At 66.2% G+C, this 57,671-nt stretch carries 41 protein-coding genes and 1 tRNA gene (1 of these 42 only partly in view); 31 read left to right on the forward strand and 11 right to left on the reverse strand.

The genetic code is table 11. The features are described 5' to 3' along the window. The 5 genes from KQI11_RS07290 to KQI11_RS07310 form a co-directional block, all read left to right on the forward strand. Window positions 1–1,222 carry the 3' portion of a CehA/McbA family metallohydrolase gene (locus KQI11_RS07290; RefSeq protein ID WP_185916166.1) on the forward strand. Its footprint begins 1,016 nt before the window's first position, so 1,222 of the gene's 2,238 nt are visible here — the last part of the coding sequence; its start codon lies beyond the left edge, outside the window; it ends in the stop codon at window positions 1,220–1,222. A gap of 415 nt (window positions 1,223–1,637) precedes the next feature. Further along, the gene (locus KQI11_RS07295; RefSeq protein ID WP_216401640.1) at window positions 1,638–2,195 is read left to right on the forward strand and encodes a TetR/AcrR family transcriptional regulator; all 558 of its coding nucleotides are present in this window, start codon (window positions 1,638–1,640) and stop codon (window positions 2,193–2,195) included. Window positions 2,196–2,262: 67 nt separating this feature from the next. After that, window positions 2,263–5,214, forward strand: a complete 2,952-nt coding sequence (locus KQI11_RS07300; protein ID WP_185916167.1) for an acyl-CoA dehydratase activase — start codon at window positions 2,263–2,265, stop codon at window positions 5,212–5,214. Beyond that, a complete protein-coding gene (locus tag KQI11_RS07305) occupies window positions 5,201–6,520 on the forward strand; it encodes a 2-hydroxyacyl-CoA dehydratase (RefSeq protein ID WP_216401641.1) in 1,320 nt (439 codons plus the stop codon). Before KQI11_RS07300 ends, KQI11_RS07305 begins: the two co-directional genes overlap by 14 nt. A gap of 37 nt (window positions 6,521–6,557) precedes the next feature. Then, window positions 6,558–7,478 carry a putative ABC transporter permease gene (locus tag KQI11_RS07310; RefSeq protein ID WP_216401642.1) on the forward strand — a complete coding sequence of 307 codons (921 nt, stop codon included), beginning with the start codon at window positions 6,558–6,560 and terminating at the stop codon, window positions 7,476–7,478. Between the two features lie 62 nt (window positions 7,479–7,540). Here KQI11_RS07310 and KQI11_RS07315 read toward each other — a convergent pair whose 3' ends face one another. The 4 genes from KQI11_RS07315 to KQI11_RS07330 form a co-directional block, all read right to left on the reverse strand. Beyond that, window positions 7,541–8,926 (reverse strand): hypothetical protein, encoded by a 1,386-nt coding sequence (locus tag KQI11_RS07315; RefSeq protein ID WP_216401643.1) that lies wholly within the window; start codon window positions 8,924–8,926, stop codon window positions 7,541–7,543. After that, window positions 8,919–9,443, reverse strand: a complete 525-nt coding sequence (locus tag KQI11_RS07320; RefSeq protein WP_216401644.1) for an RNA polymerase sigma factor — start codon at window positions 9,441–9,443, stop codon at window positions 8,919–8,921. The genes KQI11_RS07315 and KQI11_RS07320 overlap by 8 nt, the downstream gene beginning before the upstream one ends. A 220-nt stretch (window positions 9,444–9,663) precedes the next feature. Further along, on the reverse strand, window positions 9,664–10,311 hold the full coding sequence (locus KQI11_RS07325; RefSeq protein WP_216401645.1) for a hypothetical protein: 648 nt from the start codon (window positions 10,309–10,311) through the stop codon (window positions 9,664–9,666). A gap of 32 nt (window positions 10,312–10,343) precedes the next feature. Then, entirely contained in the window at window positions 10,344–11,018 is a 675-nt protein-coding gene (locus KQI11_RS07330) for a hypothetical protein (protein WP_216401646.1), read from the reverse strand. Between the two features lie 250 nt (window positions 11,019–11,268). Between KQI11_RS07330 and KQI11_RS07335 the strand changes: the two genes are divergently transcribed. Next, window positions 11,269–12,042: a type III pantothenate kinase gene (locus KQI11_RS07335; RefSeq protein WP_216401647.1), complete on the forward strand. Its 774-nt coding sequence runs from the start codon at window positions 11,269–11,271 to the stop codon at window positions 12,040–12,042. A 633-nt stretch (window positions 12,043–12,675) separates the two neighbouring features. On the opposite strand, the gene ileS is transcribed toward KQI11_RS07335, so the two are convergent. After that, a complete protein-coding gene (gene ileS / locus KQI11_RS07340; RefSeq protein ID WP_216401648.1) occupies window positions 12,676–15,789 on the reverse strand; it encodes an isoleucine--tRNA ligase in 3,114 nt (1,037 codons plus the stop codon). Between the two features lie 458 nt (window positions 15,790–16,247). On the opposite strand from ileS, the gene KQI11_RS07345 reads away from it, so the two are divergent. The 4 genes from KQI11_RS07345 (at window position 16,248) to KQI11_RS07360 (ending at window position 25,123) form a co-directional block, all read left to right on the forward strand. Continuing rightward, on the forward strand, window positions 16,248–16,799 hold the full coding sequence (locus tag KQI11_RS07345) for a dihydrofolate reductase family protein (RefSeq protein WP_216401649.1): 552 nt from the start codon (window positions 16,248–16,250) through the stop codon (window positions 16,797–16,799). Between the two features lie 164 nt (window positions 16,800–16,963). Then, window positions 16,964–18,076, forward strand: coding sequence for a nucleoside 2-deoxyribosyltransferase (locus KQI11_RS07350; RefSeq protein ID WP_216401650.1), 1,113 nt, complete (start codon window positions 16,964–16,966; stop codon window positions 18,074–18,076). A 235-nt stretch (window positions 18,077–18,311) separates the two neighbouring features. Further along, entirely contained in the window at window positions 18,312–18,551 is a 240-nt protein-coding gene (locus tag KQI11_RS13255) for a hypothetical protein (RefSeq protein WP_286172627.1), read from the forward strand. A gap of 1,202 nt (window positions 18,552–19,753) precedes the next feature. Further along, on the forward strand, window positions 19,754–25,123 hold the full coding sequence (locus KQI11_RS07360; protein WP_216401651.1) for an isopeptide-forming domain-containing fimbrial protein: 5,370 nt from the start codon (window positions 19,754–19,756) through the stop codon (window positions 25,121–25,123). An 859-nt stretch (window positions 25,124–25,982) separates the two neighbouring features. On the opposite strand, the gene KQI11_RS07365 is transcribed toward KQI11_RS07360, so the two are convergent. After that, window positions 25,983–26,058: transfer RNA gene (locus tag KQI11_RS07365), tRNA-Thr, on the reverse strand. Between the two features lie 141 nt (window positions 26,059–26,199). Here KQI11_RS07365 and KQI11_RS07370 point away from each other — a divergent pair. After that, entirely contained in the window at window positions 26,200–27,033 is an 834-nt protein-coding gene (locus tag KQI11_RS07370; protein WP_216401652.1) for an SGNH/GDSL hydrolase family protein, read from the forward strand. Between the two features lie 39 nt (window positions 27,034–27,072). Beyond that, entirely contained in the window at window positions 27,073–27,426 is a 354-nt protein-coding gene (locus KQI11_RS07375) for a hypothetical protein (protein ID WP_185916179.1), read from the forward strand. A gap of 1,559 nt (window positions 27,427–28,985) precedes the next feature. Here KQI11_RS07375 and KQI11_RS07380 read toward each other — a convergent pair. Further along, the gene (locus tag KQI11_RS07380) at window positions 28,986–29,204 is read right to left on the reverse strand and encodes a hypothetical protein (RefSeq protein WP_216401653.1); all 219 of its coding nucleotides are present in this window, start codon (window positions 29,202–29,204) and stop codon (window positions 28,986–28,988) included. A 46-nt stretch (window positions 29,205–29,250) separates the two neighbouring features. Beyond that, entirely contained in the window at window positions 29,251–30,342 is a 1,092-nt protein-coding gene (locus tag KQI11_RS07385) for a hypothetical protein (protein ID WP_216401654.1), read from the reverse strand. A gap of 199 nt (window positions 30,343–30,541) precedes the next feature. Between KQI11_RS07385 and KQI11_RS07390 the strand changes: the two genes are divergently transcribed. From KQI11_RS07390 to KQI11_RS07435, 10 genes are all read left to right on the forward strand, one after another. Continuing rightward, complete coding sequence (locus KQI11_RS07390; protein WP_021658386.1) at window positions 30,542–30,841, forward strand: YabP/YqfC family sporulation protein; 300 nt, start codon at window positions 30,542–30,544, stop codon at window positions 30,839–30,841. 21 nt (window positions 30,842–30,862) lie between these two features. Beyond that, complete coding sequence (locus KQI11_RS07395) at window positions 30,863–32,038, forward strand: sporulation protein YqfD (protein ID WP_216401655.1); 1,176 nt, start codon at window positions 30,863–30,865, stop codon at window positions 32,036–32,038. Window positions 32,039–32,319: 281 nt separating this feature from the next. Next, complete coding sequence (locus KQI11_RS07400) at window positions 32,320–33,294, forward strand: PhoH family protein (RefSeq protein WP_216401656.1); 975 nt, start codon at window positions 32,320–32,322, stop codon at window positions 33,292–33,294. 72 nt (window positions 33,295–33,366) lie between these two features. Continuing rightward, window positions 33,367–33,867 (forward strand): rRNA maturation RNase YbeY, encoded by a 501-nt coding sequence (gene ybeY, locus KQI11_RS07405; RefSeq protein WP_044991953.1) that lies wholly within the window; start codon window positions 33,367–33,369, stop codon window positions 33,865–33,867. 2 nt (window positions 33,868–33,869) lie between these two features. Next, the gene (locus KQI11_RS07410; RefSeq protein ID WP_216401657.1) at window positions 33,870–34,355 is read left to right on the forward strand and encodes a diacylglycerol kinase family protein; all 486 of its coding nucleotides are present in this window, start codon (window positions 33,870–33,872) and stop codon (window positions 34,353–34,355) included. A 9-nt stretch (window positions 34,356–34,364) separates the two neighbouring features. After that, window positions 34,365–35,276, forward strand: a complete 912-nt coding sequence (gene era / locus KQI11_RS07415) for a GTPase Era (RefSeq protein ID WP_021659323.1) — start codon at window positions 34,365–34,367, stop codon at window positions 35,274–35,276. 160 nt (window positions 35,277–35,436) lie between these two features. Beyond that, window positions 35,437–35,598, forward strand: coding sequence for a hypothetical protein (locus KQI11_RS07420; RefSeq protein WP_216401658.1), 162 nt, complete (start codon window positions 35,437–35,439; stop codon window positions 35,596–35,598). Beyond that, entirely contained in the window at window positions 35,546–36,295 is a 750-nt protein-coding gene (gene recO / locus KQI11_RS07425; protein ID WP_082671823.1) for a DNA repair protein RecO, read from the forward strand. The genes KQI11_RS07420 and recO overlap by 53 nt, the downstream gene beginning before the upstream one ends. A gap of 79 nt (window positions 36,296–36,374) precedes the next feature. Beyond that, window positions 36,375–38,729, forward strand: a complete 2,355-nt coding sequence (locus KQI11_RS07430; protein WP_216401659.1) for an endonuclease MutS2 — start codon at window positions 36,375–36,377, stop codon at window positions 38,727–38,729. A 27-nt stretch (window positions 38,730–38,756) separates the two neighbouring features. Beyond that, a complete protein-coding gene (locus KQI11_RS07435) occupies window positions 38,757–39,314 on the forward strand; it encodes a hypothetical protein (protein WP_216401660.1) in 558 nt (185 codons plus the stop codon). 728 nt (window positions 39,315–40,042) lie between these two features. On the opposite strand, the gene KQI11_RS07440 is transcribed toward KQI11_RS07435, so the two are convergent. Further along, window positions 40,043–40,483, reverse strand: coding sequence for a GNAT family N-acetyltransferase (locus KQI11_RS07440; RefSeq protein ID WP_216401661.1), 441 nt, complete (start codon window positions 40,481–40,483; stop codon window positions 40,043–40,045). A gap of 216 nt (window positions 40,484–40,699) precedes the next feature. On the opposite strand from KQI11_RS07440, the gene putP reads away from it, so the two are divergent. Further along, window positions 40,700–42,142 carry a sodium/proline symporter PutP gene (gene putP / locus KQI11_RS07445; RefSeq protein ID WP_438820888.1) on the forward strand — a complete coding sequence of 481 codons (1,443 nt, stop codon included), beginning with the start codon at window positions 40,700–40,702 and terminating at the stop codon, window positions 42,140–42,142. Window positions 42,143–43,111: 969 nt separating this feature from the next. Here putP and KQI11_RS07450 read toward each other — a convergent pair. Beyond that, window positions 43,112–43,441, reverse strand: a complete 330-nt coding sequence (locus KQI11_RS07450; RefSeq protein WP_216401663.1) for a rhodanese-like domain-containing protein — start codon at window positions 43,439–43,441, stop codon at window positions 43,112–43,114. A 71-nt stretch (window positions 43,442–43,512) separates the two neighbouring features. Continuing rightward, complete coding sequence (gene pdxR / locus KQI11_RS07455) at window positions 43,513–44,880, reverse strand: MocR-like pyridoxine biosynthesis transcription factor PdxR (protein WP_216401664.1); 1,368 nt, start codon at window positions 44,878–44,880, stop codon at window positions 43,513–43,515. A gap of 120 nt (window positions 44,881–45,000) precedes the next feature. On the opposite strand from pdxR, the gene pdxS reads away from it, so the two are divergent. From pdxS to KQI11_RS07495, 8 genes are all read left to right on the forward strand, one after another. Further along, window positions 45,001–45,879, forward strand: coding sequence for a pyridoxal 5'-phosphate synthase lyase subunit PdxS (pdxS, locus tag KQI11_RS07460; RefSeq protein WP_044993025.1), 879 nt, complete (start codon window positions 45,001–45,003; stop codon window positions 45,877–45,879). A 1-nt stretch (window position 45,880) separates the two neighbouring features. Continuing rightward, window positions 45,881–46,456: a pyridoxal 5'-phosphate synthase glutaminase subunit PdxT gene (gene pdxT, locus KQI11_RS07465; RefSeq protein WP_216401665.1), complete on the forward strand. Its 576-nt coding sequence runs from the start codon at window positions 45,881–45,883 to the stop codon at window positions 46,454–46,456. 475 nt (window positions 46,457–46,931) lie between these two features. Further along, the gene (locus KQI11_RS07470; protein ID WP_216401666.1) at window positions 46,932–48,809 is read left to right on the forward strand and encodes a DUF3825 domain-containing protein; all 1,878 of its coding nucleotides are present in this window, start codon (window positions 46,932–46,934) and stop codon (window positions 48,807–48,809) included. Between the two features lie 411 nt (window positions 48,810–49,220). After that, the gene (locus KQI11_RS07475; protein ID WP_216401667.1) at window positions 49,221–50,438 is read left to right on the forward strand and encodes a YibE/F family protein; all 1,218 of its coding nucleotides are present in this window, start codon (window positions 49,221–49,223) and stop codon (window positions 50,436–50,438) included. A 1,032-nt stretch (window positions 50,439–51,470) separates the two neighbouring features. Further along, complete coding sequence (locus KQI11_RS07480; protein WP_216401668.1) at window positions 51,471–52,208, forward strand: gamma-glutamyl-gamma-aminobutyrate hydrolase family protein; 738 nt, start codon at window positions 51,471–51,473, stop codon at window positions 52,206–52,208. A gap of 236 nt (window positions 52,209–52,444) precedes the next feature. Next, window positions 52,445–52,984: a phosphoribosyltransferase family protein gene (locus KQI11_RS07485; RefSeq protein ID WP_185916192.1), complete on the forward strand. Its 540-nt coding sequence runs from the start codon at window positions 52,445–52,447 to the stop codon at window positions 52,982–52,984. Window positions 52,985–53,034: 50 nt separating this feature from the next. Beyond that, window positions 53,035–54,558, forward strand: coding sequence for a ComEC/Rec2 family competence protein (locus KQI11_RS13490; RefSeq protein ID WP_216401669.1), 1,524 nt, complete (start codon window positions 53,035–53,037; stop codon window positions 54,556–54,558). A 1,213-nt stretch (window positions 54,559–55,771) separates the two neighbouring features. Beyond that, window positions 55,772–56,944 (forward strand): dehydroquinate synthase/iron-containing alcohol dehydrogenase family protein, encoded by a 1,173-nt coding sequence (locus KQI11_RS07495; protein ID WP_216401670.1) that lies wholly within the window; start codon window positions 55,772–55,774, stop codon window positions 56,942–56,944. The last annotated feature ends 727 nt before the right edge of the window (window positions 56,945–57,671 follow it).

Here is a 57,671-nt window from a genome sequence, read left to right on the forward strand (position 1 = left end):
CTCGGCTGGCAACGGCCACCAGGAGCGCTACTCCTCCATCAAGTTCCTCTCCACCACCCTGGCGGAGCTGCAGGCCCACGACGACAGCGCTGCCGAGAAGGAAATCGACAGCTTCACCAAACCCATCCCCGGCGACAAGGCCCTCGACCGCATCGACGAGGACGAGAAGCGCCGCTGGCTGGACGAGAACGGCTACCTGGGGCTGGATCTGAAGTTCGGCGACATCCACGGCCAGAGCGGGATGTCCGACGCCTCGGGCCAGATCGACCAGTACTACAACTACGCCAAGGCCGTGCCCAAGCTGGACTTCACCGCCCTCACCGACCACGACATGTTCCCCGACGTCATCACCGAGTCGGAGTGGGAGTACATGCGCACCTCGGCCAACGAGTTCAACAAGGACGGCGAGCTCACCACCCTGCTGGCCTACGAGTGGACCTCCAACGAGCTGCACTACGACTTCGGCCACAAAAACGTCTACTACCGCACCGGCGAGGGGGAGCTCTTCCGCGCCTGTGACCCCGAGGGGATGACCCCCGACCGGCTCTTCGCCAGCATCAAAAAGTACGGGGCCCTCTGCATCCCCCACCACCCGGCCGCCATCTGGTCGGCCGTCAGCGCCGCCACCGACTGGGCCTTCCACGACCCGGAGGTGCAGCGGGCGGTGGAGATCTTCTCCCGCCACGCCCCCTTTGAAAAGGACGGCACCGAGTCCATCTACACCAAGAACAACCCCCGCCAGAAGGGCAAGTACGTGCAGGACGCCCTGGCCCGCGGCTACCGGCTGGGCTTCACCGCCGGCAGCGACTCCCACCAGCTCGAGCACGGGGTGGAGGGGGGCATCGTGGCCGCCTTCGTCCCCGGCCTCACCCGCGAGACCCTCTTTGACGCCATCTACAACCGCTTCACCTACGCCACCACCGGCGCGGGCATCCTCCTCTCCTGCAAGGTGAACGGCGCCCGCATGGGCAGCGAGATCACCGCCCTGCCCGGCGGCAAGGCCACCCTCGAGGTGGACGTGCTGGGCACCGGGGAGCTGGAGCGGGTCGAGGTGGTCAAGGACAACGGGGAGATCTACGCCCCCGCCGTCTCGGGCAACCGCTGCCGCTTCACCTGGGCCGACGAGGACCTGACCGCCGGCACCCACTTCTACTACCTGCGCGTCACCCAGAAAGACCAGCACCAGGCCTGGAGTTCCCCCATCTGGGTGGACGTCCAGTAGCCCTCTCCCCCTTTCAGGCGGCCCCATCGCCACGGGGCCGCCACCCCCGCCCGGGAGCGGGGAAAAGCGGATAACAGCCTCCTCTTTCCTTGGGAGCCGGCCGGCCTTGCAGCCCTTGCTGCGGGACCGGCCGGTTTCCCTTTTCGGCCCCTGTCTGGGAGGGATTTCCCCGCCTTTCAACATCTGGAAAGGGGGGGCGCCCTTTCTTACATCTTTCTTAAATCGCCTTTGAAAACTCCCCAAATTCCGCGCCGCTGTGGGGTGAGAAATTGGGGGGTACTGTCAAACTTCCGCCCCTTTCGACAAGAACGGTTGACCGCCGGTCAGCAAAGGTCTATGATTGATGGTGTTATACAAAGCAAACTCTGCAAATTGGGTCATCTGTACAAAATTTTCGGACGGGGGAGGGGTGGCGATGACTGTGACAGAGGTCCCGAGGGACCAAAAGCGCGCCCGCATCGAGGCGGCGGCCACCGCCCTCTTTCTGCAAAAGGGGGTGGCCCAGACCAGCGTCGGCGAGATCGCCCGGGCCGCCAGCGTGGCCAAGGGCACCTTTTACCTCTACTTCAAGGACAAGCAGGCCCTGGTGGACAAGGTGGTGGCCGAAAAGGGGGGCGAGACCCTCTGCCGGGCCGTCGAGCGCACCCGCCAGGCCGGCTGTGTCGACCGCCCGGCCGCGGCCGCCCGCTTCTGCGAGTGCCTCATCGACTTTTATGCCGAAAACCCGCCGATCCTCCGCTTCATCGTCCGGGGCGGTCCCGGCGCCGAGCTGCACCACAGGGAGCTGCTGGCCCCGCTGGAAGAGCTGCTGGCCCTGCCGGGGGAGAGCGCGGAGCAGTCGCGCAACCGGCTTATGGTGATGCTGGACTTTTTGGTCACCGCCTGCTACCGCTCCATCATCGAGGGGCAGCCGGCCGCCATCGAGGTCATCAAACCCCTTCTTTTGCAGACGGTGGCCGGCATATACAGATAGTGGGATCTTGCGCCCCGACGGGGCCGAACCGAGAAAATAGGGGAAAGGCAGAAAAAAGGAGAACGGGATGAGCTATAAACTGGGACTGGACGTGGGCTCCACCACCATCAAGGCGGTGGTCCTGGACGACCGAGACGAGATCGTATACAAGAGCTATGAGCGCCACCTCTCCCGGGTGCGGGAACTGGCGCTGCAGAAGATAGAGGAGCTGGGCGAACTGCTGCGGGGCCACCGCATCAAGGTGGCGGTCACCGGTTCGGCCGGCCTGGGGGTCGCCAAGGAGAGCGGCCTCGACTTCGTGCAGGAGGTGTACGCAACCGCCGGCGCGGTCAAGCGCTTTGTCCCCCAGACCGACGTGGTCATCGAGCTGGGCGGGGAGGACGCGAAGATCATCTTTTTGAAGGGCGCCCTGGAGGAGCGGATGAACTCCACCTGTGCCGGGGGCACCGGCGCCTTCATCGACCAGATGGCCACCCTCCTGGACGTGGACCTGGCCACCCTCGATGAATTGAGCCTGCGCCACGAGAAGATCTACCCCATCGCCTCCCGCTGCGGGGTGTTTGCCAAGACCGACATCCAGCCCCTCATCAACCAGGGGGCCGACAAGGAGAACATCGCCGCCAGCATCTTTCAGGCGGTGGTGGACCAGACCATCGCCGGGCTGGCCCAGGGCCGCGCCATCGAGGGGAATGTCCTCTTTTTGGGCGGGCCCCTCTCCTTCCTCAAGGGGCTGCAGGCCCGCTTCATCGAGACGTTGGAGTTGGACGAGCGCTCGGCCAACTTCCACCCCCTGGCCCCCTATTTCGTGGCCCTGGGGGCCGCCTGTTACGCCGGCGGCCTCAACGAGGAGCACGACTATGAGGAGCTGCTCGGCACCTTCCGCCACGTCCTCGAGATCCCCCACGCCCCCCAGGGGCTTGCCCCCCTCTTTCGCGACCGGGCGGAGTACGACCAGTTTTGCGCCCGCCACGCCCAGAACGACGTCCCCCAGCGCCCGCTGGCGGACTACAGCGGCCCGGCCTGGCTGGGGGTCGACGCCGGCAGCACCACCACCAAGATGGTGCTCATCGACGGGTCGTGCAACATCCTGTACAGCCACTACGTCAACAACCTGGGCAACCCCATCTCCGCCGTCAAGGAGCAGCTGGAGCAGATCAGGGCCCAGTCGGGCGAGCGGGTGAAGATCGTCGGCAGCGCCGTCACCGGCTACGGGGAGGACCTGATCAAAAGCGCCTTCCACCTGGACTTCGGCCTGGTGGAGACCATGGCCCACTTCACCGCGGCCAAGCACTTTCAGCCCCAGGTGGACTTCATCATCGACATCGGCGGGCAGGACATGAAGTGCTTTCAAATCAAGGACAACGCCATCGACAATATCGTCCTCAACGAGGCCTGCTCCTCGGGCTGCGGCTCCTTCATCGAGACCTTTGCCAAGTCCCTGGGCTACCCCATCGACGAGTTCGCCAAGCTGGGCCTCCTGGCCGAGCACCCGGTGGACCTGGGCACCCGCTGCACCGTGTTCATGAACTCCTCGGTCAAGCAGGCCCAGAAAAACGGGGCCACGGTGGGGGACATCTCCGCCGGACTGGCCGTCAGCGTGGTGAAAAACGCCCTCTACAAGGTCATTCGTGCCCGCAGTGCCGACGACATCGGCAAGAACGTGGTGGTGCAGGGCGGCACCTTCCTCAACGACTCGGTGCTGCGCAGCTTTGAGATGGAGCTGGGCCGCCCAGTGGTGCGCCCGGCCATCGCCGGGCTGATGGGCGCCTTTGGCGCGGCCCTCTACGCCCGCTCCCTCCAGCCGGAGGGGGAGAGCCGGGTCCTCACCGCCGCCGAACTGGCGGCCTTCACCCACCAGTCCAAGGCGGTCAACTGCGGACTCTGCACCAACCACTGCAACCTGACCATCAACACCTTTGGCGACGGCTCCCGTCACATCGCCGGCAACCGCTGCGAGCGCCCGGTGACCGGCAAGGCCGGGGGCGGCGAGCTGCCCGACATGGTGGAGTGGAAGTACGAAAAGCTCACCCACCTGCCCAGCGAGCCGGGCCCCCGGGGGGACATCGGCCTGCCCCTGGCCCTGAACATGTACGAAAACCTGCCCTTTTGGCACGCCTTCTTCACCGAACTGGGCTTCCGGGTGGTGGTGTCGGGCCGCTCCAGCAAGGCCGTCTACCTCAAGGGGCAGAACACCATCCCCTCCGACACCGTCTGCTACCCGGCCAAGCTGGTGCACGGCCACATCAAGCTGCTGCTGGAGCAGGGGGTGCAGACCATCTTCTACCCCTGTTTGAGCTACAACTTCAACGAGGAGATCTCCGACAACTGCTACAACTGCCCGGTGGTGGCCTACTACCCCGAGGTGGTCAAGGGCAATATGGACCTGGGGGGCTGCCAGTTCATCTACCCCTACATCAGCCTCAACGACCGCAAGGTCTTTGAGAAGAAGATCACCGGCTACCTCAACGAGTACGGCTTTGCCCTGCGCCGGGGCGAGGTGTCCCGCGCCGCCGAGCGGGCCTACCAGGCCTACGCCGACTACCGCCGCGAGGTGAAGGAGGAGGGGGCGCGCGCCCTGGCCTACGCCAAGGAGCACGGCTGCAAGACGGTGATTTTGGCCGGGCGGCCCTACCACATCGACCCCGAGATCAACCACGGCATCCACAAGCTGCTGCGCTCGCTGGGGTTTGTGGTGGTCACCGAGGACGGGGTCTCCTGGATGACGGGGTATGAAAAGCGCACCGTCCTCAACCAGTGGACCTACCACGCCAGAATGTACAACGCCGCCCGCTATGCGGGGCAGGCCGAGAACACCGAGCTCATTCAGTTGGTGAGTTTCGGCTGCGGCCTCGACGCCATCACCACCGACGAGATGCGCGACATCCTCCGCGGGTGCGGCAAGATATACACCCAAATCAAAATCGACGAAGTAGACAACCTGGGCGCCATCAAAATTCGCATTCGCAGCCTGTTGGCGGCCATGGAGGAAAGGGAGAGACAGCAACATGCCGCCAATTGAAAAACCCCCCGTCTTTACGCCGGAGATGCGCGAAAACTACACCATCCTCATCCCCGGCATGCTGCCCATCCACTTTCGGATGCTCGAAAAGATCCTCATCAGAAACGGCTACAAGGTGAAGATCCTCACCACCATCGGCCGCCAAATCGTGGATGAGGGGCTCAAAAACGTTCACAACGACACCTGTTACCCCGCGCTGCTGGTCATCGGCCAGCTGATTTCCGCCCTCAAGAGCGGCGCGTACGACCCCCACAAGACCGCCCTCCTCATCACCCAGACCGGGGGCGGGTGCCGGGCGTCCAACTACCTCTCGCTGCTGCGCAAGGCCCTGCGCCAGTCGGGTTACGGCTATGTGCCGGTGATCTCGCTGAACTTCTCCAACCTGGAAAAGCAGCCCGGCTTCACCTTCACCCCCGGCATGCTGGTGCAGGCCATGTACGCCATCATCTACGGCGACATGCTCATGTGGCTGAAAAACCAGTGCAAGCCCTACGAGATCATCAAGGGCAGCACCGACGAGGTGGTGGAGCGCTGGACCGACGCCCTCTGCGAGCAGTTTGAGTCAAAGGCCTTTTTGCAGGTGCAGAAAAACTACCGGGCCATCCTGGACGACTTCTCCGCCATCCAGCGCCACCGGGAGAAGAAGATCAAGGTGGGGATCGTCGGCGAAATTTATATGAAGTACGCCCCCCTGGGCAACAACAACCTGGAGCAGTTTCTCATCGACGAGGGGGCCGAGCCGGTCCTCTCCGGGCTGCTGGACTTCTGCATGTACTGCATCCAAAACAACATCATCGACAACGATCTCTACGGCAAGGCCTTCAAACACCGGGCGGTCAACGCCTTTTTGCTGCGCTACTTCCAGCGCTGGCAGAACAAGATGATCCGGGCCATCGCCAAACACGGCGAGTTCCGGGCCCCCACCAGCTTCAGCGAACTCAAACACCTGGTGGACGGGGTCATCGGCACCGGCGCCAAGATGGGGGAGGGGTGGCTGCTCACCAGCGAGATGGTGGAGCACATCCACAGCGGGGTGGACAACATCGTCTGCACCCAGCCCCTGTTCTGCCTGCCCAACCACATCGTCGCCAAGGGGATGATGCGCAAAATCAAGGACCGCTACCCCCAGGCCAACATCGTGGCGGTGGACTACGACCCCAGCGCCACCTCGGTCAACCAGGAAAACCGCCTCAAGCTGATGCTCTCCAACGCCCGGCTGGCCGAGGAGTTCGGCCTCTCGTCCGAGGGGGAGAAGGCCCCGGCCGTGCCGGAGGGGGAGACCCAGCGGGAGACAGTCACCCTTTAGCAGGGACCCAATCCAATAAAAAAGGCGGCGAGTGAAGATGGTCACCACCCTTTGCACCTGGTTTTTGTACCTGGTTTTTTACAGCTTTGTGGGCTGGCTCTGCGAGACGGTCTACTGCTCCATCGGCCAGCGCAAGCTGGCGGACAGGGGCTTTCTCAACGGGCCGGTCTGCCCCATCTACGGCTTTGGGGCCCTGGGCGTCGTGCTGCTGCTGCGGCCGGTGCAGCAGAGCCCGGCGGCGGTCTTTGTGCTGGGGATGGTGCTCACCAGCGCCCTGGAATACCTGACCAGCTACGCGATGGAGAAGCTCTTCTCCGCCAAGTGGTGGGACTACTCGGCGCGCCGGTTCAACCTGAACGGCCGGGTCTGTCTGCGCAACTCCCTCCTCTTCGGGGTGATGGCGGTGGCCATGCTCTACCTGCTGCACCCGGCGGTGGAGCGGCTGTTTGACCGCATCCCCCCCTGGGCCAAGCTGACGGTCACCCTGGTGCTGCTGGCGGTCTTTGCCGCCGACCTGATCGTGTCGGTCCGCGCCGCCCTGGGCATCAACCGGCAGCTGCAGGCCCTCAACGCCCTGGCCGAGGAAATCAAGGCCCGGCTGGACGCCGCCGGCTGGTACAACGGCGAGGGGATCAAGGCCCGCCTCGACCGGCTGCTGGAGGAGGCCCACTCCGCCAAGGCCGACGACGCCCGCCTGCGGGTGAGGGAGCTGCTGCAAAAGTACAGGGAGGAGTCCCAGCGCCACCGCCTCTTTCAGCGGCGGCTGACCAAGGCCTTCCCCAACATGCGCTCTACCCGCTATGAGAGCCACCTGCAGCAGATCAAGGAGAGCCTGCGCGCCCACCGCTCGACCTGGGAGAGCTGGCTGGAAGGGCTGCAGCAGCGCACCGAAGAGGGCGCCCAGCGCCTCAAGGAGGACATTGAAAAGCGGGTCTCCGCCCACCGGGACGACGACTAGAGAGAGAACAGAGGGCCCCCGGCCAATTTGGCCGGGGGCCCTCTGTTGTGTGCGGACAGGGGTCACTGGGGGGTGTAGGTCCCGCCGCCGGGGCTGCGGATGACGGCGCTGTTTAGATAGAGGAAGAGGCTGTCGCCGCACTCGTTTGCGTTGAAAGTGAGGTCGATGTGCCCCTTGCCCAGATGGGATTGGCTGTCATCGAAGAAGCAGGCGTAGTAGGGGGACCCGTCTTCTGGCAACTTGCCCTCCTCCCCCAGGTCAAAGGCGCAGAGGCTGCGGATGTCGCCGTAGGGGGTGTCGGTGGAGAGGGTCACCTGGATATGGCCTGTGTCGTTCTGCTGGATCTCCTCTACCGTCACCGGCACGCCGCAGAGGTCAAAGGTCTTGTTCACCGTGGCCGCCTTTCCCTCGGCGGGGATCGCGATCTCCAGGCAGTCCTGTTTGGTGGGCAGCTCCTCGGGGGAGCGGGACGGCATTTCCCGGCCGATGTACAGGTCGAGGCCGTTGAAGGAGAATGTGTGGACGCGCGCCCCCTCGGCCAGCGGCTCTTCGGGCCGGTAGAGGAAGGCGCCGTCGTCCCCGATCAGGGGGCGGGCGTAGGCCGTGCTGTCCACCCGGTTGCCCTCGCTGTCCTCCACCGAGAACCAGGTGATGCCAAAGTTTACCGAGCAGGTTTCCGCCGACAGCCCCTTGACAGTCGGGATCAGGGCAATGGCGTCCCCCTTTTCGGTCAACTGCATCAGTTGGAAGGAGAGCTTGTCGTTCCCCTCGTAGGAGATCTCCTCGGCGCTCACGGCGACGGCGGACTGCAGGGCGGTGCGCAACCGGCTGTCCCCAATTTGCAGGGCGATCTCGTCCGCCTCTCCCTCCACCTTGCAGGAGAAGGCAAAGGAGACGGTGAAGTTTGCCAGCGCGTCCTCCTCCCCGGACATGTGGGGACTGGAGGCCCCCAGGTGTTCCGGCAGGTAGGTGAGGGGGTAAGTTGTTTCCCCGACTTGCAGGGTGGCCTTGAGGGTGGTCAGGTACTGGTTCCAGACGTCCTCCGCCCCCTCGCTGAGTTCGGCTTTTACCTCTCTGGACGGCAGGTGTTCCAGGGAGAGCCAGAGGGTGCCGTCCTCCTTTTGCACCGCCTGGAGCAGCCGGTAGGTGCCACCGCTGCCGTCGGGCGCCTCCACCGGGTCGACGCAGAGGCGGTAGCTGGCCGGCGGGGTCTCCATCACCCAGCTCTCGCCGGAGACAAAGTAGCGGTAGGCCCGCTGCGCAAAGGCCACCACGCTCTGGTAGTTGACGGCCCCCAACAGCAGCACAAAGGCGGCGGCAACGGCCGCGGCCCGGCGCCAGACCCGCCGCCGGGGCGGCTTTGCGTCAAACAGGCTGCCGCTGACGGCGAGGAGGGTCTCCTCGTCCAGCAGGTCGGCCAGCCGTCTGTCAAATCTCTCTTCATTCATGGGTGTGCTCCCCCTCTCGTTCCTCCAACAGTGGTTTCAATTTGTCCCGCAGCCGCGATACCCGGGTGGTGACGGCGTTCTGGCTGATGCCGAAGAAACGGGCCATCTCCCGGGTGGAGTAGCCGTAGACAAAGCGCATGGCAAACAGCTGCTTCTCCGGCTCGCTCAGGGCCAGCACCGCCCCGTTCAGCCGTTCGCGCAGCTCCAGCGAGGCGGCCCAGTCGGGGGCGGACGGCCCCTCCGGCGCGGCCGCCGGCACCTCGTCCCTGCGGGCGGCAAGGCGGCTCAGCGCCTGGCTGCGGGCGATGAGGGCCACATAGCTCTTCATGCTGCCCCGGCTGCTGTCGTACTTTTCGGGCGCGCGCAGCACCCGGGCCATGGCGTCGCTGGCCACCTCTTCGGCGTCCCTGGCGTCCTTTAAGATGCGCAGGGCCACCGTGTAGGCCAGGCGCTGGTACTGCCGGAAAAAGCGCTGGTGCCGCTGGGCCTGCTCGCACAGGGCTTGACTGGTATCCATCTCGCAGGGCCCTCCTTCTGTTTTTTTGTTTTAAAAAGGCCTTTTCACCCAATAGTACCGCCGAGAGAGGGGGATCGTTACGGCTGCGCTTTGTTTTTTGCAGAAAAGGGGGCGAGGATGAGGGCAGGGGTGAGGGCAAGGGTGAGGACAAAGGAAAGGGGGAAGGGGGAAAAAGAGGGCGGGCGCTCTGGCTGGAGCGCCCGCCCGTGCGGCGGGGAAACTAGAGGCCCTGCACCCGAACCAGGTTGACCGCCCCGTCAGCGTCAAAGGAGAAGGTGTACATACACCCGCCGACGGTGTACTGGCTGGGGGATGGTCCCTCTCCGCTGGTCACGGAGCCGGCCTTTTCTTTCAGCAGGGACGCCACCTCCTCGGCATTCTGCCCGGTGAAGTCGACCCCGCCGATCGCCACCTGGGGTTTGGCGTTCTCCGGCGCCTCCACATCGGCGGGACAGGGGCCGTAAAAGACCTCGAAGCTCTTGACCCGCGCTTCCAGGGTGGGCAGTTCGCCGTTGCCGGTGTTGGCGCAGCCCAGCCGGGCCACCACCTGGCCGTCCCTGCCCATGTAGACCGGCAGCAGGGCGCTGCTGGCGTCCATCCGGTCCTCTTCGCTCAGGGGCTGGGTGAAGTCGGGGGAGAGGGAGAGGTCATACCCCTGCTCCCGCACCTCCAAGAGGATGGTGCGGCCCAGATAGAGGTCCGCCTCCTCCACCCGCACCAGGGGGGTCTTGGTCTCCTTCACCCCCTCGTCCAGGTAGCCGGTGGCCTCCTTCCCGCAGCCGGTCAGGGCAATGGGAATGGCAAGGCACCCCGCGGCGAGCAGGGCCACCGCCCGCCGGGAGAGGGGGTGTGCAAACCGCTTTTTCATCCTGTCGTCCCTCCTTTTTGGTTGGGTTTGGTTCAGACAGCGCCCACTTCCGCGATCGAGAGCAGGTCGGTGTCGCGGTCGTAGTGGAAAAAGTAGTGGCAGCGGCCGACGGGGTAGCCGTTGCTGAGGACCTTGCCGGTGAGCAGGTCGGTATCCCCGCCGATGACGACGTCCCCGCTGTCCTCATTGGCCTTGTCGGCCATGACGGCGTCCACCCCGTCCAGGGTCAGGCCGGTGAAGTCGACCCCGCCGATTGCCACGTGGGGCTGGATGTTCTCGGGCACCTCTTCGCTGTGGTGGGGGCTGTAGAAGACCGCGGCCGAGACCACCCGTGCCTCGAGCAGGGGGATCTCGCCGCTGCTGTCGGTGAGACAGGAGAGCTTGGCCACCACCTTGCCCCCCTTGCCCATGTAGACGTCGGGCACCGGGGCCCCTGCGTCCACCCGGTCGCCGGGCTCCAGGAGGGCGGCAAAGTCGGGGGAGGTGGAGAGGTCGTACCCCTGCTCCTGCACCTCCAGCAGGATGGTGCTCTTGAAGGCGATCTCCGCCCCGTCGATGCGCACCTGGGCGCTGCCGGCGTCCTTGGCGGTCTCGTCCAGTTTGCCGGTGACCTCCTTCTGGCCGCAGCCGGTCAGGGCCAGGGCCATCCAGGCCGCCAGGGCGGCGGCCAGCCCGCTCCTCCAAATGGTTTGGTGTCTGCGCGTCATGTCTGTCACTCCTTTCGCAAAGGGGGCCAAAAGGCCGGGCCCTTCCTTTATCTTCATTATAGCACCACAAAAAGGGGGCAAAAGGTAACAAGTGGTTAAAAAATAGATACAATACGGTTACAATCTGTACAGGACGACGGACGCGGCGGGGAAGGGGGCGGCCCAGCCCCCTCTTTTTTCTTGACGGGCAGCCGGTTTTGCCGTACACTAAAAGGGCTTTCAACACCGAAACAGCAGGGGGATCTGACGTATGCTCTTGGTCGTGGACATCGGCAACACCAACATGGAGTTTGGCATCTTCGAGGGGGAGAAGTTGGCGCACACCTTCCGCCTCTCCACCAACAAGGCCGTCACCTCCGACGAGCTGGGCCTCTTCGTGACCCAATTTTTCTTCCTGCGGGGGCTCGACCGGCACCGGGTGGAGGACATCGTCATCAGCTCGGTGGTCCCCCAGCTCAACTACACCGTCATCAACTCCATCAAAAAGTACTTCGACAAGCCCCCCCTGCTGGTGGGGGAGAACCTGCCGGTGGAGATCGACAACCGCTACGGCAACCCCGGCGAGGTGGGGGCCGACCGGCTGGTGACCGCGGTGGCCGCCTACCACAAATACGGCGGCCCCCTCATCGTGGTGGACTTCGGCACCGCCACCACCTTTGACGTGGTCACTTCCGACGGGGCCTACCTGGGGGGGGCCATCTTCCCCGGGCTCAAGGTCTCGATGGACGCCCTGGTGCAGCGGGCGGCCAAGCTGCCCCGGGTGGAGATCGTCCCCCCCGAGCAGGCCATCGGCACCTCCACCGTCGCCAGCATGCAGAGCGGCATCATCTACGGCTATGCCGGCGCGGTGGACAACATCGTCCAAAAGCTGGAGGAACAGCTGGGGCAGAAGGCCCGGGTGGTGGCCACCGGCGGGCTGGCCAAAACGGTGAGCCAGGCCTACCACGGTTTCACCGCCATCGACAAGACCCTGATCCTCGACGGCATCAAGGTCCTCTACGACCGCCGGAAGGCAGGGGCGTAGAAGGCCCTGCCTGCCGAGCAAAAAGGCGCTGCGGAGATTTGTCCGTAGCGCCTTTTTTGATTTGTGCCGATGCCCGGCCGGGCGGTGGGGCCGCCGGTCGGGGCCATGTGCCAGAAGGGCAGTTTGCCCCCCGGGACGTGGGACGCCCAGGCAAGAAGAGGGGGCGCCGGTCATCCCCACGCCGCAATGGCGCCGAAGGTGCCCGAGGACCCGCCCGGCGATGAATTGCTGCTGGCCAGGCCGCCGGGGAGATGCCTCCGGCTGACCTTTTGAAGGCGCTGTGAGCGAGGGGAGGGGGGACCATCCCCGAGACGGTCTGACCGCTGCCGAATATCCCGTGTTCATCCGCGCGTTGGCGGTGGCCGGGGAAGGCGGCTGCCGGGGCAGAGGCAGGAGAAAGAGCGAGGGTAGAAGGCGATGGGCGGGGGCAAAGAAATGGGAGACCCCCTCGCGCGGCCGAAGCGGCCGCCCAAAGTCCTTCAGAGCGGGCGGAGGGGGAGGGTGGGCGCGACGCATGGCGGCGAAGGCCCCCTCTCCCACATTGTCCGGGTGGGCGAGGGCTGAGACGGGAAGAGGGGCGCCGCCCGCAGGCAGCGCCCCTCTCTCGGTGGCAAGGTGGGTGGGGGAAGGGGACTAGACCCGCTTCACGCCCAGTTCCACCGCCTCGCCGTTGATGTCCCAGGACTTGGCGTACCCCTCGGGCTCGCCGCAGGCAAAGCCGTCGGCCAGCACGTCGGAGGCGATCTCATCCCAGTTTTTGCGGGCGATGTCGGCCAGCTTCTCGCTGCCCTTCAGGGTGATGGTGATGTGGTCCATCACGTTGAAGTCGGCCTCTTTGCGCATGGTCTGCAGCTTGCTCACCAGCTCCCTGACATACCCCTCCTCGATGAGTGCGGGGGTGAGGGCGGTGTCGATGGCCACGGTGATGCCGCCGTCCTGCACGGTGTAAAAGCCCTCGGTCTGCTTGGTCTCGATGAGCAGGTCATCGGCGGTGAGGGCGACCTCTCCGTCGGCCAGGGCCAGCTTCAGTTCGCCCTTGGCGTCCAGCTCGGCCTTGGCGGCGGAGCCGTCCAGCCCGGCCAGGGCGGTGCGGATCTCGCCCAGCTTCTTGCCGTATTTGGGGCCCAGGGTCTTGAGCTGGGGCTTGAAGGTGTAGGAGGTGAAGCGGCTGGCGTCCTCCACAAAGGTGACGGCCTTCAAGTTGAGCTCCTCCTCCACGATCTGGCGGTAGTACTCCTCCAGCGCGGCCGGGGCCTGCACGAACATGTTTTGCAGGGGCTGCCGGTTTTTGATGGCGGCGCCGTTGCGGGCCGAGCGGCCCAGCACCACAATCTGCAGCACCAGGTCCATGTTGCGCTCCAACTCGCTGTCGATGAGGGAGCCGTCCACCGCCGGGAAGTCGCAGAGGTGGATGCTCTCGGGGGCCGAGCGGTCCACGGTGCGCACCAGGTTTTGGTAGATCTCCTCGGTGATGAAGGGGACCATGGGGGCGGCCGCCTTGCAGCAGTTCACCAGGGCGGTGTAGAGGGTCATGTAGGCGTTCACCTTGTCCTGCCCCATCCCCACGGCCCAGAAGCGCTCTCTGCTGCGGCGGACATACCAGTTGCTCATGTCGTCCACAAACTCCTGCAGGGCGCGGGCGGCCTCGGGGATGCGGTAGTTTTGCAGGCTCTCGTCCACGGTGCGGATCATGGTGTTGAGTTTGGAGAGCAGCCAGCGGTCCATCACCGAGAGCTTTTCGGGCTCCAGCTCGTGCTGGGTGGGGTCGAACTGGTCGATGTCGGCGTAGAGGACGAAGAAGGCGTAGGTGTTCCAGAGGGTGCCCATGAACTTGCGCTGCCCCTCCCGCACGGCCTTGCCGTGGAAGCGGTTGGGCAGCCAGGGGGCGGAGTTCGAGTAGAAGTACCAGCGGATGGCGTCGGCCCCGTAGGTCTCCAGCGCGTCGAAGGGGTCCACCGCGTTGCCCTTGGACTTGGACATCTTCTGGCCGTTTTCGTCCTGCACGTGGCCCAGGACGATGACGTTTTTGTAGGGGGCCTTGTTGAACACCAGGGTGGAGATGGCCAGCAGGGAGTAGAACCACCCGCGGGTCTGGTCCACCGCCTCGGAGATGAAGTCGGCGGGGAACTGCTGCTCGAACAGCTCCTTGTTCTCAAACGGGTAGTGGTGCTGGGCAAAGGGCATGGAGCCGGAGTCGAACCAGCAGTCGATGACCTCGGGCACCCGCTTCATTTGCTTGCCGCAGTGGGGGCAGGTGATGGTGACTGCGTCGATGTAGGGGCGGTGCAGCTCGATGTCCTCCGGGCAGTTGGGGGAGAGGCTTTGCAGCTCCTCGATGCTGCCGACGGCGTGCCGGTGGCCGCACTCGCACTCCCAGATGTTGAGGGGGGTGCCCCAGTAGCGGTTGCGGCTGATGCCCCAGTCCTGCACGTTCTCCAGCCAGTCGCCGAAGCGACCCTTGCCGATGGACTCGGGGATCCAGTTGATGGTGTCGTTGTTGCGGATCAAGTCGTCCTTGACGGCGGTCATCTTGATGAACCAGGAGTCGCGGGCGTAGTAGATGAGGGGGGTGTCGCAGCGCCAGCAGTGGGGATAGCTGTGCTCAAAGGTGGGGGCGGAGAAGAGAAGGCCCCGCTCCTCCAGGTTTTTGAGGACCTCTTTGTCGGCGTCCTTGCAGAACATCCCCGGCCAGAGGGTCTCCCTGGTCATCTGGCCCTTGCCGTCCACCAGCTGCACAAAGGGCAGGCCGTACTTGCGGCCCACGTTGGCGTCGTCCTCGCCGAAGGCGGGGGCGATGTGGACGATGCCGGTGCCGTCGGTGAGGGTGACGTAGCCGTCACAGGTGACGTACCAGCACTTCTCTTTGGGCTGCACAAAGGCAAAGAGGGGCTCGTACTCCTTGTACTCCAACTCCCGGCCGGTGAAGTGCTCGAGCACGGTGTAGCCCTGCTCGCCCAGCACGCTCTCGCAGAGGGCGGCGGCCAGGTAGTAGCGCTTCCCCCCGCTCTCCACCTTGACGTAGTCCTCGTCAGGGTGGACGCAGAGGGCCACGTTGGAGGGGAGGGTCCAGGGGGTGGTGGTCCAGGCCAGGATATAGGCGTCCTCCCCCTTGGCCTTGAACTTGGCGATGGCCGAGCGCTCCTTCACGTCCTTGTAGCCCTGGGCCACCTCGTGGGAGGAGAGGGGGGTGCCGCAGCGGGGGCAGTAGGGGACGATCTTGAAGCCCTTGTAGAGCAGCCCCTTCTCCCAAATCTGCTTGAGGGCCCACCACTCGGACTCGATGAAGTTGTTGTCGTAGGTGACGTAGGGGTGCTCCATATCGGCCCAGAAGCCGACGGTGGCGGAGAAGTCCTCCCACATCCCCTTGTACTTCCAGACGCTCTCCTTGCAGCGCTTGAGGAAGGGCTCGAGGCCGTACTCCTCGATCTGCTCCTTGCCGTCCAGGCCCAGCTCCTTTTCCACCTCCAGCTCCACCGGCAGGCCGTGGGTGTCCCAGCCGGCCTTGCGGGGGACCATGTAGCCCTTCATGGTGCGGTAACGGGGGATCATGTCCTTGATGACCCGGGTCAGCACGTGGCCGATGTGGGGCTTGCCGTTGGCGGTGGGGGGGCCGTCGTAGAAGGTGTAGGTCTCGCCCTCCTTGCGGCTGTCGACGCTCTTTTCAAAGATGTGTTCTCTTTCCCAGAACTGCTCGACGTCCTTCTCCCGCTCCACAAAGTTGAGATCTGTGGGCACCTTGTTGTACATCTTTCCAAAACCTCCAATGCTTTCTTTCGTGCGCTGCGAAAGGTGAATCTATGGAAACGCGCAAACCGACAAAAAAGCCCCCGCCCTGCAAAACAGGACGAAGGCCGAATGCGCTTCGCTGTACCACCTATTGCAACATACCAACATATGCGTTCCCGATAACGGCGGAAAACCGGCGAAGCCTACTCGGTCGCCCTTTCAGCTTGCAACTCTAGAGGGATGTTCCGAGAGAAACGACTGGCGCCGGGCTCCCACTCCCCCCGGCTCGCTGTGGCGTTTGTTTCAAACGTACTGTCTCTATCATCGTCTTTGGCTATTTCTCCTACATTGTAATACAGCGGGGCGAAAACGTCAAACCCCTTTTGTGAAAAAAGGGGAAAAAGGCGGTGCTTTTTTGGCTGGATGGCTAAAATACATGAAAAGGGGCCCCACAGGGGCCCAAAAAAGGGGAAGACGGCGTGAACAGACGGGTGGTTCTCTACATCGGCGTGAGTTTGGACGGGTATATCGCCGACCGGGCCGGAGGGGTGGGCTGGATGGCGGGGGACGGGTCGCAGCCCGGGTGCGAGGGCAGCTACCCCGATTTTTACAGAGGGGTGGGCGCGGTGGTGATGGGGGGCCGCACCTACCGTCAAATTGTGGAGGAGCTCTCCCCCGGGCGGTGGCCCTACCCGGAGAAGGAGTGCTTCGTGCTCACCCGCCGGCCGCGGGCGGCAGAGGGGGAGGTGACCTTCACCGACGAGCCCCCGGCCCGGCTGATCCAGCGGCTGCGGCGGCGGGGGGATGAGGACATCTGGGTCTGTGGCGGGGCCGACCTGGCCCGCCAACTGGCGGCGGCGGACTGCATCGACCGCTACTGCATCTCGGTGCTGCCGATTTTGCTGGGGGAGGGGCTTTCCCTCTTTGGCGGGCTGGGGGTCGAGCGCCCGCTGCGGCTGGTGTCAGCCGAACGGTACAATGGCATCGTCGACCTGGTGTACGAGCGGCGGGGAGAGGCGACTCTTTTATAGGGGATGACAAAAAATGGGGGCCCATTTCGGCACTCTGTCGAAAAAACCGTTTTGATATTGGCGGGGCCGTCAATTGACAGGGGGACAGCCGGGCTGTTACTCTGGGACTGGACGACGAGACGGCCCGCCGTGGCGGGCGGACGAAAACAAGGGAGGCATTTTTTATGAGAAGACCCCGCCTGTACATCACCGGCCCCCAGTGCTTTTACCCCGGGGGCGAGCACCAGCTGCTCACCATGAAATACCTGGCCGAGGAATACGGCTTTGAGGTCACCAACATCAAGGAGAAGATGGGCTTTGACGACTGCGACCCGGCCACCGGCAAACAGCCCCTGCGCAAGCTCACCCCCGACTACCTGGACGACTGCGACATCGTGGTGGGGGACGTGAACTTCTTTCGCGGCGGCGAGCCGGAGAGCGGCACCATCTTTGAGCTGGGGGTCGGCTTTGCCCGGGGCAAAAAACTCTACAGCTTCACCCGCGACCGGCGGGATGTGATCCACCGCTACCCGGTGGGCCAGCTCTGCCCCGACGGGAAGATCCTCGACGAGCACGGGATGGGCTACGCCACCGCCCACACCGCCGGCAACCTGATGTACATGGTCCCCTCAAAGATCGTGGAGGGCGATTTTGAGGACTGCCTCAAGACCATTGTCATGGACTTGATCGAAGAGGCCAAGGACCGCGGCCAGCGCATCGTCCCCCGGCAGGACCTGCGCGCCAAGTCCACCTGGCCCCTGGGGGAGCTGCCCCGGGCCTACCTGGCGGGGTTCGAGTGCTTCCTTTTAAACGCCAGGGAGGTGGGCGACCGGATGAAGGCCTTTGCCCTGGACCACGGGGTGGAGGGCATCTTCCCCCCCGACGAGGCCCCCGGCCTCAAAGAGCCCGAGGACATGAGCGATGTCTACACCCGCTCGGCCTTCTACTTTGACCGCGACCAGCTGCACATCCGCAACAGCAACATGGTCATCGCCAACCTCAACCCCTATCACGGCCACGAGCCCGACAGCGGCACCGTCTTCGAGAGCGGGATGAGCTTTGGCCTGGGCTACCGCTGCTACTGCTTCCTCTCGGACGGGCGGGAGCTCATAGAGAAGGTGCCCTGCAACCTGGGGGAGGACGGCATCTACCGGGACATCGAGGGGTACCGGGTGGAGAACTGCGGCCAGCCCCTGGCCTCCATCATCGCCTCCAACATGACGGTGGTGGTGGGCGGCTTTAAAGACGCCATCCTGAAGGTGGAAGAGGACACCGAGCGGCTGAAGAGAGGGGAGTAGAGCGCGGTGGCCCGGAAGATGCGCCGACAGCGGCAGCCCCTTTCCAGAGAGGGCTGCGAGGCCGTTTTGCGCCGGGGTGCTGGCGGGGGAGGACGGCTACCCCTACGCCGTGCCCCTGGGCGATGTCTTTGACGGGGAACGGATTTTCTTTCACTGCGCCCTGGTCTGACAGAAGCTGGACGCCATTGCCGGGGAGGAGCGGGTCTCCTTCTGCACCATCGATTAGGACCGGGGGGTGCCCCAGGGGTACACCACCTGTTTTCGCAGCGCCGTCGCCTTTGGCGGGGCGCGGGTGCTGCGGGAGGAGGGGGAGAAGCGGGTCGCCCTGGAACGGCTGGCGGCCGAGTACTCCCCCCAACGGCCGGAGGGCCGCCGGCGGGAGATCGGGCGGCTCTTCGACCGGGTCTGCGCGGTGAAACTGCGCGTCGAGCGGCTGAGCGGGAAGGAAGCCATCGAACTGGTGGAAGGGCGCTGAGAGAGAGCGGGAGAGCGGAAGGCTCTCCCGCTCTTCTTTTTATAAGGGAGAAGGGGGGACCGGCGGCAGGAAGCCTTCCTGTCGGGGGAGACGGCTTTCTGTTCGCTGCCCTCTGCGGAGGAGAGGTTTGCCCTCGCCGCCCTCGGGACGGGGGCAGGGCGGCCTGCAGGTTTGGGCCGAGAGGGTTGCGCTCTAGGGAATGGCCCCCTCCTGGCCGGGCGCTGGCGGGGAGAGGGGGGAGGACAGGCTGGAACATTTACAGGCGCTGGGGAGAGAGAGCCTTGTCCCGCGGCTTTTTGCGGGGGAGAGGGCTGCTCCCGCCCTGCCGCCCTTGGGACGGGGGAAGGAGCCGTCTGCACGCCCTGGGGGAGGCGTGCGTTTGGAGGAAAGGGGGCCTCCTAGCCCGATTTTGGGGAGGAGAGGGGGAGGAACAGACAAAATCTCTACAGGTATCGGGGGAAAGGACTTGGTCCACTGCCCCTTGTGAGGGATGGGGCCAATCCCGCCGTTTCCTCGGGACGGGGAATGGGCGGTCTGCACACCTCGGAGTGGGAGGGTGGCGTTTTGAGGGAAGGGGTTCCTCCCCGCCCGACTTCGGCGCGGGGAGCGATAAATCGTCGAGACCGCTACAGGTGCTGGGGGAAAGAGGTCTTGTCCCGCTGCCCTCTGCGGGGGAGGAAGCCGCCCCCACCGCCTTTGGGGCGGAGGGACGGGGCGTCTACGCGCCCTGGGGCGGGAGGGGCGCGTTGAGGCAAAGGGTCCCTCCTGGCTAGAGATTGGCGGGGAGAGGGGGAGAAAAGGGTGAAGCCATCACTGCTCCGCCGCCCTCGGGACGGGGGAAAGGGCGGCCGCGCGACCCGCAAGGGAAGGGGTGAGAAGAGCCCCTTCCCGCCGGCCGTCGACGATGTGAGGGGCGAACGGGCGGGGATCGCTGCGGGCGCCGGAGGAGAGGAGTCCCGGGCGGCGGCAGGGAGCTGGGTAGAAAACCTTGACATATTTGGGTTAGATGGTAGAATGGTTGATAGTGTTTAGTTAAGATTTTCCATTCGCGCTTTAAAATAAAAATGATGCCGCTTTTTTTGGTTGATTTGCGAAAAGCAAATCAACTTTTTTGTCTTTAATGCCCATTTTTTTCACAGAACGAAAAACCTTACTTTTCCAGCGCCCATCCACACGGAGCTGAAGAAGGAGATGTGAAAAGCATGCGATTGCGGCACAAAAGGGGCGCCAGGTGGGGCAGCCGAGCGATGGCCCTGCTCTTGGCGACGGCGATTTTCGCCGGCAACCTATTGACGGGATTTGCACAGGAGGACCCGGCCACCGAGACCGGCGCATACACGGGGGCATCCGCGGGAGTGGAAGCGCCCCCTTCCGACCCGGCGGCCGAGGAGCTGGCGGCACTTGAAGAGGCGATCGCCGCCCTGCCCGCTCCCGACCAACTGACCAGCGACAGCGAACGCCAGGTCTACGACCGGCTGATGGCGCTGGTGGAGCGGCTGGAGGCGCTGCCCGAGGCACAGAGGGACAAATTGAGCCAGCCGGCGCAGCAGAAGTTGGACGAGCTGTGCGACCACTTTGCGGCCCAGACGGAGCCGCTGGCGGTGAACGGTGTGATCGGCACCCCCAACAGCGCCACCTATGTGCAAAATGCCATGGACGACGTGACCCTGGTGGGGCCCTACCAGTTCAACATTGCGGGCAACAGCAACACCCAGGGCAAGTACAACAACGCCAACAACTTCGCCGTCTCCCTGCACGGCGACACGGCCGGCGAGAACGCCGCCGGCTACGCCCTGCCCAACGCCGTGGGGGGAAAGCTGGCGGCAAACAACAAAAATTCCAGCACCGCCGTGCTGGAAAAACGGGGGGAGAACACCAAGGTCGTCAAGGCCTACCTGCTGGTGTGCGCCACCCAGACCTCTGACTCTATAAACAGTAAAGCGTCTTTTCTGTCCCAGTACGGGATGTGCCTGAAGGGGCCCAAGGGGACCATCAACCGGTACTATCCCAGCAAAGTCTACTGTGACAATGGAAATACCCGGACTTCTTGCTACTTTGATGTGACCGATTTTGTCAAGGCCCAGGGATACGGCACCTATGCGGGCATCAACATCCCCTATACCAATATGACCGCCGGGACCTGGGGGACCGGCACAGATTTATTCGGGGCCTGGAAACTGATCGTGGTGGAGGAGGACCCCGCCCTGCCGCTGCGGATGATGAAGCTGAAGCTGGGCGGCGAGTCGGTCGTCAACGGCGCCACCACCACCGTGACCATTCAGGGCAACGGCCTGGTTATCAAGGGCGGCGGCAAGGTCAAGCCCAGCGGCGAACTCCTGGTCTCGATGGACGGCTACGACATCGGCGACAGCAGCCAGACCCTGCGCTACTACACCGACAAAGACGGCACCCAGAAAAAGATCTCCCAGCCGCCGCTGCGGGGCGCCGACTACTTCTTCTCGGCCCAGATCAGCAAATTGGGAAAGGCGCTGACCACCAACCCCGGACCGGCCTACGCCTATGCCCTGAACAGCCAGAGTTACCTGTCTGTGGCCCAGGTGAACGGCGGCAGTCCATTCACCCTGTACAACACCGATTTCTCCACCATGAAGATCAACGACAGCCAAAACGCCGGGGGGATGAACCTGCAGGGCGGCGAAAAGACGGTGTCCATGCTGGCCAACACCAGCAGCGCCCCCACCCTCTTGAGCGCGCTGGGGCTGGCGGTGGACATTGTGGTGCCCGAATTCACCACCGACCTGACGGTCACCAACCTGACCCAGCACTACGCCACCAGCGACGCGGGGTACGACCCCCACAGCGACTACGCCCAGCCCGGCGACCGGCTGCGCGCCAACATCGTCTGCGGCAACACCTCGACTTCCAGCAAGAACATCGGCATCAAAAACGCCGTGCTCACGGTGGAGGTGCCCGCCTTTGTGGACGTGGACGCCGGCACCATCTCGGCCTACTACGTGACGCCCACCGGCGGGAAGACGGCGCTGACCGGCTCGGTGTCGGGGAACAAGGTCGTCTTTAAAAACAGCGCCGGCACCTCGGTGGTCAGCGGCGGCCAGTTCGAGGTGTCCTTTGAGGGGACCGCCCGGGGCAGCCGCACCTACACAGCCTACGCCAACAAGGCCTGGATCGAGGGGACCTTTGTCGACGACTCGGGCAACCACTACCCCTCCTTCCTCATCGACAACATGGGCATCGCCTATGCGGAGACGGCCTCGGACATCCTGCGCTTTCCGGTCTCCTTTACAAAGGACGGCGAGGGGACGGTCGGCGGCGCCGGCTGCTACCCCTATGACGGGTCGGCCCAGCTCACCTGGCAGCCGGCGGCCGACCACTACACCCGGCTGCTGCTCATCGACGGCCAGGTGCGGGACGACCTGGTGCTCGGCGGGGGGCACAGCCTGCCCATTGACAGCCGGGCCCACGAGGCGTTTGCCGCCTTCACGGTGGGCGAGCGCCCTGTCAAGGACAACTACCTCGTCGCCACGGCCGGCGACAGCCACGTGACCCTCACCCCCAGCAGCATCGTGGAGGCGGGGGCGGACCACACTGTCTCCTGGTCGGCAGAGGCGGGGTACAGCGTCAGCGAGGTGCTGGTGGACGGCTACGCCTATCCGGTGTCGGACAGCGGCTCCATCGCCTTTAAGGGGGTGGCGGCCGACCACACCGTGGAGGTGCGGACGGTGAGCCAGTACGCCTACGTGCAGACCATTGTGCGGGGCCCGGGGGAGATCACCCCCTCTGTCTCGGTGCGCAAGGGGGAGGACCACACCGTCCGCTGGAACGCCACCGGCAGCGGGATCCTGTCCCAGATCACCGTCAACGGCATCACGGTGTACGACGAGCACACCAGCGCCGACGCGCCGCCGGTGGAGCGGCTGTTTGCCGACATCCAGCAAAACCAGATCGTGGAGGTCATCTACCGCGAGCCGGATGCGGTCCCCCTGGACCAATTGCTGCTCAACACCCAGATCTTGGGCGGGCCCGGCAGCATCACCCCCTCCAAGGTGGTCAACCCCAGCGATTCGGCCACTGTCGAGTGGACGCCCGGCAGCGGCCACACCGTGCAAAAGGTGCTCTGCTACCGCGGCCCGATCGTGACCCAGCTGCCGGTGAGCGACAACCGGGTGACGCTGACGAACATCACCGAGGACTGCATGGTACAGGTGTTTTTACAGAGGGACGACGCCCCCGCGGCCGACGAGCTGTACCGCATTGAGACGGCGCTCACCGGGGGACCGGGAAGCATCACCCACAGCCAGCTGGACATCCAGCGGGGGGAGGAGCGGACCATCACCTGGTCGGCCAACCCGGGCTACCTGGTGACGGCAGTCGTCGTGGACGGGGAGACCCGGGACGACCTGTTGCGCGCCGGCAGCTTCACCTTTGCCGACATCGACCGCGACCACTACCTGTTCGTACAGGTGCAGGCGGAGGGGACCCCGACCGAAGACGAGGCGTTTTACCGGGTGGACACCGCCAGTGTGGGCGGGGGCAGCGTGAGCGCCTCGGCCCGGGTGGAACCCGGCGCCGACCACACTGTCACCTGGCGGGCCGCCGACGGGGAGTCGGTGCTGCGGGTCACGGTGGACGGCATCGAGCGGCCCGACCTGGTGGCCGCCGGTCAGGTCAGCTTCACCGACATCGCCCAAAACCACCGGGTGTCGGTGGTCTTTACCCAGGGCGCTGTCGAGCCGCCCGCCCCCGAGGACAGCCTATGGGTGCGCACCGACCTCTACGGCGGGCCGGGGACCATCACCAGCTCCAGCGCGGTGGAGAGCGGGGACAGCTACCCGGTCGCCTGGACGGCGGCCGCGGGCTACCGGGTCAAGACCGTGCTGGTGGACGGCCGGGCGATGGACGCCCTGCTGGACCAGGGCGGCTACACCTTCGCCGACATCGCCGAGGACCACCACATCGTGGTGATTTTGGAGGCGCAGCCCGCCGACGAGGAGAAGGACAGGACCCTCTTCACCATCTACACGGAGATCGTGGGGGAGGGGGAGATCACCCCCACGGCGACCCTCTCCCGCGGGGCGGACCACCAGGTGAACTGGTCGGCCGCCGCCGGTTGGGTCGTGGACCGGGTGTACGTGGATGGCGTTGAGCAGACCGACGCCGTGGCCCAGAGCGGGCAGATGGACTTCACCACCATTGCCGGGGACCACCGTGTCAAGGTGGTGCTGCGGTGGGATGGCGAGGCCGCCCCCGACCCGGCCGACAGCCTCTACCGGGTGGAGACGGCGATCACCGGCGGCATCGGCACCATCACCCCCACGACCCACTACGCCGCCGGGGCGGACGCCCAGGTGGAGTGGGTGGTGGACGCCCGCTACACCGTCGCCCGGGTGTATATGGACGGGCAGCTGCGCGGGGATTTAAGCGGCCGCGACAAGGTGGCCTTCCTCCAGTTGGAAGGAAATCACCGGGTGGAGGTCGTGCTGATCCCCCTGCGGCCCGCCGAGCGGGAGATCGTCAAGGCGGCGGCCAACCTGACCCACCCCGACGGCCCCAACACGGTGGGGGACAGGGTGCAGTACACCCTGACTGCCAGGAACAAGACCGCCCACTCCCAGTGGGACAACGTGGTCCTCTCCGACCGGCTGCCCGCCAGCCTGACCATCGATTTGGACAGCGTGGGGCTGGTGGGGCCGGACGGCACCCCCTGCTCCGACGCGGACCAGCGGGTCGCCTTTGACGAGGCCACCAACACGCTGACGGTGCAGGCCGGCACCCTCCTTGCCGAGCAGACCTTCACGGTGACCTTTGTGGCCACCGTCAACGAAAAGGCCGTCTCCCCCACAGGGGGGGTCAGCATCCGCAACATGGCCCTCGTCCAGGGCACCGACGCCGACGGCGAGCCGGTGGAGGACGTCTGGAGCGAGGGGGTGACGCCCGGCGACGAGGAGACGGTGCTGCCCCTGGCCCCCGCCCCCTACATCGAAAAGACTGCCCAGCGGCTGACCGGTGAGGGCGAGGTGCTCTATGTGGGCGACGCGGTCGGCTACCGGATCGCCGTCGGCAACCGGAAGGCGGGGTCCCTGTGGGCCGATGTCCGGGTGCGGGACCGGCTGCCCGCCGGGTTGACCCCCGACCTGGACACCCTCTGTGTGGTCGGGCCGGACGGCGTTCGGCGCGCCCCCGCCGACTACAGCTACGACGAAAAGGCGCACACCCTGACGGTGTGTCTGGGCGACCTCTACGGCGGGGAGGAGTATGTCGTCGAATTCGAGGCCACCCTCAACGAGAAGGCCCTCACCGAGGGCATCGGCAACACGGCCACGGCGGTGGGATATCCCCCCGACGACCGGCCGGAGGAGCCCCCCGCCGCAGGGGACCGGTGGCCGGAGGGCGGCGGCGCCATCGGCGTTGACACCCTCGACCCGGTCTACCCCGACGGCTACACCGAAAACAGCGAGGTGGCGCGGCGCGACAGCGGCGAGGACACCGCCAACACCGGCGACGAGCGGCGGTGGGGCGCACTGCTCCTCTGCCTGGGCGCGCTGGGAGGCGTGGTAACGCTGCAGTGGCGGCGGGAGCGGACGCGCGGGTAGGACCTGCGCGGATGAGGCGAAGTGCAAATGCCCAAAAGACAGCCGCCGTAATCTGGCCAACCTATCGCAGATGGGAAGCAGTTTGGGCGAAGGCTGTGTTCACCTCACCCCTTTAGAGGGGATAAAAAGCCGCTTTAAACGCCTTTTGTAAGGAAAAGTGGCCCGGCAGATATTTCTGCCGGGCCACTTTCTGTGTTTGCGTGCGGGGGGAGGGGGGCGGCCCCTGCCGGGAGGGAGGGCGCGCCCTTCCCTCACAGTTTGAGGATGCGCTTGCTGCCCGCGCAGGCGGTCATGAACATGCAAAGACACGGCGGACAAGGGGAGGGCTGGGCCCTGTCTGCCGCCGTGAGGTGGGGGACCGCCGCGATGGGCGCCAAGGAAGGGGATTGCCGTGTCGATGGCGCGGCAGATGTCGACCCCTGTCCCCGGCAACACAGAAAGGGCGGCGCGGCTCGCTGGACACAGTTGTGGGAAGCGCTGTCAAAAGAGGCGGCCATTTAAAAGGCAGGTGCGGGGCAAACCGGATTTCACAGGGCGAGGTCGACACTGGGGGAAGGTGGATTGCCGCTGAAAAATGTTAAAAAGGCCCGGAACGGGTGAAGACAAAAACAAAATGCACCCCGCGAAGGGAAGTGCGTTTTGGGCGCGATGACCGACTGCTGGGAGGTGTTGCTGAAGTAGGTACCCGGCGCTTAGCGCGAGTACAAACCAAAATAAAAGAAAAAGCCCCAAACGCGATTTTTGCGTTGGGACCCTCGACTGGATCTAAATTGCAAAAAGGATGTCCAGCTCTCAGTGCGAGCGCTTCGATTCAAGCAAAAGAAAAGAGCCCGAACGCGCATTGCGTCCAGACCCAATCTGGAGCTACTGGCCGGACTCGAACCGGCGGCCTGCGCATTACGAGTGCGCTGCTCTACCAACTGAGCCACAGTAGCATCGGTTTGCCGGCCGAAGTCGGCGCTATCTATTATCGCGTATTTTTTTGCTTTCGTCAAGGGGCAGGGGTTTAAAAATGGAGAGCAATCGTATATAATAAGCATGTCAGACCAACCATTTCCAGTTGAGCGGAGGGCCCCATGCGCAGACGATCCAAGCTCTTTTCGACCCCTCAAGTGCATATCGTCCCCAAGGGGGGGCGCGCCCGGCGCGCGCTGGTCCTCTCTTTGGGGGCGTTTCTCTGTGTCTGCCTGGCCGCCCTTTTCTGGCCCCGGGGGGAGGGGCAGAAAAACCCCAAACAGGGCGAGGCCAACGCCTACCGGCAGGACGGCGGCTCCAGCGCTTCCACCGCCGTGGGGGGAGAGGAGGGATTTGTCCCCCTGCTCCCCCTGCGGGACGCCCAGCGGGCGCGCTACTTTAAAGACGCCGTCTTTGTGGGCGACGGGCTCACCGCCCAGCTGGCCGGGGCGGGGGCCTTTGGGGGGAACGGCACCTTCCTCTCCTCCGAGCGGCTCAACCCCACCCTGCTGCAGTCGGGGCGCCTCTTTTCTGCCGGAGGGGCAGAGGAGGCCACCGCCCTGGCGGCCATCAAGGCGGCCGATCCGGGCAAGATCTACCTGCTGGTGGGGGCCAACGGGGTGTCCTGGCTCTCGGCCGAGGACATGGTCAAATCCCTGGGCGACTTTGTCGATCGGCTGCGCCAGCAACACCCCAAGGCGACCATCGTCCTCTCGACCCTGCCCTATTTTGACGCCGCCACCCAGGGGGATCACCCCAACTACCAAAACACCAAGGTGGAGGAGTACAACCGCCAACTGAGCGCCCTCTGCGCCGAAAAAGAGGTCTATCTGCTGGACAGCGCCCAGGTGCTTTCGGGGGCCCATGCCGTGGGGCTGCGGGACGGCTCCCTCACCCTGGCCGACGGGGCGGCCGACGCCTGGGCCGACTACATCTTTACCCACACAGCCGGGTGAGCCGGCTGCCCAAACACTTGTTTTGAGAGAGGGAAGACCATGACCTTTGAATGCTGGTCCATCATCATTATCGTCTGCGCCATCTGCGTGATCGAGGTGCGCACCGGCCGCAACAACTACGCCCTGCCGGTGATCCCCATCGTCATCGTCCCCGCCGCCCACCTGTTGGGGATGGCGTTCTCCACCCGTCTGGCGCGCCTGGTGGGGGCGCTGCGGCCGATGCAGTGGTATTTGATTTTGATGGTGGTGGCCCTGGCCCTGGCCTGCGGGCTGATCGCCCTGCTGTCTCAGGCCATCCTCTCCAAGCGCACCCGCAACGCCCACCTGATTTTGGGCATCGGCTTCTCGGTGATCCTGGCCCTGATTTTGATTTTGGACACCATCTCCCTCTAGCGCGCCAACCGCTTTGAAAATTTGCCCCCGACCCTCTCGTGGCCGGGGGTTTTTTGCGCGCAGGAGAGGGGGAAAGAGGATGCGCTCGGTTTTTCTCTCCGGCGGTTCGTCTTCCAGGGAGAAAGGAAGGCGGGCAGAGGGGAGTGCCCTTTTGAGGAGGGGTGTGCCTGTCCATCGGCATTTTCTCGACGGTGCCTCTCTTTGTCTGAGAGAGGGGAGGAGGGGGAGAAAAATTGTCTCGCCAACGCGTGGGAGGGTCTGCCTATCGATGGCCGCCTGTGCGACCTTTTGCCTTGGGAAAGGGGGAGCAGGCGGAGGCGAAAGCGCCCTCTATGACGCAGAGAGGGCTATCTGACGGTGTTCTTTCGTCCGCGTGCTCTTTTGTCTGGGAAGGGGAAGAGAGGGCGGGGGTGAACGGTCTCGCCAACGCGCAGGAGGGTCTGCCTATCGATGGCCGCCTGTGCGACCTTTTGCCTTGGGGAAGGGGGAGCAGGCGGAGGCGAAAGCGCCCTCTCTGGCGCAGAGAGGGGCTATCTGACGGTGTTCTCCCGACCGTGTGCTCTTTTGTCTGGGAAGAGGAAGAGAGGGCGGGGGTGAGCGATCTCGCCAACGCGTGGGAGGGTCTGCCCATCCGCGGCCGCCTGTGCGACCTTTTGCCTTGGAAAAGGGGGAGCAGGCGGAGGCGAAAGCGGCCTCTCTGGCGCAGAGAGGGCTATCTGACGGTGTTCTTTCGTCCGCGCGCTCTTTTGTCTGGGAAGGGGAAGAGAGGGCGGGGGTGAGCGGTCTCACCAACGCGCGGGAGGGCCTGCCCATCGATGGCCGACTGTATGCCTTTTTGCCTTGGGAAAGGGGGAGCAGGAGGAGGCGAAAGTATCCTCTCTGGTGCAGGGAGAACCTATCCGACGGTGTTCTCCCGGCTGCGCGATTGTTCTGGGGAGGGGAAAGGGGGAGAGGGGTGCACCTTTTGGCCCCAGGGGACGGCTTATTCGCCGATGCTTTTTTCGCGCTGTGGCCCTTTGGTGAGCAGAGGGGGAAGGCAGTCGGCGGGCTGTTTCCCACTGGTGGGCGGCAAGTGGCAGGAGCAGTTTTCCCCCTGTCTTGCCCCGCCTGCTCTTTTGGAAGCCATTCTGCCCGCGATCCAAAGGGTGGGTCGGTGGGGAGAGATCCCTTTGAGTAGGGGGCTGCCCTGCGCCTCTCGCTGTCCCCCCGCCCCGTCGTTTTGGGGTGGGGTATTTGCCGCTGCTGCTCCCTGCCCTCTCCGCCCGGAGCGCTGCGGGCGGGGGAAGGCGCCTGCTGTTTGCGGGGCGGTCTGCGGGCTTTTGCCCCCGGCGCTCGGCGGTGGTCCACGCCCTTTTGAGGGCGGTTTTGCGGCGATTTTCCAAGCGGATTCACCGGCAGACCCGGGAGGCAATTTCTTTCAGGGGGAGGGATTTGGAGGGAGGATGAAAAGGAAGGATAGGAGCGCCGCCTCCCGGCCGTATCCGCGGCGGTGGGGACAAAAAAACGGCCCGCGCCCGGTGGGGGGCGGAGCCGTCGGCGCGATTTGATTGGGGGCGGGCCTAGAGGGAGAAGTCCTCGGGCGAGAAGCGGGGCTTGGGCGGCCGGGGCCGCGGCTCCCTTTTGAGGGGGTCGTAGAGGAATTTTTTGCAGGAGTAGTAGGGGGAGACCACCCCTTTTTTGATGCAGAGGACCATCTGTTCCCCCGGCGCGGCCTTGCCGTGCTGGCAGTAGATGCAGTTGGGCTCGATCTTCTTTCCGAACAGTTTGGGCCGAAACACGGCGCTCCCCCCTCTCGTCTTTTTACCTATTGTAACAAGGAGGGGCCTATTTGTCCAGCAGCACCCGGCTCTTGCGGGAGAGGGTGAAGAGGGCCGCCAGGCAGAACAGCAGCAGTAAAACCGAGGTGAGGGGGGCGTTGACCGCCCCGTCCAGCCGGGGCGGGGTGGAGGAGAAAAAGACGTCTACTGCCGGGGAGGGGAGGAGCTCAAAGAAGAGAGAGAAGAGCCCCAGCACCAGCCCCCCACAGAGCAGCCGCGCCCCCAGTAGCTTGCCGATGGAGGCGAGGTCGCCCAGGCAAAACTGCATCTGGCAGACCGCCGAGAGGCCGCAAAACCCCAAGAAGAAGGCCGCCAGGTAGGGCCCCAGCCGCCCCGGCAGGGCGGCGGCGGTGAGGCAGCCGCTGGTGATTTCGAGGAGCCCGGAAAGGAGGGCCTTCCCCCCGTCGGGCAGGGGGAGGCAGCCGCCCAGCAGTTGCAGCAGGGCCGAGAAGAGGATGACGTAGCCGCAGATGGAGAGCAGCGACTGCACCGAGCTGCTCACCGCCTGTACAAAGACCGCCGAAAAGGGCTCGAACTGGCGGGGCTGATGGGCGGGGGCGCGCCCCTTCTTCCCCCTTTTGGGCCCCCGGCGGGAGAGGAGGGCCCCGGTGAGGACGGCCCCCAGCACCGAGCAGAGGTAGAGGACCGCCCCCAACTGCATGCTGTGAAACATCCCGCCCCCGACCCCGGTGATGACGAAGGCCGGGGCCGGGGCCACGCAGAAGAGGGCCAGCCGCCGGGCCTCCTCCCGGTCCAGTTCCCCCCGGTCCACCGCCCCCCGCAGCAGCTTGGGCCCCACCGGAAAGCCGCCGATCATGGCCATGGAGAAGATGGCCCCGCCCTGCCGCCCGCTGCGAAAGAGGAAGCGGCTGACGGGGGAGAAGAGGGCCTCCAGCGCCAGGGAGAGGCGGGAGCCCATGATGAGGTGGGAGACCACCAGAAAGGGGAAGAGGGCGGGGATGATGACCTGATAGCAGGAGGTGAGCCCCCGCAGGATGCCGTCCTTGGCGTAACTGCCCCGAAAGAGGATGCCCCACAGCAGGAGGATGCAGAGGCTGCCCTGCCAGAGGTCCCTCGCCCCCGCTTTGATCCGCTCCATTCGATCCGCTCCTTTTTCTTTTTTCTGCCCCTTGCCGCCCCAGCGGGCGGGGAGGGGCCTTTTTTGCGGGGCGAAGGGGGGGATGCCGCCCTCCTTTCGCCCCTGCGGCCGCCCCCGCCTGCCCCTCTTTGCGGGGGGAGGCGGGGGGCAATAATAAAAGCCGCAGCCTGTCAATATATATGAGGGGGAGGGGATCGACATGAACAGACGCAGACCCGCGGGCAAAAAGGCCGAGAAAAAGCCCTTTCGCCTGCTTGTGGATACACAGAAGCTGGCCCAGAGCGCCCACCTGACCGACAGCCGCATCGAGATACTGGGCAACACCGAGGCGGTGGTGGAGGGCTGCAAAGGGGTGCTGGAATACGACGAGAACGTCATCGTCCTCAACCTGGGGAAGATGTCGGTGAAGTTTGAGGGGGAGGACCTGAGCCTCAAGTGCATGAACGACTCCGACGCGGTGGTGGAGGGGGTGTTTGTCAGCATCGAGTACCTGCGGTGAGAAGAGAGGGGAGAGAGAAGGTTGTATCTGGTTCGATTTATCCGCTGGCTGCTGGGGACGGTCCGCTTCACCCTGCGGGGGATCTTCAGCGAGCGGTTCATCAATTTGGTCTACAAAAACGGCCTGCGCCTCTGGGGCACCCAGAAGCGGGAGGACGGCTTTGACTGCTACACCGTGGCGGGGGACTACAAGCGGATGCACCGGCTGGCCCGGGCCACCGGGGTGCGCATCCGGGTGCAGGAGAAGCGGGGCGCCCCCTTCTGGCTGCACCGCTACCGCAAGCGGGTGGGGGTGGCGCTGGGCATCCTCCTCTTCTGCCTCTTTCTGGGGTGGATGTCCCGGCTGTGCTGGACCATCGAGGTGGTGGGCAACGAGGCGGTGAGCAGCGAGCAGATCGTGCAGGCGGTGGCCGAGTCGGGGATCAAGCGGGGGGCCAACATCAAAAAGATCGACCTCAAGTCGGCCGAGGAGCGCACCATGGTGCTGCTGCCCGGCCTCTCGAGCATCTCCATCAGCAATATGGGCACCACCGTGGTGGTGGAGGTCAAGGAGGTCAGGGAGAAGCTGCCGGTGGTGGACCCCTCGCAGCCCTGCAACCTGGTGGCCGCCAAGAAGGGCCGCATCACCCGGGTGCTGGCGCTGGAGGGGAACGCCGCCGTCAAGGTGGGGGAGTACGTCACCGAGGGGCAGCTGCTGGTCACCGGGGTCTACGAGGACCGCTGGGGCAAGGCCCTCTTCAAGCACAGCCAGGGCCAGGTCTTTGCCGAGACCGAGGAGGAGGTCACCTTTGAGATCCCCCTCACCGAGCTGGTCAAGACCCCGGTGGGAAAGGTCAAAAACCGCCATGTGCTGGAGATCTTGGGCTTCAAGGTGCCCCTGTTTTTCCCCGGCAAGTTGGAGGGGGACTACCTCTCGGAGGTGGAGCGGCAGGAGCTCTCCCTCTTCGGGCTGACCCTGCCCATCACCTGGCACACCCAGCGCATCACTCCGGTGGAGGTGGGCAGCCGGGAACTGGGCGAGGAGGAGGCCCTCGGGCAGGCCCAGGCCCGCGCCCAGGAGTACGCCGACAGCCACTACCAGGGCAAGGAGGTGCAGATCCGCCAGACCGGCGGCGAGATGGGGGACGGCGCCTTTCGCGCCACCTTCACCCTCACTTGCGAGCAGGACATCGCCCAGGAACAGGCGGTGCAGCGGTAGCGGGGGACGAAATTTGGAATTTTTTCTGAAAATTTCAGAAAAAACCTGTTATATCCCCCAATTGTGTGATATAATGTGCTAGGAATATGTGAACAATTATTAGAATTTCAAACAAAACGTTCAGTTTTTATGCCATATTTTCTAAAATCCGCCCCTGAGAGGGCTATTTGGCGGCAAAGGAGCCCAATCTCCCTTGTGTCGGGCGCCTCTCTTTTGGGCCCGGGGCGGCGGCGCGCCCATTCCCCTCGCCGCAGACAGCGTTGAAAAAAAGGAAGTTTTGAATGGAAGACATCGTACTGGAAAACCTCGACCCGGTCCAGCTGGCGGCCCTCTTCGGCAACCTGGACGAGAACGCCCGCCGCATCGAGGGGCGCTTTTTGGTCAAACTCACCGCCCGGGACGGGGCCCTGCACATCACCGGGGAGAGAGAGCAGGCCCACCTGGCCCAAAAGGCGGTGGAAAACCTGCTGCTCATCCTGAAAAGCGGCACCCCGCTGGACGAACAGAACGTGGGCTACACCCTGGAGATGGTGGGCGGCGGCCTGGACGAGGCGCCCCCCCAGGCCCAGCCGGGGGTGGTCTGCCTGACGGCCAAGGGCAAGCCGGTGAAGGCCAAGACCTTCGGCCAGAAGAAATACGTCGAGGCCATCTCCAAAAACAGCATCGTCTTCGGCATCGGCCCGGCGGGCACCGGCAAGACCTACCTGGCGGTGGCCATGGCCGTAAAGGCCTTCAAGGCCGGGGACGTGAGCAAGATCATCCTCACCCGCCCGGCGGTGGAGGCGGGGGAGAAGCTGGGATTCCTCCCCGGCGATCTGCAGACCAAGGTCGACCCCTACCTGCGGCCCCTCTACGACGCCCTCTTTGAGATGCTGGGCGCCGAGAGCTTTTACAAGTACCAGGAGCGGGGGAGCATCGAGGTGGCGCCCCTGGCCTATATGCGGGGGCGCACCCTCAACGACTCCTTCATCATCCTCGACGAGGCGCAGAACACCACCCCCGAGCAGATGAAGATGTTCCTCACCCGGCTGGGGGCGGGCTCCAAGGCGGTGGTCACCGGCGACGTCACCCAGATCGACCTGCCGGAGAAGAAAAAGAGCGGCCTGGTGGTCTCGGCCGACATCGTCAAGGGCATCAAGGGGATCGAGCAGATCTACTTCACCGAGAAGGACGTGGTCCGCCACCGCCTGGTGATGGAGATCATCCGCGCCTACGAGGCGTATTACCGCCGCACCCCCGAGGGAAAAGAGGAGTAGTCCCTCCCGGCCGGGCCCTCCCCGGCGAGAGGTTCTGTGACAGGACGACAAAATAAGCGAAGGAGAATGAACATGGCTCTCGTAAAGGTATCCATCACCAACCGCCAGAAGAAGGTCAAACTGCCCTCCGGGCTGCGGCTGCTGGTCCGCCGGGCCTGCAACGCCGTTTTGACCGCCGAGAAATTTGCGGGTCCCGCCGAGGTGAGCGTCACCTTTGTGGACAACGAGCAGATCCAGGAGCTCAACGCCGAGTACCGGGGCAAGGACATCTCCACCGACGTCCTCTCCTTTCCCCTGGGGGAAAACGGCAAGTTCGACAAGAACCGGGAGACCGGCGCCTACGTGCTGGGCGACGTGGTGATCTCGGCCGAGAAGGCGGTGCTGCAAGCCGAGATCTACGGCCACTCCCTGCAGCGGGAGATCGCCTTCCTCACCGTCCACTCGATGCTGCACATCCTGGGCTACGACCACGTGGCCGGGGGGATGGAGCAGGTGCGGATGCGGGAGAAGGAAGAGGCCATCATGCTGCAGCTGGGCCTGCCCCGGGACGCCAGCTACGTCAGCGAGGAGTGATCTTGCGCCCCCACCGCCCGGCGGCCCTGGGCCGCAGCTTCGCCTGCGCCGGCCGCGGGCTCTGGCGGGCCCTGCGGGCCGAGCGCAACCTGCGCATCCATCTGGCGGCCACCGCGCTGGTCTTCTCCCTGGCCCCCTTCTACCCCTTTGACCGGGGGGACTGGGCCCTCCTCTTTCTGGCCTGCGGGCTGGTCTGGGGGGCCGAGCTCCTCAACACCGCCGTCGAGCGGCTCTGCGACCGGGTCTGCCCGGACAGGGACCGCGCCATCGGCTGGGTCAAGGACGCGGCGGCGGGCGGGGTGCTGGCCTGCGCGGTTTTTGCCGCGGGCGCGGGGGTCTGCCTCTTTGCCGACCCGGCGGGGCTTCGCGCCCTCGGGGCGGCGATCAGGACCCCGCTGGGGGCCGGGGCGGCCCTGGCCCTCCTCGCCGCGCTGGGGCTCTTTGTCCTCTGCGGCGGGAAAAGAAAAGACGATAAAACCCATTTTTAAGGAGAAAATATGACGGAACAACCAATCAGCAAATCGGTCTTTGTCAGCCTGGTGGGCAGGCCCAACGTGGGCAAGTCCTCCCTTCTCAACGCCGTGGTGGGGGAGAAGGTGGCCATCGTCTCGGACAAGCCCCAGACCACCCGCACCCGCATCACCGGGGTGCTCACCCGGGGGGCGACCCAGCTGGTCTTCATCGACACCCCGGGGCTGCACAAGGGCAAGACCAAGCTCAGCGAGCAGATGAACCGGGCGGTGACCCAGTCCATCGGTGACGTGGACGTGCAGGTGCTGGTGGTGGAGCCCGAGGGCCCCATCGGCGCCGCCGAGGAGAGCTTGCTGGCCAGCATCCGCCAGTCGGGGGCGCCGGCGATCCTCTGCGTCAACAAGGTGGACACGGTGTCAAACAAGGAGTCCCTGCTGCTGCGCACCGCCCAGTTCACCGAGAAATACCCCTTTGCCGAGGTGTTTTACACCTCCGCCCTCCAAAACGACGGGGTGGAAGAGCTGGTGCGCGCCCTGGAGGGATACGCCTCCGAGAGCCCCCACTTCTTCCCCGACGACGCCTTTACCGATCAGCCCGAGCGGGTGATCGTGGCCGAGATCGTGCGGGAGAAGATCCTGCGCAACACCGCCCAGGAGATCCCCCACGGCACCGCGGTGGTGGTGGAGAAGTTTGCCGAGCGGGAGGGCAAAAAGGATCTGGTGGACATCGACTGCACCCTCTACTGCGAGCGGCCCAACCACAAGGGGATGCTCATCGGCAAGGGCGGCTCGATGCTCAAAAAGATCCTCACCCAGTCCCGCCAGGACATCGAGGCCTTTTTGGGCTGCCAGGTCAACTTGCAGTGCTGGGTCAAGGTGAAAGAGGACTGGCGAAACAAGGACCGGCTGATCCAAAACTTCGGCCTCAAGGTCGAATAAAAGCCCTTTTGGGCGCAGAGCAGCGGCCGGGGGCCGCCAAAAATCACCCCCGGCGGCCGCCGGTTTTCCGCCAAAACGGCGAACCTGTTTTTGACAGGACTAATCTTCCCCCCAGGGGCCGATGCTAGTTTTGCAGAGGTCAAAAAAAGGGGGGGTCGCCGTGTATACCGACGAGAGCCAGCAGCTCTGGGCCCAGTTTGAGATGACCGGCAGCGTGGGGGACTACCTGCGCTACCGGCAGGCCAAGGAGCGCACCGGGGAGGTCGAAGATGGCCTATACACAGATGTGCGGGATCGTGATCCGCGAAGTGCAGGTCGGTGAGGCGGACAAGATCGTCCACCTGCTCACCGACCGGGCGGGCATCGTCTCGGCCTCGGCCAAGGGGGCCATGCGGGTCAAGAGCAAGCTCGTCAGCGCCACCGGACTGCTGACCTATTCCAGCTTTTCCCTCTACGAGGGAAAAGCGATGTACATAATCGAGGACGCCAAGGTCCTCAACCAGTTTTGGAACCTGCGAAAGGACGTGGTGGACCTCTCCACCGCCGTCTACTTTTTGGAGCTCATCCGCCGCCTGAGCCCCGACGAGCCCGACCTCTCGGGCCACCTGCGGCTGCTTTTGAACACCCTGCACTTTTTGGACGCCAAAAAGCGCGACCGGCTGCTGCTCAAGGCCCTGTTTGAGCTGCGGCTGCTGGCCATGAGCGGCTACATGCCCGATTTGGTGGGCTGCTGCCGCTGCGGCGGGTACGAGTGCGCCGGGGGGATGCTCTTCTCCCCCCAAAACGGCAACCTCCTCTGCCGCGACTGCGCCCAGCCCGGCGACGGGGGGCGGTATGTCCCCCTCTCCCCGGGGCTGCTGGCGGCCATGCGCCACATCATCTACAGCGATTTTTCGGCCCTCTTCAACTTTCGCGTCGAGCCCGAGACCGGGGCGGCCCTGGCCCGGCTGGCCGAGCAGTACCTGCTCTGCCAGACCGAGGGGGGCTTTCAGGCGCTGGACTTTTTGAAGTCCCTGTGAGGGGGCCGCCTGCGAGGACCACCCACCGGCGGCAGGGCAGAGCGCTGCCCGCCGCCGCGCCACAGTGAGGATACGACCATTGAACGCGGAAAAACACTACAAGACGCTGGAGTTCGACAAGATTTTGCTCCAGCTGCAAAAAAAGACCTTTTGCGAGAAAAACGAGACCCTCTCCTTTGAGGATCTGCTCTGCCCCTCGGCCGACGAGGCCAGGGAGGCGCTGGCGCGCACCGACGAGATGTACACCCTGCTGCTGCGCTACGGCGACCCCGGGGTGGGGCGGGTGAGCGACCTCTCCCGCCCCCTGACCCGGGCGGACAAGGGCGGGGTGCTCTCCATCAAGGAGCTTTTGGGGGTGCGCAAGCTGCTGGGCGCCTGCCGCACCGTGCAGGACTGGTACCAGAACAGCCACCAGGTGGGCAGCGGGCTGCTGGACCCCTACTTTGCCTACCTGACCTTTCACGACGGCATCTACCGCCGCCTGGGGGACGCCATCTTGAACGAGGAGGAGCTGGCCGACTCGGCCAGCTCGGAGCTGCACTCCATCCGCCGGGGGATCCTGCGGGCCCAGAACCGGGCGCGGGAGAAGCTGGAGGACATCCTCCGCTCCTCCTCCCAGCAGAAATACCTCCAGGAGGCCCTGGTCACCATGCGGGACGGGCGGTTTGTGCTGCCGGTCAAGAGCGAATTTCGCACCCAGGTGCCCGGGCTGGTGCACGACGCCTCCCAGAGCGGGGCCACCCTCTTTGTGGAGCCGATGGCGGTGGTGGACCTGAACAACGAGGTGCGGATGCTGCGGGGCAAGGAGCAGGAGGAGATCGAGCACATCCTCCAGGAGCTCACCGAGCTGGTGGTCTCCTGCAAGGCCGACCTGCTGGCCGACTACGACCTGCTGGCCGCCATCGACCTGCTGCTGGCCAAGGCCAAGCTGGCCAAGGCCCTGGACTGCACCGCCCCCGAGATGGGGGACGAGCAGCAGATCGACCTGCGGGGGGCCCGCCACCCCCTGATCGCCGCCGGGGACGTGGTGCCCATCGACATCTCCCTGGGGCGGGACTTCGACACCCTGGTCATCACCGGGCCCAACACCGGCGGCAAGACCGTCTGTCTCAAGACCCTGGGGCTCTTTGCCCTCATGGCCAAGAGCGGGCTGCTCATCCCCGCCAAGAAGGGGAGCCGGGTGGACTACTTCGCCCACGTCTACGCCGACATCGGCGACGAGCAGTCCATCGAGCAGAGCCTGTCCACCTTCTCCTCCCACATGGTCAACATCATCGGGCTGCTCAAGGAGGCGGGCCGGGGCTCCCTGGTGCTGCTGGACGAGCTGGGGGCGGGGACCGACCCCACCGAGGGGGCGGCCCTGGCCATCGCCGTGCTGGAACACCTGCGCGCGGCCCGCTGCCGCACCGCCGCCTCCACCCACTACGCGGAGCTGAAGATGTACGCCCTGAAGGAGCCGCGGGTGGAGAACGCCAGCTGCGAGTTCGACGTGGAGAGCCTGCGCCCCACCTACCGCCTCATCGTGGGGGTGCCGGGGCGCTCCAACGCCTTTGCCATCGCCGGCAAGCTGGGGATGAGCAGGATGGTGCTGGACGCGGCGCGGGGCTACATTCAAAAGGACGACATCAAGTTCGAGGACGTCATCGAGAGCCTGGAGCAGAAGCGCAGCGAGCTCACCCGCCAGTTGGAGCGGGCCGAGCAGTACGCCGCCAAGCAGAAGCGCCAGCAGGAGTACGCCGAGAAGGAGCTCTACCGCCAGCTCAAAGCGGCCAAGCAGGAGGCGGAGGAGGCCCACATCGCCGCCCAGCGGGTCATTGAGCAGACCAAGCGGGAGGCGGAGGCGGTCATCGCCGAAATCAAGGAGCGAAACCGCAAGAAGGACGCCGCCCTCACCCCCGGCGCGGTGCGCAACCGGGTGGACAAACTCTACGACGTGGCCGGCAGCCAGCCCCAGGTGGACGACCACTACACCCTGCCCCGCCCCCTGAAGGTGGGGGACGTGGTCACCCTGCGGGAGATGAACACCCCCGCCGAGGTGGTGGAGATCAAGGGCGAGGACGTGACCATCCAGACCGGGGCCATCAAGACCCGGGTGAAGATGAAGGACGTTCGCCTCTCGGGCAAGAAGATGCCCAAGAGCGGCGAGCGCAGCGCCCGCCGGGTGGCGGGCAGCAGCCAGAAGACCCGCCGCGCGGCCCTGGAGATCGACCTGCGGGGCCAGAGCGTGGACGAGGCGGTGATGGAGCTGGACGGCTTCATCGACCGGGCCGTCCTCTCGGGGATGGAGCAGATCTCCATCATCCACGGCAAGGGGACCGGGGCCCTGCGCGCCGGCATCCACAGCTACCTCAAACGGCACAAGAACGTGGCCGGGTTTCGGCTGGGCACCTTTGGCGAGGGGGAGGCGGGGGTCACCATTGCCACCCTCAAATAAAGGGCTCAAAAAAGGGAGGAATCGCCGGTGAAGATGGACACCTATCTGCAAAAGACCCTCAAGAAAATCGACCTGCCCGAGGGGGACAAGGCCCTCATCGAGGCGGACCTGCGCCGCGAGATCGAGGAGAAGCGGGCCGCCGGGATGCGGGACTGGCGCATCCGCCGGAAGATGGGGCAGCCGGTCTGCCTGGCGGCCTACTGCTACACCCTCTACGGCGACCCGGTGCAAAAGGAGATCCGCCGCCTGCAGCGCTGGACGGTGAGCCTGCGGCTGGCCACCGCCGTCTTCACCCTGTTGGCGGCCGCCTGCTACCTGCTGCGCTTCTTTGCCAGCCGGGGGACGGTGCAGGTGGCCTTCAGCGACACCGTCCTGCAGGAGGCCACCCTGCGGATGGCCCCCCTGATGCAGGTGATGGAGGGGCTGGCCCTGGGGTTTTTCTTCTCGGCGGCCATCTTCGCCCTCCTCTCCCTGCTGGCCGACCACTGCCAGCAGAAGCTGGGCGGCCAGGCGAGCCCTTCGGCGGTGCTGGAGTGGCTCCACCGCCTGGCCGGCCGGCGCAAAGAGGGGGAGAGCCGGCAGTAGGCCGAGGGGAGCTGTGTGGAGCGAAAGACCAAGAGGGTCCGGCGCGGGGTGCGCCGGGCCCTCTTTTTTATCTTGTCGGCGGGAGCCGCCGGGGGAGATGTCCCAAAAGAGGCGTCTGCTGCGGCATTGAGCAGAGCGGACTGTCAGCGGCAGAGGGGCGACCCGAAGGGGGTGTCACAAGAACGCTTCCTTTTACAGGCTACAGGGCAGGCAGTGCAAGTGCAGGGGAAGCGAAATTTCGGCGGGTCTTTGCGTGCCTGCCCGCTCCGGGCCCTTACGCGGCCGGAGCGGTCGAGCGGATGTGTGAGCGGTCGCAGCTGCCCCGTTGGCGCCCTGTCCCCCGGCTCTGCCGGAGGCGGGGTGAGAGGAAGAGCGCGAAAGGCGCAAGAGAGGGCGGCCCGGTTGGCCGGTTGGCCGGCGGCGGGCGCGGGGCAATCGATGCCCTCGGGGGCAAAGCCCGCATGGCTTCCTTTCAGGGGTGGCGCACACCGGCGGTTTGGCCGATGGCTTTGATTGGGTCGGGGGGAGAAGAAGCTCCTTGGGCGCTGCCGGGGGCGACGCCGAGGGGACTGCATTTGGGAGTGCGGGCGCGGGCAGACTTTTTCCACCTGCAGGCTGGCGGAGAGGGAGGGGTGGTGCCCTGTCGGCCGCTGGGGTGGACAGATGGAGAAAGCGGCGGCCGGCCCGGGTGGGCTGACCGCCGCTTTTGGCGCTCTGGAGAGGGAAAGTCAGTTGGGTTTGACCATGCAGCGGTAGGGGAGGAACTGAAAGCCCTGCCGCCCGTAGAGGCGGATGGCCCCCTCGTTCTCGGCGGTCACATCCAGCCGGAAGGCCGCCGCCTCGCGGTACTCGGTGAAGAGCCAGTCAAAAAAGGCCCGGCCGAGCCCCCTGCCCTGAAAGGCCGGGTCGACGTAGAGCTCCTCCAGCAGCACCAACAGGCCGCCATACTCGCAGGTGTGGGAGAGGGAGAGCAGGGCGTAGCCCACGGGGGCGCCCCCCTCCTCCAGCAGCAGGCCCCGCACATAGGGGCTTTTTTCCATCGCCAGCGCGAAGGTCTTCTCCCGGTGGACGTCGGGGATGTCGTGATCGGTGGCGTCGGTGTGGTAGAAGGCCCGCGAGAGGGTGAGAAATGTGTCTCGATCTGCATGGGCGAAGTCTCGTATATTCATTTTTTGCCCTCCTTTTCGGCATTCGACCGCCATTATACCACAGGTTTTACAATATTCCAAATCGAACATTGCGGTTGGGTTCAAAAAAAGGTATAATACAAATATCTCTGCGCCGGGCCCTCGGGTCCGGGCGCGGCAACGATCTGAAAAGAGGGGGATTTTTCTGTGGAAGTCAGTGTCACCACACTGATCACCTTCGTTCTCTACCTGCTGTTGATGGTGGGGATCGGGGTGTTCTTTTTCAACAAATCAAACAACCTGTCCGACTACTTTTTGGGCGGGCGGGGCCTGGGCAGCTGGGTCACCGCCATCAGCGCCCAGGCCTCGGACATGAGCGGGTGGCTGCTCATGGGGCTGCCCGCGGCGGCCTACATCTCGGGGCTCTCGGCCTCCTGGATCGCCATCGGCCTGGGGCTGGGCACCTACCTCAACTGGAAGGTGGTGGCCGGGCGGCTGCGCAGCTTTACCGAGCTGTCGGGCGACGCCATCACCATCCCCGAGTACCTGGAAAACCGCTTTATGAGCAAGTCCAAGGTGCTGCGGCTGTGCTGTGCGGTCATCATCTTCGTCTTCTTCCTGGTCTACACCGCGTCGGCCTTTAACGCCGGAGCCAAACTCTTCATGTACGTGCTGGGGATGGACAGCTATGTGGCCGCCCTCACCATCGGCGCGCTCATCATCATCGCCTACACCTTCTTGGGGGGCTTTTTGGCCGTCTGCTGGACCGACCTGATCCAGGGCATCCTCATGTTCTGCGCCATTGTGCTGGTGCCGGTGCTGGCGGTGCTGAACGTGCCCGACTTCTCCCTCTCCACCCTGACATCCATCGCCGGGGGGAGTTTCACCAGCTTCTTCAACAGCCCCCAGGGGGCCCTCTCCTTCACGGCCATCATCTCCAGCCTGGCCTGGGGGCTGGGCTACTTTGGGATGCCCCACATCCTCACCCGCTTCATGGCCATCAAGAGCCGCTCCCTCATCAAGCGCTCCCGCCTCATCGCCATGATCTGGGTGGTCATCTCCCTGACGGCGGCGGTGGTCATCGGCATGGTGGGGTATGTCTACCTGACCCAGGAGGGGATCGTCTACGCCGACAGCGCGGCGGCCGAGGTCATCTTCATGCAGATGGTGGGCCGGCTGGCCCCGGGGCTGCTGGCGGGGGTGCTGCTCTCGGCCATCCTCGCGGCGGTGATGAGCACCGCCGACAGCCAGCTGCTGGTCACCGCCTCGGCGGTCTCCAACGACTTTTACAAGCCCCTGCTGCGCCCCCAGGCCAGCGACAAGGAGCTGATGTGGGTCAGCCGGGGGGCGGTCATCGCCGTGTCGGTGCTGGCCTACCTGCTGGCGCTGGACCCCACCAGCTCGGTGATGGGGCTGGTCTCCTACGCCTGGGCCGGGTTTGGCGCGGCCTTTGGGCCGGTGATCCTGCTCTCCCTCTTCTGGAAGCGGATGACCCTCAAGGGCGCCATCGCCGGGATGGTCTCGGGCGGCGCCGTGGTGCTGCTGTGGGAGAACCTGCCGGTCTGCAAGGCCACCGGCCTCTACTCGCTGATCCCCGGGTTCTTCCTGGCCCTGGCGCTGGTGGTGGTCGTCTCCCTCTGCGACAAGGCGCCGGGCAGAGAGGTGACCGACCTCTTCGAGCGGGCCTCCAAGGCGCGGTAGACAAGCGGAATCAAAATGAAAGAGAGCCAGTCCCTGCGGGGGCTGGCTTTTTTTGTTGGGTTGTGGGAGGAGGGGGCGTCGGCCGGGAAGGGAAGGGACGGGTCTCTGCCCCCCTGTGGTGGGGGAGGGGAAGGAAAAACAGGCAGGGGTCCGGCCGAGTGGTTTGGGTGGAGCTGGGGTGCGGGGAAGGGGGTACCCGGTGGTCGGGCGGCCGAGTCTTTGCCGGTTGGCCGCGGATGGGCTGTGGGGGACCGGCGCTGGGTGGAGAGAGGTCCCTCTGCTGCCGGTTGGGCGGGGGCTTGGCAGTGTGTCCCGGCGGGTGAGCGGCTTTGCGCAGGAGGAGCTGTTCTGCGGCCAGGTGGTCGCTTGCAGTTGATTTGCCACAGGCGCGGGGAATTGGTGCTGGTGGGGAAAGGAGCCACCGCTGCCGGGTTGGGCGGGCACTTGGTCACAGAACACGGACAGGGATGTGGTTTGGCGTAGGGGAAGCTGTTTTGCCGCCGGGAGCCCCTTTTGGCCGGTTTGTCACGGACAGTGCAGAAAATCGGTGTTGGTTGGAAGAGGAGCCCAGTCGCTGCCAATGGGGGGATATTTGTCCACAGGGCCCGAGTGGGCAGGAGGTCTTTCGGGGAAGAGTCTTCCCGGTGGTCGGGCGGCCCTTTTTGTCCGTTTGCCGCAGAGAAGTGCGGGGAACAGATGGCGGTTGGGACACCCCTTTTTCTCTGCCGGTCGGGTTGTGGGGAAAAAGGATGTTTTTCTGATGCGGGAGCTGGGTCTTGAAAGGGGACTTGCCCGCCGTGCCAGAGCTTTCACGGGGGCGCGAGGGGCGCAGGCGGGGATGTGTTGGCCGGGCGCGGGGAGTATGCTGCCCGGGTGCGCGCCGGGCGGCAAGAGACGCCCCCGGACAGGCGGCAAGCAGTCGGCTGTCCGGGGGCGTTCGCTGTGCAGATAGGGACTTGGCGGCGGGCCCTACCTGCCGGACACCGTGTCGTAGGGCCAGCGGTCGATCCCGCCGAAGTGGCAGACCCGGCGGTAGCCCAGGCCGGCCAGCAGGGCGCTGGCCCGCAGGCTGCGCACCCCGATCTGGCAGTAGACCAAAAGCAGGGCGTCCTTGTTGGGCAGCAGGGTGGGGGCCTGCTCCACCAGTTTTTCCAGGGGCAGGTTGAGGGCCCCGGGGATGTGCCGGGAGCGGTACTCCTGCGGGCCCCGCACGTCGAGGATCACCGCCTCGGGGTGGGCCTGCATCAGGGCCCGGGCCGCCTGGGGGGTGATGTCCTGAAACAGCTCTTGTTGCGGCATGTATACGCCTCCTCTCTCCTATGGCTGCCCCCATTCTATGCGGCGGCGAGGAAAAGGGGACGAAAGGGGGGCTAGGGCAGCCAGCAATCTCGCAGGGCGGCCACCGCCGGGGCGATCTCCTCCCGGGGGATGGCGGAGATGGAGAAGAGCACCTGGGGGCGTTCCCCCGGGGTCAAGGGGGGCACCGGGCGCAGTTTGACCCCGGCGGCCAGGGCCCGCTGGCAGAGGGAGGCGGCGCTCTCCCCCAGCTCCAGCCGGGCGGTGAGCTGGAGGGCGCTGGCAAAGCTGCCGGGGCGGCAGAGGGGGCCGAAGGAGGCGGCGAGGCACTGGCGCAGCAGCCGGCTCTTCTCGGCGTAGAGGCGGCGCATCCGCCCGATCTGGCGGGCCAGGTGGCCGTCGGCGATCAGCCCCGCCAGGGCCAACTGCTCCAGGGTGGAGCAACTGGGGTTGTAGCGGCCCTTGAGGGGGAGGTAGCGCGCCAGCAGGGGCTGGGGCAGGGCCATGTAGCTGATGCGGATGGAGGGGAGCAGCAGCCGGGAAAAGGAGCCCAGGTAGACCACCCGGTCGTTCTCGGCCAGCCCCTGCAGGGCGGGCACCGGCTGTTTGGCGTAGCGGAACTCGCCGTTGTAGTCGTCCTCCAACAGGTAGGTGCCGGTTTGCTGGCACCAGGCCAGGAGGCGGAGCTTCTCCCCGGCGGCGAGGGGGCGGCCCCGGTAGGGGGAGGAGGGGTTCAGGTAGATGGCGGGGTAGGGGCTCTCCCGGCGGGCGAGGAGCTTTTCCAGGGAGAAGGGCTCGGCGGGGAAGCCGTGGTCGAAAAAGACCTGTTCGGCCTGCAAAAAGCCCGGGTGCTCCACCCCGATGGGCCGCCCGTCCCGCCCCAGCAGGGTGCAAAAAATCTGCAGCAGGCTCTGCACCCCGGCCCCCACCACCAGGCTCTCGGGGGTGCAGACGGCCCCGCGGGAGCGGCGGGTGTACTCGCAGAGGGCCCGGCGGAGGGCGGGTTCCCCCTGGCTGTCGCCGTAGCTGGTCATGGCGGCCTGGGTCTCCAGCGCCCGGCCCAGGTAGCGCTTCCAGAGGCGGCGGTCAAAGAGGGAGGCGTCTACCGCGCTGGCGGCAAAGTCGTAGCGCACGGGGGAGGCGGGGACGGCGGCGGGCCCGGCGGACCCGGACGGGTGGAGGGGGGGCACCGCCCCCAGGGGGGAGACGGTGTAGCCGCTGCCCGGGCGGCTGGCGATATAGCCCTCGGCCAGGAGCTGGGCGTAGGCGCTCTCCACCGTGGTCTTGCTGACCTCCAAGCTGGCGCTGAGGGCGCGGATCGAGGGGAGCTGCGCCCCGGCGGGGAGCTGCCCGGCCGCCACCGCCCGCCGCACCGCCCCGGTGAGCTGGGAGTAGAGGGGCTCCGGCTTGGCGCGGTCCACTGCGAAAACAAAACTCTCCATTGCAAACTGTCCTTACTAAAAATAATAAAACTGTATATTTTCAAGGGAACAGTATGATTGTACAATGACCCCATACCAAATGCAACCCCCGCCTTGGGGGCGACGAGAGGAGAGCGTGAGATGACAGAGCGCGAACAGATGAACCGGAACCTGGCCCAGATGCTCAAGGGCGGGGTGATCATGGACGTGACCAACCCCCGGGAGGCGGAGATCGCCCAGGAGGCGGGCGCGGTGGCGGTGATGGCCCTGGAGCGGGTGCCTTCGGACATCCGCCGGGAGGGGGGCGTGGCCCGGATGAGCGACCCCAAGATGATCGCCGAGATCCAGGCGGCCGTCTCCATCCCGGTGATGGCCAAGGCCCGTATCGGCCACATTGTGGAGGCCCGGGTGCTGGAGGCCATGAAGATCGACTTCATCGACGAGAGCGAGGTGCTCACCCCGGCGGACGACCGCTTCCACCTGGACAAGCGGGCCTTTGCGGTGCCCTTTGTCTGCGGCGCCCGCAACCTGGGGGAGGCCCTGCGCCGCATCGGCGAGGGGGCGGCCATGATCCGCACCAAGGGGGAGGCGGGCACCGGCAACATCGTCGAGGCGGTGCGCCACCAGCGCTGCATGAGCGAGGAGATCGCCCGGCTGTGCTCCCTGCCGAAAGAGGAGCGGATGAGCTTTGCCAAGGAGATCGGCGCGCCCTACGAGCTGGTCTGCCAGGTGGCCGAAGAGGGGCGGCTGCCGGTGGTCAACTTTGCCGCCGGCGGGGTGGCCACCCCGGCCGACGCGGCCCTGATGATGGTGCTGGGCAGCGAAGGGGTGTTCGTGGGCTCGGGCATCTTCCGCTCGGAGAACCCGGAGCGGCGGGCCAAGGCCATCGTCACCGCCACCACCTACTATAACGACCCCAAGATCATCGCCGAGGTGTCCCGCGATCTGGGGGAGGCCATCCGCGGCGTGGAGATCTCCCAGATCCCCGAGAGCCAGCGGATGGAGAACCGGGGCTGGTAGGATGGCGGGGGGAGAGAGGACCGTCGGGGTGCTGGCCCTGCAGGGCTCCTTTGCCGAGCACCTGGCCTGTCTGGGGCGGCTGGAGGGGGTGCGGCCCCTGCCGGTGAAGACCCCGGCCGACCTGGCGCGGGCCGAGGCGCTGATCCTGCCCGGCGGGGAGAGCACCGCCCAGAGCCGGCTGCTGCGGCGCGCCGGCCTCTGGGAGCCGCTGAAGGGCCGGCTGGCGGAGGGGATGCCCGCCTGGGGCACCTGCGCCGGGGCCATCCTCCTGGCCGGCGAGGTGGTGGGGGAGGACCCCCACCTGGGGGCGATGGACATCGCCGTGCGGCGAAACGCCTTTGGCAGCCAGTTGGACAGCTTTACCGCCCGCCAGGCGATCGCCGAGGTGGGGCCCGGGGAGCGGGCGCTGGTCTTCATCCGCGCCCCCTGGATCGAGCGGGTGGGGCCGCGGGCCCAGGTGCTCTGCCGGGTGCGGGGGCAGATCGCGGCGGCCCGCCAGGGGCGGCTGCTGGCCACCGCCTTTCACCCGGAACTCACCGGAGACCTGCAATTTTACCGCTACTTCCTCTCGCTGTGAAGGGGAAACGGGAAGGGGGACGCGCTGCCTGCGGGCGGCGCGCCCCCCTTTTTTGCCCGGTTTGGGGGGAGGGGGCAGTCCGGCGGGGAGGGCGTCTGCGCGGGAAGGGGGGCGGGCAATTTTTGCGGGGGTTGGCTCGGGGGCTGGACGAGGGGCAGTTGCGGCGGGCGGGGGCCTTCTTCCAACGCCCTGGGCGGAGGGGGTGTTTTTGGGGGGGGAGAGGCCACCGAATGGGGTGGCGGGTGCGGGTCTGCGGGGGAAAGGACGACCCTTTTGGGAAAAAGGGGGCCTTTTGCCCGGCCGCAGAGGGGGTGGCTCCTCTGCGCGGCGGGGGACGGCTTGCCGGGAAAAGGGCTTCTATCCCGGCCCCCGCCGGGACGGACTGCGCCTTGTCACTGCCGGCGGATGATGGTACAATAAAACCAGTTTGAGCGCCGCCGGAGGGCGGCCGATTTTGCGGCAAAGGAGCAGATGGATGGACGGCGAGGAGATGCGGTGGGAGGACTGCCCACTGGAAGAACTGATCGGCCAGGAGATGGTCCACTCCCTGGCAAAGCGGTTACAGGTAGAGGAGGGGCCCCTCTTCGAGCGGCTCTGCGCAGCCTACGAGGGCGCCCGGGCGGGCGGCACCCTGCGGCGGGAGGGGGAGGGCCTCGGCTTTTCCCTGGACGGCGGAGTGGAGATCTTGCTGGTGAAAAACAGCAACCCGGCCCGGGACCGGCCCTGTTACCTGAAATACCGCATCGGCGGGGAGCTGCGGCCCGAGGCGGCCGCCCTCTCGGAGGAGGTGCGGGGGGAGATCTACCGGCTGCTGACGGGGCTGCACCCCTTTGGGGAGCCCATCGCCCTGGCCCAGGCCAGTAGCGACCTGATCGCCGCCGGGTACACTAAGGCCAGCTTGGGGGTGTACAAGATGAAGACCGCCTTTGAGCAGCTGGAGGAGTTTGCCCAGCTGCTGACCCGGGAGGAGTTCAGCCCGCCGGTGGTGGAGGTGGTGCTGCGCCCCTGCCCCCGGTACGAGGCGGCGCCGGGCGCGCCGGCGGCCCCTGCCAGGCCGAAGGAGCCGGCGGCCGCCCCCGGGGAGACACCCCCGGGCGGCGGGGGGGAGCGCCCCCTCCCCGAGGGGATGGAGGGGAACATCTTCCTCACCAAGGCGGCGGCGCAGAACGCCAACTACCTGCTCACCGGCCTGCGGGGCGGCTATTTGAGCCACCAGCAGACCGCCCAGCTGATGGAGGGGTACCGGGCGGCCTACCGGGGCGACCGGATCGAGCGCCGGGGGGACGCCTGGTTTTTCGACACCACCCTCACCGGCACCACCGGCGAAGGGGTGGTCGCCTCCTTCAAAGAGGCCAGCCCAGGCGGCAGCTACGGCTGGTATGTCAACTGGGTGGGCTACGACCGGGACAACAGCCGCCCCGGGGACGAGCTGGGCAAGTTCGCCTACCTGGGGAACATGACCGAGTTCCTGCGCACCCTGGCCCAGATGGCCCTGCCCGAGCGCTGGAGCTTTTCGCGGGACAACGCCGACGACTACTCCATTTTGGTGCGCTACATCAAGTACACCTTTTACCGCCTCAAGCAGGAGGGGAAGGTCTGCATCCTCGAGCGGGAGGGGCGGCGGGAGTTCGCGGCCTTCAACACCGGGCTGGTGGACCACACCTACGAGGAGATCTACGCCTGTTTCCTCCCCAACGCCCAGCCGGAAAAGACCCCCTGGGCCTTTGACTGCTTCTGCACCGCCGGCTCGCGGGGGGCGGGCAAGCGGCTGGTGGACAGCTTCAACCCCCTGCCCCAGGCGGCCAGCTACTTCCGCCGCAAGGAGGACCTGCTCTACGACCTGGAGCGGGAGCTGATCCTCGACCGCCACCACATCATTGTGGACAACGTCAACCGCCTCCCCCTGGACTTTTTGGAGGAGGTGCTCTACGACAGCGGGGAGATGCGCCCGGTGCTCTGCGGGCTGCGGGAGGGCCGCCCCGGGGAGCAAAAGGCCCTCTACGACCAGTTGCGGGCCTTTTTGGACAGCGGCGACAAGCACTTTCGCCGCATCTGCAGCCGGGTGGACGAGGCGGTGGAACTGGCCAAGAAGCGGGTGCGGTGGAACTTCAAGACTGCCCTGCCCTGCTTCTTCCCCACCCGCAATGTGATGAGTTTGATGCTCCCCCTGGCCCTGCTGCGCGACGACCGGGTGGACGTGGCGCTGGTGGTGGAGCTGACCCAGTCGGGCAACTACCAGGGGCAGACCATCCTCCCCCTGCGGGAGGCCTATATCGACGCCCGGCTCCTCTGCCGGCCCGACAGCGACTGGCTGGACACCAGCGCCGCCGCGGCCGCGGGGGAGGAGGACTAGGCCGGCAGAGAGGGCGGCGCGAGCAGATGGACCGCCGGGGTGGCTGACCGTGGGGGAAGGCGAAGAGAGGGCCTTGGGAAAGAGGTGCTCCCGCTTTCCTGCGGGGGATTTTGCGGGGAAGAGGGGACTTTTTGGGGCGCTGTTCCGACTCTCTGCAGGGGGGAGCGCCGCCTATCTGGGCGGGGCTGCGCAGGGGCGCGCTCGCGGCGGCCGTGTGGGAGCGGCGGGCAAAGCGGCTGCTAGCCCCCCTTTGGCGGCGACGGCGAAAGAGGGGGCGGGATAGCCCTCTTTTTTGCTGCCCAGCGGGGAAATTTGACATTGCCCAGCGGTTGACGGGGGCGGCGGCGGGACGGTATACTGGTACAATATTGCCCGCCCCCGTGGCGGGCGGAAGAGAGGGAGGACGGACGCGTGAAGCAGAAACTGATCTACCTGCTGACGGTGCTCTGCTCGGTGCTGCTGCTCTGGGGCGGCAACAAGATCGCCACCGAGGACCTGGCGCTGCAGGGCGATGGGGCCGCCGCCGAGACGGTGAAGGTGCGGGTGGTGGAGATCACCGCCCGGGTGCCCAGCCAGGTGGTCATCGACGGGATCACCCAGACCACTCAGGACAGCACCTACTTCAAAGGGGAGGTGCTCGCCGGGGCGCGCAAGGGGCAGGTGCTCTTTGCCAAGCAGCAGCTCGACCCCCTCATGGGCGGGCAGCCCGACCAGGTGCAGGCGGGGGACAAGGTGCTGCTGACCCACAACCCCGACGAGCAGGCCGACACCGACTGGATCTGGGCCGAGCGGGTGCGCAGCGACGCCCTGATTTGGCTGGGGGTGGTGTTCTGCCTGGTGCTCTTTGCCTTTGGGCGGGCCAAGGGGGTCAACACCATCCTCTCCCTGGGCTTTACCATCGCCGCCATCTTCGCGGTCTTTGTGCCCGCCATCCTCTCGGGCCAAAACGTCTACCTCTGGGCCATTTTGGTCTGCGCCTTCATCGTGGTGATGACCCTGCTCATCGTCAACGGGCCGGGCCGTAAGAGCCTGGCCGCCGGGCTGGGCTGCGCGGCGGGGGTGCTGATCACCGGGCTGCTGACCTTTGGGATGGACAAGATCATCCGCCTGACGGGGATGGTGGACGAGAACTCGATGTTTTTGATGTACCTCAACGGGGAGAAGCCGCTGGATCTGAAGGCCATCATCTTTGGAGCCATCATCATCGGCGCGGTGGGGGCCATCATGGACGTGGCGGTGGACATCGCCGCCTCCCTCTACGAAATCAAGCGGAAGCTGCCCCAATCGAGTTTTCACAGCCTGGTGCGCTCGGGCTACACCATCGGGCGGGACATCCTGGGCACCATGGCCAACACCCTGGTGCTGGCCTACATCGGCAGCTCCCTGTCGGTGGTGCTCCTCCTCTTTGCCTACAACGACTCCCTGCTCTACATCCTCAACCGGGAGATGATCGTGGTGGAGATCCTGCAGGCGCTGGTGGGCAGCTTCGGCATCCTTCTGACCATCCCCGCCACCTCCCTGATCTGCGGGCTGCTCTACGGCCACCGGGGAGGCGAGGGGGAAGACGACGCCAAAAAAGCCGAGGAGGCGCCCCGGAAGCCCAGTTGGGAGGACCTGCCCAATCTATAAAGGGAATAGACTTTACATGCTTCGGCGCGCCCCGGCGGACAGGCTGCTGCGGCGCGGGCGGGGCCAAACGGGAGAAGCGGCCAAGGGGCGGCGGCTCTGGTGCAGAGGGCACCGGGACCGCCGCCCCTCCTTCTTTTTCAGGGGGCTGGCCGGCAAGGGGGGTAAGCGCGGGGAAAAGCGCCCCTGTGGGGAAGGGGGTGGACGCGGGGAGCGGATGGCGGCGCTGCCTTTCTGGATACGGCCCGCTTAGGGGGGAGACGGTCGGGATGGGAGTGGGTGGCGGTGCTGCCCCTCTGGACACGGCCCACTTGGGCGGGGAAAGACGGCCGGGATGGGAGGGGATAGCGGTGCTGCCCCTCTGGACACGGCCCACTTGGGCGGGGGAAGACGGCCGGGTCGGGAGCAGATGGCGGCGCTGCCCTTCCGGACACGGCCCGCCTGGGCGGGGAGACGGCCGGGATGGGAGAGGATGGCGGTGCTGCCCCTCCGGACACGGCCTGCCTGGGCGAGGAGACGGCCGGGATGGGAGGGGATAGCGGTGCTGCCCCTCTGGACACGGCCCACTTGGGCGGGGGAAGACGGCCGGGTCGGGAGCAGATGGCGGCGCTGCCCTTCCGGACACGGCCCGCCTGGGCGGGGAGACGGCCGGGATGGGAGAGGATGGCGGTGCGGCCCCTCCGGACACGGCCCGCCTGGGCGGGGGAGACGGCCGGGTCGGGAGCGGATGGCAGTGCTGCCCCTCCGGACACGGCCCGCCTGGGCGGGGAAGACGGCCGGGATGGGGGCAGGCAGGGCCTTTTAGAGGAAGGAGAGGGGGACTTTTTCCCTGGGGACGGCTGCGGAGTGGACAGGGATCGCTGTAAAGGCAAGCGGCTTTATATAGACCGAGGAGGAGCCGTCCGGCAATATGCACCTGAACGGGGGAAAAAACTGATACAAGTGTAGAAAATAAGCCTGGGCACTGGTTGCTTTTTGTGTTTTTTGGTATACTGATAGCAGGCAAAGCGCCAATACATAAAAGGTAGTGATTCTATGAAAAAACCAGTGATCGGCATCACTGCGGGCACCACTGTACACGACGACCCGGTGTTTTTTGGCTGCAGCAGCGACTATGTGCACGATGAGTACGTCGCCGCTGTCCATCGGGCGGGGGGTGTGCCGATCCTGCTGCCCATCACCGGCGACCGGGCGGTGGTACAGGCCCAGCTGGAGCTCTGCGACGGGGTGGTGCTCACCGGCGGAAACGACTTGAGCCCCCTGCTCTACGGGCAGGAGCCCCACCAAAATCTCACCGCCGTCTCCGACCGGCGCGACCGCTTTGACATGTATGTCTGCAAGCTGGCGCTGCAGGCGGAACTGCCCATCCTGGGCATCTGCCGGGGCTGCCAGATCCTCAACGTGATCTGCGGCGGCACCCTCCACCAGGACCTGCCCAGCCTCTCCACCTCCTTTGTGCAGCATATGCAGCCCAGCCACCCCACCCAGGCCAGCCACACGGTGAGCGTGGACAGCCAGTCGGTGCTGGCCCCCATTTTGGGGGAGACGGCGCTGGTCAACTCGCTGCACCACCAGGCCATCGACCGGGTGGCTGAGGGCTTTCTCACCGCCGCCACCGCCAAGGACGGGGTGGTGGAGGCCATCGAGCGCCAGGGCGGCTCCTTTGCCCTGGGGGTGCAGTTCCACCCGGAGATGCTCTCCGCCACCCGGGCGGACATGCTGGCGATCTTCCAGCTGCTGATGGAAGTCTGCGGCGGCGGGGAACAGGACTAGGCGGGGCAAAATTTTTCGCCCCTTTTTTGGCGTTTCCCCTTTATTGCGGGGGAAGTTGTGCTATAATAGCCGAGGACGGCTGTCCCCCCGGGGGCGGCCGATGTTCCCTTTTGCCCCTTTGCAGGGGCGCGAGAGGGGGCAAGACGGGGGACCGGGAGAGGCCCGGCCCAAAAAAAGGTTCGGCGGGCGCGGCCCTTATGGGGCGGGCCGCCGAAGCGGTGTAAAGGGAGTTTAGCATGGAAAAGTTCTATCCGATCGAGATCGCCGGGTGCAAGCGGCAGCTGCCCATCTGCAAGGTGGACGACCACCTGTCCATTGCGGCCTTCGTCATGTTTTCCGACGTGGAGATCACCATCGCCTGCGCCAGAGAGCTGCTGAAGGTCGTGCCGGAATTCGACTACATCGTCACCGCCGAGGCGAAGGGCATCCCCCTGGCGTACGAGATGTCCCGCCAGAGCGGCAAGAATTACTACCCGGCCCGCAAGATGACCAAGCTCTACATGACCGACCCCATCCACGTGAGCGTCAAGTCCATCACCACCGCCAAGGTGCAGGACCTCTACCTGGACAAGGCCGACGCCGACGTGCTCAAGGGCAAGCGCATCCTGATCGTGGACGACGTCATCAGCGGCGGCGACTCCCTGCGCGCCATGGAAGTGCTGGTCAACGAGGCCGGCGGCAACATCGTCGGCAAGGCCACCGTGCTGGCCGAGGGCGATGCCGCCAACCGCGACGACATCATCTTTTTGGACAAACTTCCCGTTTTTGAAAAATAGGACAGACTGCGGCGGGCTGCGGCCCGCCCACTGACGAGGTGGGGCAGTTGGTGAAGCGGCCTCTGGGGACGATCGGCTTTGGCTGGTTTTTGTCTCTGGAGGCCGCTTATTTTTTGCCCCTCTCCCCGCTGGCCAAGGGGGTGCTGGCGGCGGGGTCGGCGGCGGCCGGGCTGCTGCTTTTGCTGCTGGCGCGGCGGCGGGCGCTGCCGTCGGCCCTCCTCTGTCTGGCGGCGGCCGCGGCGGTGGCGGCCAACGCCTGGGTCTGCGCCGCCCGGGTGGAGCCGGTCCGGCGGCTGGCCGGGCAGTTGGGGGAGACGGTGCTGGAGGTGACCGAGGCCCCCCGGCAGACCGGTGGGGTGACCCGCTTTGTGGCCCGGGTGGGGTCCACCACCGCCGAGGGGGCGCCCGATTTCCCCTTTTTGGCGGAGGTGCTCGTCTGGGGGACGGTGGATCTGCAGGTGGGGGACCAGGCGGTCTGCACCGCTCGGTTTGGGCTCCCCGACCGCCCGGCCGGGGGCTGGGACAGCTTGACGCCCCGGGGCATCTACCTCTCGGCCGAGCTGTTGAGCGAGGAGCACCTCCTCTTTTTGGGGCACCGGGACAGCCCGGCCGCCGCCCTGGAGCGCTGGCGGCAGCGGCTGGCCGCTTCGGTCCGGCGGCAGTTGCCCTCCCAGGCGGGGGAGCTGGTGGCGGCCATGAGCTGGGGGGAGCGCGCCGCCCTTTCGGAGGGGGTGCGGGGGGATTTTCAGACGGCGGGGGTGGCCCACCTGCTGGCCCTCTCGGGGCTGCACCTGGGGCTCTGCGCGGCCATGGGCGCGGGGCTGGTGCGGCTGCTGGGGGGCTCCAAGCGGGGGGCGGTGCTGGCGGGGGCGGTTTTGGCCCTCCTCTACGGGGCGCTGGTGGGGTTTTCCCCCTCCATCTGCCGGGCGGTGGTGCTCTGCTGCTACGGGGCGGGGGCCTTTCTCTGCCGCCGGACGGTGGACGGCCCCACCGCCATGGGGGTATGCGCCCTGGTGCTGACCCTGGGGGACCCCTTGGCGGTGGCCGACCTGCGGCTGCTGCTCTCCTTTGGCTCCACCTGTGCGCTGGTGCTGGCCCTGCCCCAGGTGCGCCGGGCGGTGGGGGAGCGGGGGCCGCTGGTGACCAGCCTTTGCCAGACCGGGGTGGTGCTGGGCTGCACCGGGCCGCTGTTGGCCCTCTCCTTTGGCGAGCTGTCCCTGCTGGCCTTTGCCGGCAACCTGCTCTGCCTGCCCCTGGCGGGGCCCACGGTGCTGGGGGGCGCCCTCTGCGGCCTGCTGGGGCTGTTGCCCAGCCCCTGGGGGCAGGCGCTGGGCTACCCCTTTGCCGTTCTGGCTGGGCTCTGCGCCCGGGCCATGGCGGCGGCGGCCTACCTGCTGGCTCGGTGGGACTGGCTGGTGCTCCCCCTGCAGGGGCCGGGCGTCTGGTACGGGCTGGGGGCGGCCTGCCTGTGGGGGGCCATCTGCCTGCAGCTGCCCGAGCGGGTCCATCGGCTGCGCTGGCTGGCGGCGGGGGTGGCGTTCTGCGTTTTGGGGGGCTGGCTGCTGGCGGGGTGAGGGGGAGAGCGGCGGACTTTGCCTTGGGCGCGGGGGCGCGGGGCTGCGACGCGCTGGTTTGGCCGGCTGGGGAGAGGGCGCCCTGCCCTGTTTTCTTCGCGCAGGGTGTGAGGTCGCGACGGCGGATCGGCGGGCGGGCCGGGGGAGGAGATCCCCTCGCCCCGCTTTTTTGCTGGATCGGGGGCGAAGTCTCCTCCTCTCTGCCCACCGGCGATTTCATCGCTGTGCGGGAACGGAGGCGCTGGTGGATTCGGCGCGGTGTTTGGGGACGGGCTGCCTTTGAGGACGGTCGACTGTGGTCCCAAGCGGGAGGGGGGACCGTCCGGCTCGCCGGTGCGCCGGAGGGGGAGCTGCTGCAGGGGGCGCGGGGGTGCAGCGCGCCTGCCGCCGCCTGCCAGTCTTCTTTTTCCCTCAAAAGAGGATCTCTCTTGGCCTCCCGCAACAAGCCTGCCGCCCGCACGACCGCTCCACACCGACACAGGGGGGCTGCGCTCCCCCTTCACAAGTGCCTAGCCAACCGCGCTTCCCCCACCCCCCCAGGCGGTTGAGCTGCCCATCCGCCTTGATTTTATCTCTACCGCAGAAAGCAGTGCAAAAAAGGCGTCTTCCCCGCGCTGCAGCGCGTGCTGGAGGGGCGGCCGGCCAAGGGGGAAAGCAGGCTGTCTTTGAAGGGGGAGGGGCAACGCCGCCCAACGGGGGCAGTGCGGCTGGGGCGGCCGGCCTCGCGAGTGCTTGGAACTGCTTTGCGGGTGTGCGGCCCGCAGGGGAGGGCTGGAACCTTTGGAAAGGGCGCGGCGGTCATCGGATGCGGGGAGAGGGGAGGGACGCCGAGCTGTCGGTTTGCCCGGGAAATGGGGAAAGCGACGATTTGCCGGACGCCGGTGGAGCGGGCAGAGGGGAGAGGTTTCCCATGTCGGCGCGGGCCGGTCTCCAAGTGTCCGCCAGGTGGACGGCGCGCTCGGTCAAGGGGGAGGGGGGCCGTCCGCGGCGGGAGCGCTTTGGTTTGAAGGGGCTGTCAGAGGGGCCACACGGCTCGGCAAGGAGTGCCAACGCGCCCTTCTTCGGCTGTTTAGACGGCTTGGCGGGGCTGTGAGGGGGAGAAAGGCGTGGGAATTTTTTACATACTCTTTTCAAATCTCTCCCCGGCCGCTACAATAGGGGAAAGGGAGAGTGGGCGGCGGTAGGGCGCCGCACGGCGAGGGGAGGAAACGATATGACACAGTTTTGCGGCCGGGTCGACACCGAGCTCATCAGCGGCCCCCAGGTCTTTGACCGGGCCATTGGGGCGGTGCGCGGGCACCTGGACAAGCTGATGGTGCTCTACGACGGGCGGGTGATCGGCGGGCGGCTGCACGATCTGCTCTACGAGACGCTCTGGGCCCACGGCTTTCACTGGACCGAGATGGACCTGGCCGAGGGAGAGGGGCCGCCGTTTGCGCGGGACGCGCTGGGGCCGTCGTCCCTGGCGGGCGGGGAGGACCCGTCCGGCGGCAGTCGGGTGGTGGCCCGGGGGATCGACATCTACCAGAGATACCGGCTCGACGGCATCCTCGCCGTGGGCGGGGCCCGCACCCTGCTGTGCGCCCAGGCCATTGCCGCGGCGGGCCGCTTTGGCCGGCGGGAGGCGGGCGGGGGCCCGACCATCCCCCTCTTTGCCATCTTTACACTGGCCTCCTCCGGCAGGGAGGGGGCGCTGCCGGGGTTCGCCCCGGTGGGCTCGCCCGAGCTGCTGCCCCGGCTCATCGCCCTGGACCCCGTTTTTGCCTACACCGGCGACCGGGGCCAGGTGGCGGAGGAGATCGCCGGTCTCTTCTGCCGGGGGCTGGAGCTCTCCTTTGCCCCGGGGGAGGGGGCCTATCTGCAGCGGCAGCTGGCCGAGGGCATCCTCAGGACCTGCATCCACTGTGCGGGCGGCGCCCTGCGGGGGGAGGAGCGGGACTGCAGCGACCTGCTCCGGGCCCTGGGGCTGGCTGTCAGCGAGCTGCCCGGCTGGGGCCGCAAGCTCCCCTGGGGGGTGCACGGCATGGGGCGGCAGCTCTGCGAGCGCTTTGACATCCCTTGCGGGGCGGCGCTGTCGGTTTTGGCCCCGGCCTGGATGGGCTACGTGCTGCGGGCGACCACCCTGGAGAAGTTTGCCGAGTACGGCGTTCACGTCTGGCGGTTGAGCGGAGAGCTGCCCAAAGAAGAGCTGGCCCGCCGGGCCATCGACGAGACCCAGCGCTTTTTCACCCAGGTGCTGGGGCTGCCCGAGCGGCTGGGGGAGCTGGGCGTCGCTGGAGATCAGCTGGGGGAGCTGGCCGAGCGGGCCGCCACCCCGGCGCTGCAGGAGGGGGTCGTCCCCCTGGACGCAGCCGACGTGCTGGAGATCTACCGGGCCTGCCTGTGAGGCGCGCAGGGGGCGGGGCGAAGGGAGGAAACTCCCTTGCCCCGCCCCCTTTTTGTTTTTCGGTGGCCGGATCGGACAGCGCTTGGCGGAGGCGGAGAGCGGGGGAAAGGGGAAATCGTGACCCGCTGCCGCTGCGCCGGGGCGGCGGGGGGATGCGATGGCGAGGAATGGGCTGGCGAGGGGGCTGTCTGGCGGGGGCGGAGAGGGAAATCCCTCGGCCTCATGTCTTTTTTGCTTTTGCGGCCGGTTGGGGCGTCTGGAGGAGGGGACCCCTTCTGCCGCTGCGCCGGGCGGAGGGAGGGCGCGGCGGCGGGCCGCTCTCTTTGCAGGCGGTGCTCTGGCGGGGGTTGTCTCGTTCCGTGCCGGCGGGGGTTGTCTGGGCTTGTGCAGGCCCTTCTTTCGGCCGCTCCTTCGCCGCTGCACGGAGGTGGGGTGGAGGGGAGCGGCTTATTTTGGCGGCTGGGTTCTCCGCCGGGTTTCCCGGGGATTTTTGTGCTCCTTTCGAGGGGGCGTTTCACTCGGCGGGGGGAGAGGGGTGCGGACGCCCTTTTGGCTGGCGGTATGATGGGGGAGCTTGGCCCTCTCTCTGGCGGGATGCGCTGCCCTTTTGCCCGGCGGGAGAGCGTTTGGGCGGAGGGGAGGGGTTGCTGGGCGGGCTCTTGGCCGGCTGTGCGCGGGGGGCCAGGCGCTGTGCCGACAGGGGAAAGGGGCCTGTCGGGGATGGAGG

The sequence above is a fragment of the Acetanaerobacterium sp. MSJ-12 genome (genome assembly GCF_018917875.1).
Lineage (GTDB): Bacteria > Bacillota > Clostridia > Oscillospirales > Ruminococcaceae > Bittarella > Bittarella massiliensis.

Coding starts and splice junctions, on each gene's coding strand:
- KQI11_RS07295 (WP_216401640.1), top strand. CDS start 1,638: ATGACTGTGACAGAGGTCCCGAGGGACCAAAAGCGCGCCCGCATCGAG.
- KQI11_RS07300 (WP_185916167.1), top strand. CDS start 2,263: ATGAGCTATAAACTGGGACTGGACGTGGGCTCCACCACCATCAAGGCG.
- KQI11_RS07305 (WP_216401641.1), top strand. CDS start 5,201: ATGCCGCCAATTGAAAAACCCCCCGTCTTTACGCCGGAGATGCGCGAA.
- KQI11_RS07310 (WP_216401642.1), top strand. CDS start 6,558: ATGGTCACCACCCTTTGCACCTGGTTTTTGTACCTGGTTTTTTACAGC.
- KQI11_RS07315 (WP_216401643.1), bottom strand. CDS start 8,926: ATGAATGAAGAGAGATTTGACAGACGGCTGGCCGACCTGCTGGACGAG.
- KQI11_RS07320 (WP_216401644.1), bottom strand. CDS start 9,443: ATGGATACCAGTCAAGCCCTGTGCGAGCAGGCCCAGCGGCACCAGCGC.
- KQI11_RS07325 (WP_216401645.1), bottom strand. CDS start 10,311: ATGAAAAAGCGGTTTGCACACCCCCTCTCCCGGCGGGCGGTGGCCCTG.
- KQI11_RS07330 (WP_216401646.1), bottom strand. CDS start 11,018: ATGACGCGCAGACACCAAACCATTTGGAGGAGCGGGCTGGCCGCCGCC.
- KQI11_RS07335 (WP_216401647.1), top strand. CDS start 11,269: ATGCTCTTGGTCGTGGACATCGGCAACACCAACATGGAGTTTGGCATC.
- ileS (WP_216401648.1), bottom strand. CDS start 15,789: ATGTACAACAAGGTGCCCACAGATCTCAACTTTGTGGAGCGGGAGAAG.
- KQI11_RS07350 (WP_216401650.1), top strand. CDS start 16,964: ATGAGAAGACCCCGCCTGTACATCACCGGCCCCCAGTGCTTTTACCCC.
- KQI11_RS07360 (WP_216401651.1), top strand. CDS start 19,754: ATGCGATTGCGGCACAAAAGGGGCGCCAGGTGGGGCAGCCGAGCGATG.
- KQI11_RS07370 (WP_216401652.1), top strand. CDS start 26,200: ATGCGCAGACGATCCAAGCTCTTTTCGACCCCTCAAGTGCATATCGTC.
- KQI11_RS07375 (WP_185916179.1), top strand. CDS start 27,073: ATGACCTTTGAATGCTGGTCCATCATCATTATCGTCTGCGCCATCTGC.
- KQI11_RS07385 (WP_216401654.1), bottom strand. CDS start 30,342: ATGGAGCGGATCAAAGCGGGGGCGAGGGACCTCTGGCAGGGCAGCCTC.
- KQI11_RS07390 (WP_021658386.1), top strand. CDS start 30,542: ATGAACAGACGCAGACCCGCGGGCAAAAAGGCCGAGAAAAAGCCCTTT.
- KQI11_RS07400 (WP_216401656.1), top strand. CDS start 32,320: ATGGAAGACATCGTACTGGAAAACCTCGACCCGGTCCAGCTGGCGGCC.
- ybeY (WP_044991953.1), top strand. CDS start 33,367: ATGGCTCTCGTAAAGGTATCCATCACCAACCGCCAGAAGAAGGTCAAA.
- era (WP_021659323.1), top strand. CDS start 34,365: ATGACGGAACAACCAATCAGCAAATCGGTCTTTGTCAGCCTGGTGGGC.
- recO (WP_082671823.1), top strand. CDS start 35,546: ATGGCCTATACACAGATGTGCGGGATCGTGATCCGCGAAGTGCAGGTC.
- KQI11_RS07440 (WP_216401661.1), bottom strand. CDS start 40,483: ATGAATATACGAGACTTCGCCCATGCAGATCGAGACACATTTCTCACC.
- putP (WP_438820888.1), top strand. CDS start 40,700: ATGGTGGGGATCGGGGTGTTCTTTTTCAACAAATCAAACAACCTGTCC.
- KQI11_RS07450 (WP_216401663.1), bottom strand. CDS start 43,441: ATGCCGCAACAAGAGCTGTTTCAGGACATCACCCCCCAGGCGGCCCGG.
- pdxR (WP_216401664.1), bottom strand. CDS start 44,880: ATGGAGAGTTTTGTTTTCGCAGTGGACCGCGCCAAGCCGGAGCCCCTC.
- pdxS (WP_044993025.1), top strand. CDS start 45,001: ATGACAGAGCGCGAACAGATGAACCGGAACCTGGCCCAGATGCTCAAG.
- pdxT (WP_216401665.1), top strand. CDS start 45,881: ATGGCGGGGGGAGAGAGGACCGTCGGGGTGCTGGCCCTGCAGGGCTCC.
- KQI11_RS07470 (WP_216401666.1), top strand. CDS start 46,932: ATGGACGGCGAGGAGATGCGGTGGGAGGACTGCCCACTGGAAGAACTG.
- KQI11_RS07480 (WP_216401668.1), top strand. CDS start 51,471: ATGAAAAAACCAGTGATCGGCATCACTGCGGGCACCACTGTACACGAC.
- KQI11_RS07485 (WP_185916192.1), top strand. CDS start 52,445: ATGGAAAAGTTCTATCCGATCGAGATCGCCGGGTGCAAGCGGCAGCTG.
- KQI11_RS07495 (WP_216401670.1), top strand. CDS start 55,772: ATGACACAGTTTTGCGGCCGGGTCGACACCGAGCTCATCAGCGGCCCC.